This window comes from Acinetobacter sp. YH12142 (assembly GCF_013418435.1).
GTDB lineage: Bacteria > Pseudomonadota > Gammaproteobacteria > Pseudomonadales > Moraxellaceae > Acinetobacter > Acinetobacter amyesii.
Map to the genome: position 1 here is coordinate 57,672 of NZ_VPCB01000013.1, position 47,269 is coordinate 104,940.

The window sequence follows — 47,269 nt, forward strand, 5'->3', positions numbered from 1 at the left end:
CTTTATTCAGAAGTGATTGCTTGAGCAACACATTCTAAATGAATTAAAAAAGCAGTGTCCGCACTGCTTTTTTTTATGGCTTAGATACTTGTACTTATGGGCATACAATCTCCCAAAGAAATGAACAACATTTTCTGTCTTATCAGAGCGCTTTTAATGGTTTCTGACATTTATATTTCGCATCACAGCCTGATGTTAAATCAATGAACAAATGGCGTATTTCATAAAAATACTCATTTAGAAGCTATAGAGCAAACAGCATAAAATTATGAAACAAAATATTTAAAATCAATTAATTGATATATCCTTCTCATCTTACAGAATAAGATATTTACTTCTATATATTCAGCTCGATAACATTTTGTTCTATCTATTGTTTTTATAAAACTTGGAAATTGCTTATTAAATTGAAAATAGGGCCTAACAAGGTTTTTGCACTTCAAACCATCAACTAAAAAATAATAGCTGACTATAGATGTATATGCTCATGTAGATTTTCTTAAAAAAATTTCATCACTGAGATAGCAAATTTCACCAATTTTAAAGCTCCCCCTTCTCATATTCCTGATCTACCATCCTTTGTATAAGGCTTGAGAAAATTACAAATAAAATAATTTCTATTGAAAATATTAGGCTTCATCCAAGTAAAAAAGCTCTTTGATGATAAAGATCCATTAAAAATCTCAATTAAATTAGTTATTTTCCCTAAAATCAATATACTGCACGCTATACGAAATTATTTTTAAAAATCATAAACCTATGACCATCCCCGCAATCATCACATATTCGGATTATTATGTGTTCTTTACATTTCATAGTTATTGAACAACCAATATTCCATCCGTTTATGCAGCGTCACTGCACCCCAAAGCAGAACACATAGCCATGCCCTTATGGCTTTTGCATAGCGGCTGAAATACGCTTTTTTTTGCGTAAAAAAAAAAGAGAATCCGAAGATTCTCTTTTGATGTTTAAGTATGGCGATTAAACCAAACCTTTGCCTTTCAGCACTTCGTACATGGTCGAACCTAATTCAGCAGGACTACGGGTATAGGCCATACCGGCTTTTTCAAAAGCAGCAAATTTCTCTTCTGCTGTACCTTTACCGCCCGAAATGATCGCGCCTGCATGTCCCATACGTTTACCTTTAGGTGCAGTCACACCCGCGATATAACCGACAACAGGCTTAGTTACATTCGACTGGATATATTCAGCCGCTTCTTCTTCTGCTGTACCACCAATCTCACCAATCATGATGATCGCTTCAGTTTGCGGGTCGTCTTGGAACAGCTTTAAGCAATCAATTTGGTTCATGCCCGGAATTGGATCTCCCCCAATACCGATACACGTCGACTGACCTAGACCCAGCTTGGTGGTTTGCGCTACAGCTTCATAGGTCAGAGTCCCTGATCGCGAGATAATGCCGATTTTACCCGGCTGATGAATATGCCCCGGCATAATACCGATCTTACATTCACCCGGAGTAATAATCCCTGGACAGTTCGGACCAATTAGACGTGCATTATTACCATAGGTTTCTAGGTAACGTTTAGCTTTCAACATATCGAGTGTAGGCACGCCTTCCGTAATCACTACGATCAGCTCAACACCTGAATCAATCGATTCAATAATTGAATCTAGGACAAATGGTGCAGGTACATAAATCGAGGTTGCCGTTGCACCTGTTTCACGCACCGCTTCTTTCATGGTATTGAATACGGGCAGATTCAAATGTTGTGTGCCGCCTTTACCCGGAGTCACCCCACCGACCACTTTTGTGCCGTAAGCAATTGACTGTTCAGAATGGAATGTGCCGTTTTTACCGGTAAAACCTTGTACCAATACTTTGGTGTCTTTATTAACTAATACGCTCATGATCTCTACTCCCTTAGCCTTTTACCGCAGCAACGATTTTTTCTGCAGCATCAGCCAAGCCATTTGCAGAAATCAATTTCAAACCTGATTCATCAAGTAATTTTGCACCCAACTCTGCATTGTTCCCTTCTAGACGAACAACCACAGGTACAGTCACATTTACTTCTTGAACCGCTGCAATAATTGCTTCAGCAATCATGTCACAACGTACAATCCCACCAAAAATGTTGATTAATACACCTTGTACAGAACTATCGGCCAAAATGATTTTAAAGGCTTCAATTACGCGTTCTTTGGTCGCGCCACCGCCTACATCTAGGAAGTTTGCAGGTTGACCACCATAGAGTTTAATGATGTCCATGGTTGCCATGGCAAGACCCGCGCCATTCACCATACAGCCAATGTTACCCTCAAGTGCCACATAGTTCAGATCAAATTCTGATGCTTTCAGCTCACGCTCATTTTCTTGCGATTTATCGCGTAGCGCTGCAATTTCAGGTAAACGATACAAGGCATTCGAGTCGATACCAATTTTTGCATCTACACATAAAATCTCGCCATTTTCACGTACGGATAACGGGTTAATTTCAAATAAAGCAAAATCATTTTCAATGAATGCTTGATAAGCCGCAGACATGATTTTGACAAATTGATTCACTTGACCATCTTTTAGGTTTAAAGCAAACGCCACTTCACGTGCTTGGAATGGTAACAATCCAACTAGAGGATCTACTTCAACTTTAATAATTTTTTCAGGCGTTTCTTCTGCAACTTTCTCAATTTCAACACCGCCTTCAGTCGATGCCATAAAGGTCACACGACGGCTAGAACGGTCAACTACAGCACCTAGGTACAATTCACGCTCTACAGGATAGACATCTTCAGACACCAAAATACCACTGACTGGCTGACCTAATGCATCTGTTTGATAAGTAACTAAGCGTGAACCGACCATTTGGTTCACATAATCAGTGGCTTCTTGCGCAGATTTTACCACTTTCACGCCGCCCGCTTTACCACGACCACCTGCATGGACTTGGGCTTTTAAAACTGCAAACTTACCACCCAGTTGCTCAAAAGCTTTGACTGCTTCTTCTGCGGTTGTTACAAATACGCCTTCTTGGACTGGCATACCATATTTTTTTAATAACGCTTTAGCTTGATATTCGTGTAGATTCATTGAACAACCTTTTACTCTTTTTTCGCTTTGTTATGACCCATTAAAGCCCAGACATCCGTCAAAGCAGCTTTAACCTTTTTTAAATCTTAAAATATTTCTTATCTTTATTTTTAGATGATTATTCAAATTAAAACAACCATCAGAAACAAAAAAGAGCGGCCTAAGCCGCTCTTTTTACATCTTATTTACGTTTACGTTGAATCGCGTGAATCGCACGTCCATCGACTGCAAGCGCAGCTTCGTGAACGACTTCAGAGAATGTCGGGTGACCGAAAGTCATTAACTGAAGGTCTTCAACACTTGATACAAACTCAAGTGCAATCATACCTTGGTGTACGATATCAGACGCTGCAGGTCCAATGACATGCATACCAAGTAGACGATCCGTTTTTGCATCAGCAACAAACTTAACAAAGCCTGCGTTTTCACCAGCAGCCATTGCACGACCATTCGCAGCAAAGCCAAATTGACCAGTCTTCACTTCATGGCCTTTTTCTTTCGCTTGCTCTTCTGTTAAACCAACCCACGCCGCTTCTGGGTGTGTGTAGATTACAGAGATGATTGTGTCGTAGTTCACTTGAGCAGCGTGACCGTGCATACGTTCAACAGCCATTACGCCTTCTTCCATTGCTTTATGTGCAAGCATTGGACCACGTACCAAGTCACCAATTGCGTATACGCCTTCAACCGAAGTTGCACACCAATCGTTTACTTCAACTAGACCGCGTTCAGTGAGTTTAATGCCTGAATCTTCAGCCAATAAACCTTCTGCATATGCTTTACGGCCAACACAAACGATCAATTTATCGAAAGTTTGAGTTTTGTCTTCGCCACCTTGCGTATACTTAACAGTAACTTCACGGTCATTTACTTCTGTACCAGCAACTTTAGCGCCAACACGGATATCAAGACCTTGTTTAGTCAATACTTTTTGGTAGTCTTTTGCCAAAGCTTTATCAGCCATTGGTAAGAATGCATCCATTGCTTCAAATACAACAACTTCAGCACCTAGACGACGCCAAACAGAACCAAGCTCTAGACCAATGACACCCGCGCCAATTACGCCAAGACGTTTAGGCACTTCTGGGAACTCAAGCGCACCAGTAGAGTCAACAATAATGTCTTGGTCTACAGGAGCAACAGGAATATTTACCGGTACAGAACCCGATGCAAGGATTACATATTTAGGTTCTAAAATTTGAGTTTCACCTTCGTGAGATACAAACTCAACTTTCTTACCTGCAAGTAATTTACCTGTACCTTTTAACCATTCGATACCATTGCCTTTAAGTAGGCCATCAATACCCATCGTCAATTGGTTAACAATTTTGTCTTTACGATCAAGCAGTTTTGCAAGATCAAATTTCACTTCACCAGTTGTAATACCGTGGTCATCTAAGTGATGAACGGTATCTTCATAGCGGTGAGATGAATCAAGTAATGCTTTAGATGGGATACAACCCACGTTTAAGCAAGTACCACCTAAAGATGGTTTACCTTTATGAATACGTTTTTCAATACAAGCTACTTTAAAGCCTAATTGAGCAGCGCGGATAGCAGCCTCATAACCACCAGGACCGCCACCAATAACAACTAAATCAAATTGAGACATGTGTATCTCCAAAAATGGGCTTAGAGGATCGCTCTAAGCCCATTGCATTATTCTGAAGTATTAAAGATCAAGGATTAGCTTAGCTGGTTCTTCTAACAATTCTTTGATTGTTACAAGGAAGCCTACTGCTTCTTTACCATCGATTAGACGGTGGTCATAAGAAAGCGCTAAGTACATCATTGGCAAGATTTCAACTTGACCATTTACAGCCATAGGACGTTCTTGGATTTTATGCATACCCAAAATCGCAGTTTGTGGCGTATTTAAGATAGGTGTAGAAAGCAAAGAACCGAAAGTACCACCATTAGTAATAGTGAATGTACCGCCAGTCATATCTTCAATACCCAATTTACCATCACGCGCTTTACCAGCGTATGCACGGATACCATTTTCAACTTCAGCATAGTTCATGCGGTCAGTATCACGAAGAACTGGAACCACTAGACCACGGTCGCTTGATACAGCAACACCGATGTCGTAGAAACCGTGGTAAACGATGTCATTGCCATCAATCGAAGCGTTTACAGCTGGGTAGCGTTTCAATGCTTCAGTTGCAGCTTTCACGAAGAAAGACATAAAGCCTAAACGTGCACCATGACGTTTTTCAAATGCGTCTTTGTATTGTGCACGCATTTCCATGATTGGTTTCATGTTTACTTCGTTGAACGTAGTCAACATTGCAGTTTCTTGAGTTGCAGCAAGTAGACGTTCAGCAACACGCTTACGAAGACGAGTCATAGGAACACGTTTTTCGATACGTTCACCAACAGCAACGCTTAATGGCGCAGCAGCAGGAGCAGCTGGTTTAGCTTGATGGTTTGCAACATCTTCTTTAGTGATGCGACCGCCACGGCCAGTGCCAGCAACGTCAGCAGCAGCAATGCCAGACTCAGTCAATGCTTTACGCACTGCAGGAGCTTGATCAGCAACAGGTTGAGCACGTTCAACAACAGGAGCAGCGCCCGCTTGAGTTTGCGCAGCAGCTTGTTCTACTTTCTCTTCTGATTGAACAGCTTGAGTTTGAGCAGCGCCAGAAGCAACACCTTCTTCAAAAGTCGCAATCACTTCGTTCGATAAAACTGTATCGCCTTCGTTTTTAACGATTGCAGAAATCGTACCGTCAGCAGGAGCTACAACTTCTAAAACAACTTTATCTGTTTCAATATCACAAATCACTTCGTCACGTGATACTGCTTCACCTGGTTGTTTGTGCCAAGTTGCAACTGTACCGTCAGCAACTGACTCTGGGAATACCGGTGCTTTAATTTCGGTTGCCATTATTAAGAATCTCCTGTTATTCAGCTACGATAGCTAAAGCATCATTTACGAGCTGAGCTTGTTGTTTTGCGTGCAAATATGGTGAACCACAAGCCGGTGCAGCAGAAGCTTCACGACCTGCATAACTAATACGAACTTGTTTGCCCGCTTTCATCACGTCGTCATACAGACGCGGAGCGATGAATAACCATGCACCTTGGTTCTTCGGTTCTTCTTGAGCCCAAACCAATTCTTTAACGTTTGGATATTGTGCAAGAACTTCAGCAAGACGTGCTTCTGGGTACGGATACAATTGTTCAATACGAACGATTGCTGTGTTGTTCAATTCTTTTTCACGACGTTTTTCAAGTAAGTCGTAGTAAACCTTACCACCACAAAGCACTAGACGAGTTACGTCTGATTTGTTGATGTTGTCGATTTCATCAATCACAGTTTGGAATGAACCATTTGCAAGTTCTTCTAATGTAGAGGTTGCAAGTTTGTGACGAAGAAGAGACTTCGGTGAAGTCACGATCATTGGTTTACGGATTGGACGAAGTGCTTGACGACGCATCGCATGGTAAATCTGCGCTGGTGTAGTCGGTGTGATCACTTGCATGTTTTCTTCAGCACATAGCTGTAAGAAACGCTCTAAACGAGCTGATGAATGCTCAGGACCTTGACCTTCAAAGCCATGTGGAAGAAGCATAGTCAGACCGCATACACGTTCCCACTTCGTTTCGCCAGACGCGATGAACTGATCGATTACAACCTGTGCACAGTTTGCGAAGTCACCAAATTGCGCTTCCCAAATGACAAGGCTCTTTGGAAGAGTCGTTGCATAACCGTATTCGAATGCAAGAACCGCCATTTCTGACAATAATGAGTCATAAATAGCTGTACGTGGTTGGTTTTCTTTCAAGTTACATAATGGAATGTAAGTTGAACCATCTACTTGGTTATGAAGTTTTGCATGACGGTGTGAGAATGTACCACGACCAACGTCTTCACCTGTTAAACGAACAAGGAAACCTTCATCTAGAAGAGACGCGTAAGCTAATGTTTCAGCAGCACCCCAGTTCAATGGCATTTCACCAGTCTGCATTTTCAGACGGTCATCAATCACTTTAGCAACCTGACGTTGCATCACGAAGCCTTCTGGAAGCTCGCGCATTTTCGCACCAAGCTCTTTTAGACGTTCGATTGGGAAAGTGGTGTCCCATTTATCTGTGTATTCGTGGCCTAGGTAAGGTTTCCAGTCCACAAACATTTTTGTGTTTGGCTCAAGTACCAACGCATTTGCAACGTGTTTACCTGCTTCAAGGTCAGAACGATACTGTTCAACCATTGCATCAGCAGAAGCGCGATCAATAACACCTTCTTGTACAAGCTTGTCAGCATAAAGCGTACGTGTAGTCGCTTTTTTATTGATGATTTGATACATCATTGGCTGAGTTGCAGCTGGCTCGTCGGCTTCGTTATGACCACGACGACGGTAGCAGAACATATCGATTACAACGTCTTTACGGAATGTATGACGGAAATCGTGTGCCAATTGAGAAACAAATAATACAGATTCAGGATCATCACCGTTCACATGGAAGATAGGTGCTTGGATCATTTTCGCGATGTCAGTACAGTATTCTGTAGAACGCGCATCACGTGGGTCAGACGTTGTGAAACCAACTTGGTTGTTTACAACGATATGAACTGTACCACCCACGGTATAACCGCGAGTTTGTGACATTTGGAAGGTTTCTTGGTTTACACCTTGACCTGCAAATGCAGCATCACCGTGAACGATGATTGGTAATACATCATCACCACCGATATCTTTACGACGTACTTGACGTGCGCGTACAGAACCTTCTACTACAGGTCCAACGATTTCTAAGTGTGATGGGTTAAACGCTAATGCCAAATGAACTTCGCCACCCGGAGTCATGACGTTTGAAGAGAAACCTTGGTGGTATTTAACGTCACCAGAGCCTTTTTTATGCAGAGATTTACCTTCAAACTCACCAAATAGATCAGCTGGGTTTTTACCCATGATGTTTACAAGCAGGTTCAAACGGCCACGGTGAGGCATACCGATAACCACTTCTTTACAGCCTACTGAACCTGCGCGTTGAATAAGTTCATTCACCATAGGAATGAAAGATTCACCACCTTCAACACCGAAACGTTTCGCACCAACGAATTTGTTACCAAGGTATTTTTCTAGGCCTTCAGCTGCAGTTAGACGTTCAAGGATATGTTTTTTCTGGTCTGCAGTGTAGCCAAATTGACCACGAGTACCTTCAAGGCGTTGTTGAATCCAACGTTTTTCTTTTGTATCAACAATGTGCATGTATTCAACACCAATCGAAGCAGTATAAGTTGCTTCCATTGCTTGAACCATTTCACCAAGTGTTGCTTCAGACTTACCGATTGCAAGGTTACCTGTATTAAATACAGTATCTAAGTCAGACTGAGTTAGACCGTGCGCAGCAAGATCTAGATCAGGCACGATTTCACGTTTTGCAAGACCAAGTGGATCTAATTTTGCGTTTTGATGACCACGGTTACGGTATGCAGCGATCAACTGTAATACACCGATTTGACGGCGTTCATGCTCAGAACTTACTGCACTTTGCACTACTGGCTGAACACGGCTTGAATTACGGCCTAATAATAGGAATTGCTCACGTACATTGCTGTGTGGTTGATCACCTTTCGGGAATTTATCGAAGTATTCACGCCAATCAGCCTCTACTGAGTCTGGAGCCGTTAGATACTGCTCATAAAGTTCTTCAATATACGCTGCACTGTCAGCGCTAAGTTCAGTGTCAAGACGCAGTGCGTCAGCAACTTCTTGCATTTGTGGACCCATTTCCTATTGCAAAACATTTCAGGATGCTTTTTAAGCGAACCCATGATTAGTAATGTCAAATTGGTAATATGACATTAGTCCCCATTAGGCTTAAGCCTTGAGGCGTTATCACTACATTAGGATTACCCAATGTGATTAATGAACAATAACGCCCTCAGCGGCATCATTACTCATTGAGAAATACCCGACATAAATCGGGCAATTTTTGCAAATCATCTTAGAAAAAATAAATTTTTCGCAATTATCTTTTCTAAAGCGACTTTATTAACATTTATATACCGTCTACAGCGCTTAAATTGTAGAAAAAATGTACCCAATTCAAAGTCATTTTTTACATATAGTGATACTTTAAATGCTAACACGTTCGAGCATTTTCAATTGATTTTTTTGACACATACCTCTCATAAATTAGCGAAATACACTGTTTGTATTTTCATCTATGATATGGTGCTACATATAAAATGATCTTTCAATTAAGACAAAAGTCTACGTTCGATTTTTACCTCACCTCATATACAAAAACAAAAGAGAGCTGACATTCCTATCCTCTCTCTTTTTACTACGTTACATAATAACATCTTCTAATCCTTTTGACAGACTTGAACGAGCGTTTCATCAATAAATAACCATTTATCTATCACTTTATACTTTTAATTCACTACGTTTCTATGAAATCCATTTATAGCACTCTGCAATGACAGCGAATAACTTTCACTATCATCATTTTTATATATGACAAAAAAAGCGCACCCAATGGTGCGCTTTTTTTTACTGCTAAATCTATTAACCAAGATCTAAAAGCATATTACGGATGTGACCGATTGCTTTAGTTGGGTTAAGACCCTTAGGACATACAGATACACAGTTCATGATACCTTTACAACGGAACAATGAGAATGGGTCGTCAAGACGAGCCAAACGCTCTTGAGTTGCTGTATCACGAGAGTCAATGATGAAGCGATATGCGTTCAACAATGCTGAAGGACCCAAGAACTTGTCTGGGTTCCACCAGAATGATGGACATGAAGTTGAACAACATGCACAAAGAATACATTCGTACAAACCATCTAAATGTTCACGCTCTTCAGGAGACTGCAAACGCTCTTTAGGAGGCGCAGGCTGATTGTTGATTAGGAACGGATGGATTTTGTTGTACTGATCGTAGAACTGATTCATATCTACAACCAAGTCTTTAATAACTGGAAGACCTGGAAGTGGACGAATTGTAATCACTTCTGGTAAGTCGTTTAGGTTCCAAAGACACGCTAAACCATTTTTACCATTGATGTTTACACCATCAGAACCACAAATACCTTCACGACATGAACGACGGAATGTTAATGATTCGTCTTGTACTTTTAATGCTAGAAGCGCATCAAGCAACATACGGTGCTTGTCAGTCAACTCTAGTTTAAAAGTTTGCATGTACGGAGCTGCATCCTTATCAGGATCGTAGCGGTAGATATTAAATGTACGAGTACCTCTACTCATCTTACTTCTCCCAATTAGAATGTACGTGGTTTAGGTGGAATAGCATCTACAGATAAAGGCTTGTAACGTACTGGTTTGTACTCAAGACGGTTATCTACAGAGAACCATAAAGTGTGTTTCATCCACTCATCATCACGACGGCCGTATGGGTAGTCAGCATGATCAGGTGGTAATTCGAAATCTACCACTGTATGCGCACCACGACATTCTTTACGTGCAGCTGCAGAAATTAATGTCGCTTTTGCAACTTCATACAAGTTTTCAACTTCTAGAGCTTCAACACGTGCTGTGTTAAATACTTTAGATTTGTCTTTCAAGTGAATGTTGCGTACACGTGGTTCGATCGCAAGAATCTGTTTCACACCTTCTTCAAGAAGTGCAGATGTACGGAATACACCAGCATGGTCTTGAACGATGTCACGGATTGCATCAGCAACTTCTTGAGCATTTTCACCAGAAGTAGATTCATCAAGATGACGAACACGATTCAAAGTGTTTTCAAGAACAGTTGTAGGTAATGGAGCGTATTCATCACCATGGTGTTTAGTTACGTAGTCAACAATATGTTCACCAGCAGCTTTACCAAATACAACCAAGTCAAGCAATGAGTTTGTACCTAGACGGTTTGCACCATGTACAGATACACATGAACATTCACCGATTGCATAAAAACCTTTCACTGGTTTAGTGAAATCACGGTCGCCCGCGTTGTGTGAGTACACATCAGTTTCTTTGTTGTAGTTCGCAACCAAAGCTTCAGTTTCACGAGAAACAGGAACAACCACTTGACCATGAATGTTTGTAGGAATACCACCCATTTGGTAATGGATTGTAGGTACTACAGGAATTGGCTCTTTAGTGATGTCAACGTTCGCGAATTTCTTACCAATCTCGAATACAGATGGAAGACGTTTCATGATTGTTTCAGCACCAAGATGCGTCATATCAAGCAAGATGTAGTCTTTCTTAGGACCACAGCCACGACCTTCTTTAATTTCTTGGTCCATAGAGCGTGATACGAAGTCACGAGGTGCCAAGTCTTTAAGTGTCGGAGCATAACGTTCCATGAACGGCTCACCAGCATCGTTACGAAGGATCGCACCTTCACCACGACAACCTTCTGTCAACAATACGCCTGCGCCCGCAACACCTGTTGGGTGGAATTGCCAGAATTCCATATCTTGTAATGGAATACCTGCACGAGCTGCCATACCAAGACCGTCACCAGTGTTGATATAAGCGTTAGTAGATGCACGGTAAACTCGACCAGCACCACCAGTAGCAAACAATGTAGCTTTACCTTGGAATACTGCAATTTTACCCGTTTCTTGGTCAATTGCTGTCACACCAAGTACATCGCCTGCTTCGTTACGGATCAAATCAAGTGCGATCCATTCTACGAAGAATTGAGTACCCATTTTCACGTTGCTTTGATAAAGCGTGTGAAGAAGTGCGTGACCTGTACGGTCGGCAGCAGCACATGCACGTGGAACTGGCTTTTCACCATAGTTCGCAGCATGACCACCAAACGGACGTTGGTAAATTGTACCGTCAGCGTTACGGTCAAATGGCATGCCTAAGTGTTCAAGTTCATATACAACTTGAGGCGCTTCACGAGTCATGAACTCAATTGCGTCTTGGTCACCTAACCAGTCAGAACCTTTAACTGTGTCGTAGAAGTGGTAGTGCCAGTTATCTTCTTGCATGTTACCAAGAGATGCACCAATACCACCCTGCGCTGCAACAGTGTGCGAACGAGTTGGGAATACTTTAGTCAGTACAGCAACTTTCAAACCAGCTTGAGCAAGTTGGTAAGAAGCACGCATACCTGAACCACCACCACCAACGATGACTGCATCGAAAGTTTGGTGTGGAATATTTGTGTAATCTTCTTTAGGGGTTATAGCGCCCATGATATCTTCCTATCAATTTGCCCAAAAAATCTGGATCGCCCAGATCGCGTATGCAAATACTGCAACAATCACTGCAGAAGTCAGCACTAAACGCAGACCGTTTGCTGAAGGACCCATTTGACGAGTAGTCACATAGTCAGTGAATACTTGCCACATACCAATCCAAGCATGCGCAACAAGAGATAAGACAGACAATAAAGATAAAATCTTCATTGGTGTTGTCATCATAAAGCCATACCATTGCTCAAAAGTGAATCCGCTATTGCAAAGGATCCAGCCCAGTACAACAATAGTATAAACAGCCAATACAACGGCACTTACACGTTGGATAAACCAATCGCGTGAACCTGATCCTGTTAAACCTGTAGCACTTTTCATTAGAGAACAATCCATACAAATGCTGCAACAATACCGATTGCAGACAAGATCAATGAAATAGTAGCTGCGATACGACCACTTTGAAGTTCTTCAGCAACGCCAAGATCTGCAAATAGATGCTTGATACCACCGATAAGGTGATAAATTAAGCCGGCTACAAATACCCATACGACAAAACGCACAATAAAGCTATCAAACACAGCTTGAACTTGCGCAAAACCTTCAGGTGAAGATAGAGATTTGTCTAAAATCCAAAGAAGGACCGGTACGAGTAAAAATACGATAACACCTGATAGACGGTGTAAAATTGATGCAATAGCCACAGGGGATTTTAAGTTTACGTCTAAAACTTGACCCATGGACAAATTGACAGGTCTGTTGCTTTTCACAGCGGGCATCCTGTAAGTAAAAACTCCATCCGGAGTTTGTTGGAATTAATTCGTAGGAAAGCTAGCATAGTCAGACATTACAATATAATAAACTCTGCAGCTGTCTGATCTTATAAACGACAGGGAATTATAAAACGTGAACTTTCAAAACACAAACGAAGACAATTAGGAATTTTGCAAAATATCCTTAAATAAGAATCATTAACAATAACTTTTCTAAAAACAAATACCTTATTTATCTAAGAAAATCAGACTATCTTGTTGGTTTTAATCAGTTAAATGTAAGTTTCACTTATTGTTTTTGTGTGTATATAGCGATTTAAACTTTTAGACTAAAGATGAACAAATCTAAATCTTTCTTTTCCCACTACATTTTAAAATCTTCCAACACATTCGCCAAGCCATAATCATAAAAATAAATGTGCATCATTTTCTCAAATGATAAAACTCAAAGATCATGAAACGAAATAAGAACTTAGTCTGTGCATAAAAATCTCAGCAACAGCAAATCTGTTTAATAAAACGCCATTTTTTACCTTTCAAATGACAAAAATGATCATTTATTAAGCTTTTAAAGGCGTTTAATTAACTATTTTTTAACCAAACGAACTTTTTTTTAAGGGCGATTAAGTCGTTTTAATTATGAATAAGAAAACAGCAATTTAGAGCCACAGATGTGTGTAAGTTACGAAAATTATAATAATTTAATGAAATAGCGGTCTTGTAATTCATATTTGTTTCAGAGTTTTTAAGAATTAAAAATTGCTTACAATTAAGGCAATAGGCTTTTTTTAATCTGCACCTCCCCTGCAATTTGACTTATTATACTGCGTCGGCACTGTGATTTTACTCATTTTTTAAGCGGATGAATTGTGCTTCATTCCAAGGAATGATCCTCAATTTATATCCATAAGTATAATTGACAAAATTTCAGTTCCCTCTAATCTTAGAGCAAATTTTTGATCTGTCTGATTCTCGCATTAAAAGATTAGTACTGAGTCAGATAAAACATTCACCAGGACAGGAGATCTATTGAATGTCTGAAGCAACTGGCAAAAAAGCCGTTTTACAGCTTGATGGCAAAGAAATTGACTTACCAATTTACAGTGGCACTCTAGGCCCAGATGTAATTGACGTTAAAGATGTGTTGGCCGCAGGTCACTTTACTTTTGATCCTGGTTTTGTCTCAACGGCTGCTTGTGAATCTAAAATCACTTTCATTGACGGCGGTAAAGGTGTTCTTCTACACCGTGGCTACCCAATCGACCAGCTTGCTACTAAAGCAGACTACTTAGAAACTTGCTACCTTCTTTTGAACGGCGAGCTTCCTACTGCTGAACAAAAACAAGAATTCGATGCTAAAGTTCGTAACCACACTATGGTTCACGATCAAGTTGGCCGTTTCTTCAATGGTTTCCGTCGTGACGCTCACCCTATGGCGATCATGTGTGGTGTTGTTGGTGCGCTTTCTGCGTTCTATCACAACGGTTTCGATGTTGAAAACATTGACCACCGCGAAATCACTGCTATTCGCTTAATCGCTAAAGTTCCTACTTTAGCTGCTTGGACTTACAAATACACAGTAGGCCAACCATTCGTTTACCCACGTAACGACTTAAGCTACGCAGAAAACTTCTTGTACATGATGTTTGCTACTCCTGCAGACCGTGATTACAAAGTTGACCCTATTCTTGCTAAAGCAATGGACCGTATCTTCACGCTTCATGCTGACCACGAACAAAACGCGTCTACTTCTACAGTACGTCTTGCTGGTTCTACTGGCGCTAACCCATACGCATGTATCGCTGCGGGTATCGCGGCTCTATGGGGACCTGCTCATGGCGGCGCGAACGAAGCTGTTCTTAAGATGCTTGATGAAATCGGCACTGTAGAAAACGTTGCTCCGTTCATGGAAAAAGTGAAAACTAAAGAAGTTAAACTTATGGGCTTCGGTCACCGAGTTTACAAAAACTTCGATCCACGTGCGAAAGTAATGAAAGAGACTTGTGACGAAGTGTTAACTGCACTTGGTATCAACGATCCACAACTTGCTTTGGCTATGGAACTTGAACGTATTGCGCTTTCTGACGAATACTTCATCAAACGTAACCTATACCCTAACGTAGACTTCTACTCAGGTATCATCCTTAAAGCGATTGGTATCCCAACAGAAATGTTTACAGTAATCTTCGCTCTTGCACGTACTGTTGGTTGGATCAGCCACTGGTTAGAAATGCACAGCGCACCTTACAAAATCGGTCGTCCTCGTCAGCTTTACACTGGCGAAACTCAACGCGATATCCAAGGTCGTTAATTCGAAAGAATTGTGCGAATCTAAAAACCGTCCCTTTGGGGCGGTTTTTTTATGCAGCTAGATTTATTTTGCACTTTAAAACAGCCCCATCTGACTGATTTTTCAACTCAATCATTAGATAAAACGATGTCTCACAAGTTATAAAGTATGCTGTTTATTGCTGAGTGTATTTTAAATCGCCATTTTCTAGAAAATCTCACACTGCTTCATCAGATATCGTCATAAAAAAGCCTAATTCCACGTAGAAATTAGGCTGTAAACAAAAGGTTTAAATATTGATGATGCTTTATTTTAGCTTATTAAGTTAAGTAACTTTTATTAAGCAACCTTCTCTAAGCAACCGACTCATAGTCTGTCAAGTCCACCTGTTTAAGACGCTGCTTTAACTGTTTCAGTGACCACGGCCAAGCTACAAAATTGCGTCCATTGGCATCTAAGTAATAGCTCTTACAGCCGCCACTATTAAAGACTGTAGTCTGTAAATGTGTCTGTACTTTTGCATTGTGATAGGCCAATACATTTGGCTTAATTTCAAGCCGTTGTATCTTCTCTTGTTTCATTTTTACCAAAGCATCAACGATATACCCAACCTGTGCTTCTACAATCCCAATGAATGGGTCATAAACCAAAATATTTGGCCCGAGCACCAAGAAGGCGTTGGGTACTTGCGCAATACTGGTACCCAAAAACGCTTCAGGAGAACTATTTTTCCAAAGTTCTGACAATAACGCCCCATTGGCATTTTTTACACGTTGTCCAATCGGCGGATGAGAAACTTCAAAACCTGTGCCCTAATAATGACATTGACTTCATGACGTTCACCATTTGCAGCGATGACAGTATTACCTTCTATTTCCACTAAACCATGTGGCACAAGTTCAACATTGGCTTGCTGCAAAGCAGGATAATAGTTATTGGCAAATAAAAGACGCTTACAACCAATAGAAAAGTTTGGTGTAACTTTTTCACGTAATTCAGCATCTTGAATTTGTGTTTTTAACAACTGACGACCCAAATAATTCACAGGCTCTAATAGTGAAGGATTACGCAGGCCTAAATTAATACTATTTAATATACCGGCCACACTTTTTCGCCAAGTTTCCTGAACGCTCGGAAAGCGGGTAATCACGCCTTTTGCACGGTCATTCAGTGGTAAATCTGCTTTTGGTAATACCCATGGTGCGGTCCGTTGAAACACCACCACATTTTTGGCAATAGGTTGAATCTGAGGAATAAACTGAATCGCAGATGCTCCCGTACCAATTACTGCAATACGTTTATCTTTTAAGTCATAGGCATGGTTCCATCGCGCAGAATGGAACATTTCACCTTCAAAGCTTTCAATACCTTTAATTTTTGGAATTTGAGGTTCAGTAATCGGCCCAGTGGAAAAAATCACCGTTCTCGCCGCATATTTACCTTTGCTCGTCTCTAATTGCCATTGCTTTAATTGCTCATTCCATTCCGCTGCAATTAATTCACAGTTGAACTGAATGTTGCGATACAGCGCATGCTGCTCCGCAACATCTTCTAAATAGTTCAGAATCTCAGGTTGCTTGGCAAATAAATGACTCCATTTATGACTCGGCGCAAATGAAAACGAATATAAAGCCGAAGGAACATCACATCCACAGCCTGGATAAGTGTTGTCGCGCCATGTTCCTCCCACGCGATTGGCTTTTTCTAAAACTACATAATCGGTATACCCTCGTTCATTCATTTGATGAACTGCGGCTAAACCTGATATCCCTGCACCAATCACAATGGTATCGTAGACACGAACTGGTTTTTCTAGACTTGGTTCTGACTTGGTTCTGACTCGGTTTGCCCTGATTGGTTTTGTTCCGCTTTTTTAGCTTTTGCAGAAGACGATGCAGAACGTCGCGCATTGGTTTTATTGCTTGTTGGCTTTTTAGTTTGAGTTTTCTCTTGATCCAAGGCTTTTACATCTTCGTCATGTAATTGTGTCGGCATGTTCATGCTTTTGCTCCCGACTTTTTAATATAGTTGTTAAATATGGGATAACCCACCCCCAATAAGCGGGTATAGGTTTGCGGGGATAAACGCTTTAACCACCAAAATAATTTGGCATCAGGTTGCGGAATGGTGTACAACTTCCCTACATCTAAATTATTCAAGGTCAAATTGACCACATCGTGACTCGTCGTAAATGCATGATTCATCAGCAATTGATCAGCCAAGCCTGAATAGCGATTGGGCAAGCGTCCATTTTTCATAATATTGGTCGGCACCAAGGTTGGGCACAGTACATTCACACGGATATTTGCCGATCGCAGCTCTGCCGATAAAGTTTCAGACAATGCCAACACACTCGACTTCGTCACGTTATATGCTGTCATTTCTGGTGCAGCAGTATATGCTGCAGCAGAAGCAACATTAATAATCGCGCCGCCCTGCTTATTTTGCTTCAGCTTGGGTACAAAATAATGGCAGCCATGCACCACACCCCACAAATTGACATGCATACACCACTGCCAGTCATCTAAACTCAGCTCATCAAATTTACCACCCAGCCCGACGCCTGCATTGTTGATCACCAAGGTCACAGCATGTCCCATCAACTGCTCAGCTTGCTCTGACAATGCTTTTACTTCTTCAGCTTTACCTACATCACACTGCACCGCATAAGCATTTGATGAGGTCATGGATTGAATTTGATCCACCGTTTCTTGCGCTGCTTCTAGATGAATATCGGCACAGACCACTGTCCCACCACGACGTGCCAACTCCAAAGCAAAGCTTCTTCCTATACCACTGCCTGCACCAGTAACCACCGCGTAGGCATTTTCACTTGGCTTATCCTTTTTTCCAAATAGACCCATGGTTGTGTCCTTTTATCGTTTTAATGCTGGGGTAAATTCTTTGACAAAATAAGGTGTTAACACGCCATCAACAGGGTTCAGCAAACGCTTTTTGTAATATTCAAGAAATGCAGAAGTGTCATGATCATTCGGGTGAAAACTTGGTCGTAGATAGTCAAAAATATGCCCGAGGCTGCTGCCATAAACACCATCTTTTAACCCAAAAATCAGCTGGAAACTGCGCGGAACATCCTTCCAGTAACTTAGGCTAATCAAATTCGACGGTTTTCTGTAGAAAGGGACAATCGAAGCACCAATTGAAATCAAACCCAAAATGGTAATTAATGCAGGGAAAAAACCAGCAATACGTAAGGCATAATTACCTGATAATTCTTGATAAACATCATAGGCAATGTCTTTGTGTTCTGACTCTTCCAACATATGCCACATCCAAATGGCGCGTTGCTTTTCATCAATTGAACTAAAGAAAATTTCTTCATGATTCATCATGTATTCCGCAAGCACTGCGGTGAAATGCTCAATTGCCGCCATTAAAGATAATTTCATTGGCTGTGGCATACGTTCAAAACCATAGGCAAAGACGTAGTGTTCTAACTTTCTAAAAAATTGCACAGGCAGATTTCTTGCGCGATACGCTTCATTCATTTCTTCATGCATACGTGAATGAATAACCTCTTGCCCAATCAACGACGTGACACGTTGTCTTAATACAGGATCTTGAATAAAGTCGCGATGATATCGAGCAGTATCAATCACCAAATCTTCGCCACGGGTTAAGAAAATAGATAAAGATGCAAAATAGGCACTGGCCAATTCTGCATTCATATAAAATTTTGGATCAATTTTTTCTGGTTCAAAATCAAATTTCATATGACGAATAGGAACAACGGCAGACTGTTTTGTTGGGTCAAAGACAGGGCCTGCAAATACGCGTGCTAAAGTTTTTTTTATCGGTTGAAAAGCGCTCATGATTTTGCTCTCAATTTGGGTGTTTCCCCTTCATTGACTTCATGTCGATTGAAGTAAAAACACATAGATTGAGGATCAAATTAAGTGAGATAGATCACTAGGCCATTAGCAAAACCGACCTCTCGATTTGCAAAAATGCTCAAATATTTTCTTTGTCAGACAATCTTTAAAACATCGGTGTTGTATGGCTCAAAAGCTTGTCATTAAAGGTCATGGCGTATTTTTTGTGAGGGACGATTATTAGATTTTTTGCACTTCGCCAGTCGCAGATTGATAGACCCATTGATGATCAAACAGGCTGTCGTCTAAATGATCCAGTTTAAAATTACCGATAGCCACAGCATAGAATCCATTGCCCTGCTGCTTAAAATGTATGATCTCTTGCATGAGTTCTTCAGTCAGTTGACCCATAATAAAGTCGGAAATCACTACCACATCGGCATGTACAAAATTCGGTTGTTTCAGCATGTCCAGGGCATGATTCATCGCAGGGATAATATCTGTTCCCCCATGAAATGACTGCCCTAAAAAGTGAATGACATCATCCAAAGCACTATTATGTTGTAAATTCAGCGCGGTTAAATTGGTCGAGAAATTTACCAAATACATCGCTCGCTTTTCTTTTAACGCTCGAATGGATAAATATAGACAAATCGCTTTGGAAATCAGTTCAGGTTGTCCATTCATTGAGCCACTGGTATCTAAGCAAACAATCATCGGGCCTTTTTGTCCGACTCGACGCTGCGTATGGCGTTGGTCTTCGATCACCCGTCCCTGTTGCTGACCTTGTCGATTAAAACTCATCAGGTTAGATTCTAAATATTTCAAATCAAATAAAACCTGCAAGTCTGGATCGGCTAACAGCGCCAACTCGCTAGGTAAAGCCATACTGAGTTCTTGTGCCAATTTAATTCCAGTAATTTCCTCTTGCGCCATCGGGGTGTGAATAAGCTGCTGTGGCTCTTGTTCTAACTGAGCAGAAATCCGCTTACGTGGCATATTCGGCTGTGCGCTTCCGATCATTTGACATAAACGTTTAAGCGCCCGATCTTGCTCGAGATAATTCGCCCATTGCTCAAAGTTCTGTACATCATGCTCAGTTAATTGCCCTTTGGAATAGTCCAGAAAAATCCCGGTTTCAAACCCGACACTGTCATGGTGCTTGACCATTTTCGACAATGTCGCGAGAAAATCTTTGATTTCATCTAAAAAGGCATCTCGTTGTAAACGGAGTTGCTCAAACTCCCAATGCGCAATAGCTTCAGTCAATTTGCGCTGCCATTTACCTTTGAATAGCTCTATTTGTAATTGACGCTGCTGCTTGGTCAGCAATGGCTGTTGGCTCTGTTGCCACATTTCAGTGAATTCTGGAATCCCCAAGGTTTGCATGAAGGCGGCATATTCAGTGTGGAATTGAACAAAATCGCCCTGTTCCCAATGCTTTATCGCAAGCCAATGTTCCAATTGCTGCCGCGCCATTGCATAGGGATGCTGCTGATCTAAACTCGACTTTGCCTGAAAGGCCCATTCCTGAATTTTTTGATCGAGCTTTTTTGCAACTTTATGATCATCCAACCAATGTTTTAAACTGGATTGTTTTAATTCATCATAAAGCTGCGAACTTAATTCATCGAGTGCCGATTGGGTTTGGTGTCTTGTCGGTTTTAATTGCGACATAACTGTTCCAGACGCTCACAATCTTGCAACTGCAACTGATATCGTGCCAATTGCTGCTCAATAGATTGAATCAAATGTTCAATATCCTGTTCAGTGACAAAGACCGATTTAAACTGATGTTCTTGACTGTTAAATCGTTCCGTTAACAGTTCCAATTCTGTTTGAAACTGTGCTTTGAGCTGTTGAACTTCGTGTAACAGCTCATATTGGCTTTGTGCTGAAAGAGAGCTGCGTGGACTACCTTTGGTATGTTTTATATACGGCGTCACCACTTCTTCTAGGCCATAATAGCCACCTTTTAACGTACACACTCTTGAACCATTAAAATTACATACGATGCCACGCACTTCTTCACCGGTATCATCTAAGGCAAAGAAGTCCTTTTTCGTATCCATTTTATCCAGTTCGAGATACAACACTTTATCTTTATAGTGTCGATCTAGATTGGTCACTGCACGTAAGTAGTCAGTGCCATGAATTAAATAACTCTCATACACATCATCGGTATAATAAAAATGATTGAGCACCCGCTGTTCAAGTGCATCCTTCTCTGCCACATGCTGTTCGAATTGCAAACCGTAATTTAAGCCATTTTCAGCCAATACTTCATCTATCTGCTGTGAAACAAAAGCAATGTCTTCAGGCTGATTCCATAAGCAATGTTTTAAAATAAATAGATCACTCAAAATCACCGATGGACGATCATTTAAAAAAGCACAGGCTTTGACTAAATAAGCCACCCGCTGCCAACGACGGTCAGATACATAGACCACGTGGTCTTCAAAGTTATGATTGAGTCGTGTTTTAAGTTGATCAAATAGATTTAAAATCGATTCGGGTAAATCCACCTGATAAATCTGTTCCCGCCAATCTTGTAACTCTGCTTTTGTTATTTTTAAAGTTGCATCGACTTCAACACTGACTTGACTCGGCTTGGCCTGTAATAGTGCATGAAAGTTTTCTGCAACAGCAATCGGCGGCACTTCTAAACGCAAAATAAAACGATCATACAATGCATCTAGACCTTGATTTGATTCGGGAATTTCATTCGATGTACTAACCAAAACATTCAATGGAACTTTTTGGACAATGTCACCATTTTTAAAACTCCGCTCATTCACCAAGGTCAGTAAAGTATTTAAAATCGCTGGACTGGCTTTCCAAATTTCATCTAAAAAAGCAAAATCTGCCCGTGGTAAATAATGTTCTGTTTTACGAATATATTGATCTTCTTTTAAGGCTTTGATCGATACCGGTCCAAAAATTTCTTCAGGCGTACTGAAACGATTCATCAAATATTCAAAATAGTCATGGACCTCAAAAGCAGAGGCGATTCGACGTGAAATCAAACTTTTTGCTGTGCCGGGCAAACCATATAAAAAGGTATTCATGCCCGCAACACCAGCCAATAAACTCAAAGCAATAATCTGCTCGCGTTCATACATATTTTTACTGATTTCAGAAATTAAAGTATTGATCCGTGCTTGCATCTGATTATCTGTTTGACCGAAAACTAAATTGTAACGCCCTAACCGATGTTTCGCTGTAGCAGATGCAAAAATATCGCTTTTTAAATACAGCGCAACAGCGTGATATTGTATTTTCAGGTTATAGTAAAACTACACATCCCTTTGGAACTCTAGAAACTTTTCATCATGTTGCCCTTCTTTCCTACACTCATCCGACTGTTAAAACTTGAAGGTTTTAAATATCGATCCCTCACGGCAGGTGAAATATCCATGTGTCAGAGTGTGTTTGGTGATTTGATTCAATATGAGCAAGTGAAAGTGATGAATCACCCTTTTTTGCCTTGGCAATCGGCGCATGTGGTCATGGCACCTCAGGGGTATATCCATGCTCGAAATTTACTGTTTAAAGCGGACTATGCCAAAGCGTCTTTAGGATATCGCGCCCTGTTTATTCATGAGATGGCCCATGTTTATCAATACCAGCAGCAGATCAATGTTTTGGGTCGGGGTGCTATTTTGCAGATGGCGTATTTCTTCAGTTTTAAAAAATATAATCCATACCGCTATACCCTCAAAGCACACAAGGCATTTTTTGACTACAACATTGAGCAACAAGGTGACATTGCACGTGACATCTATTTAAAGCGAATTAAAAATATTATTTTATATCCTGAACTTGTTCATCAAATTGAGCTATAAAGCTTCCATGCTCTGTAGCGAATATTTTTAGATAAAATTGAATATCGCCTGATCATTCTATTTCACACTAGTGCTCGACCATTGACGCTATTTTGAGTACAAAAAAACAGCATTAATATTTACTTTATGGCACATAAGCTCAGCTAGGCTTTTAAAAGCTATGAATACCTCTAGTATCTCGCTTAAATTCAGATAAAATAGGCTCACCTTATTTTTTTGCTTTGCATCAAAACAAGTGAATTATCATACGATGATGGTGTTTTGTTTTCGCCTTTCGGCAGTATTTTTCGTATCTAAATACACTCGCTGAATAATCACAATAATACAAATCAGTGTGTTAAGTGTATTCACCTATAGGAATAGGATTTAGTTGGAATGAATAGTTTTAAAATTGCACTTGCTCAGTTCTCTCCGCATATTGGTAATCTAGAATCAAACGCAGCAAAAATGCTTCAACAAGCCAATGCTGCAAAAGAACAGAATGCAGATATTATTGTTTTTCCGGAACTTTCTACAGTTGGTTATCCTGCTGAAGATTTATTATTACGTCCAAGTTTAAATAAACGTACACAGCAAGCTTTTGAACAATTAGCAAGCATTAAGGACATCGTTTTAGTCTTTGGTTTTGTAAATCAAACTGAAGATGGTCAGCGCTATAACTCTGCTGCTGTCATGAAAAATGGTCAAGTTCTCGGGATTTACAATAAACAAAATCTTCCAAACTATAGCGTTTTTGATGAAAAACGTTATTTCAGTGAGGGTCATCAACACCTTGTCTTTGAATATTTAGGTCATAAGTTTGGTGTGTTGATTTGCGAAGATGTTTGGGCATTACCAACTGTTCAACAGCTTGCTCAGTTAAATGTTGAAACCGCTTTGGTTTTAAATGCTTCACCTTATGAAGTTGGTAAACCACAGCATCGCATTGAAACCATGGCTGCATTGACCAAACAATTGAACATCAATTTGGTTTACTGTAACCAAGTGGGCGGTCAAGATGACCTTGTCTTTGATGGCACAAGCTTTGTGATGAACAATTCAGGTGAAGTTGCATTGCAAGCACCGAGTTTTGTTGAAGATCTATATATCGCAGAATACGATGCTGAACAAAAAGCCTTTAAAACAGGTGCAATCACGCCTGTATTAAATACCATGGCTGAAATCTACCAAAGCCTTGTGATCGCAACACGTGACTACGTACAACGTTCAGGCTTCCCAGGTGTGATTTTAGGTCTATCTGGTGGTATTGACTCAGCATTAACTTTAGCGATTGCTGCCGATGCGATTGGCGCAGATAAAGTTCAAGCGGTCATGATGCCATATACTTATACTGCACAAATCAGTGTTGAAGATGCGGCTGAACAAGCCAAGAATATGGGCGTAACTTTTGGTATTGCCGAAATCAATCCAATTGTGAATGGCTTTATGCAAACCTTGTTCCCATTCTTTGGCAATGCACCGACAGATGCAACTGAAGAAAACCTACAAGCGCGTTCTCGCGGTACATTGTTAATGGCCTTATCGAATAAGTTCGGCAATTTAGTCCTTTCTACAGGGAACAAGTCTGAATTATCTGTTGGCTACTGTACATTGTACGGTGACATGGTCGGTGGCTTTGCGGTTCTTAAAGACGTCTATAAAACGATTGTATTTGAACTAGCAAAATACCGTAACAGCATTTCAGAAACACCAGTGATCCCTGAACGTGTGATTACTCGCCCACCTTCTGCGGAACTTCGTCCAGATCAGAAAGACCAAGACTCTCTACCTGAATACGAAGTATTGGATGCCATCTTATATGCCTATATCGAAGAAGACATGAGCCAAGATGACATCATTGCCAAAGGTTTTGATGCTGAAGTGGTGAAAAAAGTCATCCGTTTGGTTGATCTAAACGAATACAAACGTCGCCAAGGCGCGATTGGCCCACGTATCAGCTCACGTGCATTTAGCCGTGAACGTCGCTATCCGATCGTGAATGGTTGGAAACCGGGTATCTAATTACTTGATTCAAATCAAAAAAGCCCAGTTATAGAACTGGGCTTTTTTATAGGCGCAAAATACGCAGCAGTAAAAATAAAAAATAATTGAGAAGTATATTTCAAAAGTCAGGTCATAAAATAATGCAGTTAAAGATTTGAGTTCTCTTTTTTCTACATAAACATCGTAAATAGATCATTTTATTAGTGCTGTAATTATTTCAATCTATTTGACTTTTTCTAGGCACAAAAAAAGAGACCAAGCTGAGAGCTTGGTCTATAAAAATGGTGGCTATGACGAGACTTGAACTTGTGACCCCCGCATTATGAGTGCGGTGCTCTAACCAACTGAGCTACATAGCCGTAAACTGTGGTGGCATTATCTAGATTTCACACATTATCGTCAAGCATTTTTGTTTGTAATTGTTCAGAGTTTAAACAAGCAAAGTTCAAGATGTTACTATTTAAGCAAATCATGCTATTTTTAGCCCTAATTACTATATTTTTTGATTAAAAATTAGAGTTTTATCATGCAATTCAATTCGATAAAAAAAACCTGTCTGACCCTCAGCCTTGCTGTCATGACCTTAACGGGCTGCCAAATCGTCTCCCCAATTTTTGTTGACTATAATGGTGTGCGACGTGATGTGGCGACTTGGATTAGTAAACAGCCCTTATTAAGCATGCAACAAAAGCGCAGCATGGCTCAACTTAGCCGAGCACAGCAACCCATCATTCGTCTCGACTTCAATGATCAGGAGAAGTTAGTCAGTGTTGCGCGCGCTAATGAAGCTGCGATGTATTGTGCCAATCAGCATTTATCAGCGCGACAGATTCAACGCTTGCAAAAACAGATCTTCCCTGAAGATGCGTTGCATAAATTAAGCTTGCTTGAGCAACAAGCGTTGCATATTACCCTGACAGAGCAAGAGAAACGGTGTGATTGAAACCATGTCCACTGATGGATGAATTATCTAGGCTCAATTTTTTCAGCACCAAATTGTCTTACAATCTAGACATAGGTGCTTACATTATTGAGCATTTTTGCTATCGCTAAGCGAGGTGAAAACAAGTCTATATTTTTACAATATTTTTATTGAAAAATTCACAATATCCTTATGAATTTACTTGGTTTTATTCCTAAATAAAAAAGCGTATGATGAAACTATGATCAATGTAAATAGCGCTTTTTTTCAGGTTTTTCCATCCAAATTCAATTGATCAGATAAGGAGAAATAAGATGGCTTTAAATAATATTTTAGTTCCAGTGGACGGTTCAGAAACTTCTTATGCTGCGGTGGCTAAAGCTGTCGAGTTTGCAAAAACTTTTGGCAGTAAAATTACTGTGGTTCAAGTACTGACGCTCGATCCATATATTGCTGCAGAGTATATTTCAGCAGCACAAACCAATGATTTAATTGAACGTGCTCGTGCATCGATTTTAAATACACTTGAAGAAGCAAAAGCGAAATTTTCAACTGAAGGTGTCACTGTTGAAACTCGCCTACTTGAAGGTCAAGTGGTGCATACAGAACTGGTTAAAGCTGCAGAAGAAACACATGCGGACTTGATTATCATTGGTTCACATGGCCGTACAGGGATCAAAAAATTCTTCTTGGGCAGCGTAGCTCAAAGCATACTGGGTGCTTCAGACATTCCTGTTTTGGTTGTGCGCAAATAAGCCATTAGATTTATAGCGTGAAATAAAAAGCCTTCTGATCCTAGAGGGCTTTTTTTATTGACTGCGTCATCAATAATAAAAATAAATTTCTAAGTTTAAGGCAAGGATTTTTTAAGCTAACCATTGATATTGTTTCAATGAGATGCGTCCATTCACCACAAAGACATTTTCGGCTGCCAGCTTCAACTGCTGGATATTTTCACCTTTTTCATTGCAACGCTGCGTGCTGATTTTTCCCTGAGCATTGACCACCCGATGCCATGGGATCGTTGATGTTGCATCTAGATGCTTAAGTACATAGCCAACCAGTCGTGCATGCTTCGGTAAACCCGCTAATTTGGCAATTTGTCCATAAGTGGCAATCTTCGCCAGCGGTATCAATTGAATGACCGACAAAATTTGCGTTGCCAATTCATCACTCTGCTTCATCTGATCTCCTTTGAGCCACATAAAAAAAGAGAACCCGAAGGTTCTCTTTGATTAATACTTAATTTTGACAGATTAGTACAGTAATTGGTTGTGATCGATTAAGTCTTGCAAAGTCACATCGGTATTTTTCAAAGTGAGTAATTCAACTTTATCGCCAAATTTAGACCCTGTTCCATCACGATCAATGCTGATCACGGTGTTGCCCTTGCCATCAGATTTCACCGAAACAAACTGATCAATATTCGACTGATTGGCATTTTGACCTTGTAACAAGGCTTTGATATTCACTTTATCGCCTTCAGACGCATTAAAGTCATTCCAAGTATCATGTCCATTGCCACCCGTTGCATCTGCTTGATCCAATACTTTATAAATAACCGTATCAATGCCCGCTTTGGTGGTGAATTGATCATTGCCCGCAGTACTGGTGATTTCATCGTTACCGACACTTCCTGTGAAGTTCACACCTGCTTTAATGGTCAATGTTGCCGCTGAAATATCACCGTTTGGTGCAACCAGTTTATACGTAAACTGTTCTGCTGCACCTGAGGCAAGATTCATATCTTTAAGGGTATAGGTGTAACTACCATCTGATTTCACCACCATTTCGCCATATTTCGCCGTAATGGTTGTACCCGTCGAACTCACTTGGGTAAAGGTTAAGCCACCATCTTTAGACACATACAAATCTGTATATTTTGAAGCGACAGTATCAACACCAAATCCATCATTATCGGTTAATAAATTGCCTGTGGTTGCAGCATTCGCAGCAAATTTTACGGTAAAGCTATCAAGGTCAATAATGCTCCGTGAAATGACCGCCGATACACTGCCGCCCAAGCTTATGCCTTTATTGGTTACGGCTTGAATCGTATAGGTTCCTGCTTTCAATCCAGTGACCGTGACAGAATTACCATTTGGTAGTAGACCAATAACATCCACTACTGTTGAAGCTCCCGAAGTCGCAACTAATTTACCTTTTTCGTCGTAGACGTTAATCGTGGTATTACCCAGTAATGAAACCAGTTGTGAAGAACCAAAGTCAACTTTGATGTTCTCTACCGTACCGTCTGCAACGGTGATTTTGGTCGAACCTGCTTTCGTCCCACCAAATCCAATCGACCAACTGTAGCTAATTGAATTTGATTGACCTGTAGATACGGTATTCGATGCATCAAAACCGATCATGTCAACATTGTTAGTAGCAACAACTGTACTTGCATGATCTTTTGGCTCCGCTGCATTCCAATTCAATGCCAAATCGCTTTGCGTTCCAATGTGAATTATCAGGTCAGCACTACTTGCTTTGCCCGAAACTGGATCAACCACGGAATAGCTAAACACTTCTGCCTTACCAATCGCTGTGACATCAGCTTTCGGTTTATAGCTATACGAGCCATCTTGATGAATGGTGAATGTGCCATAGTTCCCTTTGACTGTGGTCGTACCATTGATCAATTGGCCATTGATACTGTTGACGATTGAACCTGCAGGAACAGCATCTTGACCATAAAGTGCATCATGATCTGTGATGACATTTCCTTTTGCTTCTTCTACATGGCTCACTTCAGGTTCTACTGAAGTATCAAACACTTTCAACGATAGATTTGCACTGACCGATGTTGCAAGGCCAATAGCCGAACCGCCGACAAACTCAAACTTATATTCACCAGATTGTAAGTTTTTCGCGCGTACAGCCGTTTCTTCGCCAAAGATGCCGATAAAATCTAATAAACCATAGTCTTTATTCGACGCGATCAGCTTCCAGCTCCCATCGGTATTTTTCACAAATAGTCGCATTTCTGCTTTATCAAACAGGTTGATCAATGAACCTGTATGTACACTGATCGTTGCCTCACCAACTTCTTGATCCCCGATAGAGAAGTAACCTGTGTGTACTTTTGAACCAATATTAATCAGATCAAAAACGTTGAATAGTTTATTGGTACGAACTTCTTCAACTGGATATTCAAAGTTGATGTTGGCATTAACCAAATTATCTGCTGCATGAATGCTAACAGTTGGCGCGATTAATTCTTGAGGTGCAGACTCACCACCATCATCTTTCGCAGTCACTAAAATGCGCTGGCCATCTGTCACTGCTGGCTGTAAGACAACTTTGAAATTGCCTTCAAGATCAGCAATTGCTGTGCCTAGAATGGTTTTAGCATCGGCGGCATACACAGTGATATCTGAACCCGCTTCAGCATGACCTGTGACCACAGCACCTTGACTATCTAAAGTTGCAAATGGTGTTGCTGGTGCGTACAAGTCTGGTGCCAATGCTGGTGTAGCTAAGGATTCGCCACCTGCATCTTTTGCGGTCACTTTCACTTGCTCGCCATCCACAAGTGCAGGTACAAGTGCAATTTGATAATGACCATTGGCATCCGCAGTCGCTGTACCCAATGGGGTTGTGCCTTTGCTACCACCGTACACGGTAACAATGGCAAAAGCTTCGGTCACGCCTTCCACAGCAGATCCTGTTGCATTGACTTTCGCTGTCGGTGCATCAGGGGCAAATAGATCTGGAGCTTGCGCTGTGATTACTGGTGATTCACCGCCTACATCTTTCGCCGTGACTTTTACTTGCTCACCATCCACCAAAGCAGGTTGAAGTTGAACGCTATAAGTCCCATTTGCATCGGCTACAGCCGTCCCAAGCTTTTGCTTCGCATCAGATGTATATACCGTCACTTCTGAACCCGGTTGAGCTTTACCAAAGACAGTAGAGCCATCTTTATGGTTCACTTCCGCAGTTGGAATTACCGGCACAGTTGCATCTATTAAATCATCTGATGCAGAACCTTGATTTCCTGCTTGATCTGTAGCAGTCGCTGTATATGTGCCTTCTGCTGCTGTTGCAGGAACTTGTGCGATGAAATGACCATTGGCATCGACAGTGACATCAATATTTTTGCCTTGTGGATCAGCTATAGAAACTTTCGCACCTGATTCAGTTTTACCTGTAATGGTTGCAGAGCCATCTGGATTTGATAAGACTTTAAAATCATCGATTTGCGGCGCAAGTTGGTCATCTAGATCTGCCGTTGCAGAACCTTGATTTCCAGCATTATCAGTTGCTGTAGCGGTATAAGTTCCTTCCGCAGCAGGTGATGGAATCGTTGCTGTGAATTGACCATTGGCATCTACACTTGCAGGATAGGTTTGACCGTCTGGCGTAGTGATTTCAACTTTTGCACCCGGTTCAGTTTTACCTGTTATCGTTGCAGAACCATCGGCATTTGCATCGACTTCTAGATCAGTAATCTGCGGCGCAACGTGGTCATCTAGATCTGCTGTTGCAGAACCTTGATTTCCTGCTTGATCAGTTGCTGTTGCGGTATATGTGCCTTCTGCGGCAGGGGTTGGAATCGTTGCTGTGAAATGACCGTTGGCATCCACGCTTGCAGGATAGGTTTGACCGTCTGGCGTGGTGATTTCAACACTTGCACCCGGTTCAGTTTTACCTGTCACCGTTGCAGAACCATCGGTATTTGCATCGACTTCTAGATCAGAGATCTGCGGTGCAACTTGGTCATCTAAATCTGCTGTTGCAGAACCTTGATTACCAGCTTGATCGGTTGCTGTTGCGGTATATGTACCTTCCGCAGCAGGTGTTGGAATCGTTGCTGTGAATTGACCGTTGGCATCAACTGTTGCAGGATAGGTTTGACCGTCTGGCGTAGTAATTTCAACACTTGCACCCGGTTCAGTTTTACCTGTTACCGTTGCAGAACCATCGGTATTTGCATCAACTTCTAGATCATCGATTTGCGGTGCAATTTGGTCATCTAGATCTGCCGTTGCAGAACCTTGATTGCCGGCTTGATCGGTTGCTGTTGCGGTATAAGTTCCTTCCGCAGCAGGTGATGGAATCGTTGCTGTGAAATGACCATTGGCATCCACGCTAGCAGGATAGGTTTGACCGTCTGGCGTAGTGATTTCAACACTTGCACCCGGTTCAGTTTTACCTGTCACCGTTGCAGAACCATCGGCATTTGCCTGAACGTCAATGCTGACATCAGCAGTACTATCAATTGTCGTACTTGTCGTTGCTTTTTGACTTGAATTACCAGCCGCATCTTTCGCAATCGCCTCAATATGATAGAGACCATTTGTCAGGTTTGATTTTGCTTGGTAACTCCAGTTTCCTTGAGCATCAACAAGTGCCTGTCCTGTTTCGACAACATTTCCGAGTTGATCTTTCACACTTACGCTAACAGTTACGCCTTTTTCAGTTTTTCCACTAAAACTTGGAGATGGATCTGTAATAACACCGACATCATGAATATCAATAAGTGGTGGAATGGTATCGACAATAAATTGTTTCGTTGACGGCGCACTGATATTACCAGCGATATCTTTTGATATGGCTTCTAAGGTTAATAATCCCTCTGGTAAAGCAACCGATGGTGTATACGTCCACTTACCTGTTGCCGTATCGAGTTTCGCTAAGCCTGAATCCAATAATTTATTTTCAGCATCATAAATATTGATCTGAACTTCAGTACTCTTGCTCGATGTCCCCGAGAAAGTCTGTTTATTGTTGTTGGTTTGTGGAATTGACGGTGTGGATAACGTCGTCGCTCGCATAGCAAATGTAGCGAGTGGAGCCACTGCTGGAGCTGCAAAGAAATCAAAATCATCAATATCAACAGTTGGCGGAGTCGTATCGATTTCAAATCCGTCATTCGCTTCAGCTGTGTTACCTGCTTTGTCCGTTGCAATCGCAACAGCCGTATATTCACCATCATCTAAATTACGAGGAGGTGTAAATGTCCATGCGCCGTCTGCAAATACACTTGCTTGGCCTTCAAATTTCACCACACCTGCAAGGTCTTTAATATATACATAGACCGATGCACCCGGCTCAGTTTCTCCACTGATCGTTGGCGTTTGATCATTTGTAATGATTAGATCATCGATAGTAATGGTCGGTGCTGTACTATCGACACTTGCCACGCTGTGCGAAGCTGTCGCGGCTTGACCGGCATTACCTGCTGTATCGCTATAACTGCCTGCAGCAATATCCAGTTTCACGGTCGCAGCACTACCATCGTTGCCATTCGCCACGACTTTAGCAGTCCAACTGCCATCAGCCTGTTGTGCTAAGTCTGTCAGTTTGCCGCCTGTGACCTGTACATCGTCTGCATCAAAGCCAACCACTTTTTCACTGAAGCTGATCTTCACATCTCCATTGTCGGCAATGCTAATCGTTGCTTTTGGTGCTGTACTATCGATACTTGCCACGCTGTGTGAAGCTGTTGCGGCTTGACCAGCATTGCCTGCCGCATCGCTATAACTGCCTGCAGCAATATCCAGTTTCACGGTCGCTGCACTGCCATCGTTGCCATTCGCTACGACTTTAGCAGTCCAACTGCCATCGGCTTGTTGTGCCAAGTCTTTGAGTTTGCCACCAGTAACTTGTACATCGTCTGCATCAAAACCAACAATTTTTTCACTGAAGCTGATCTTCACATCGCCATTATCAGTAATGCTAATCGTCGCTTTTGGTGCTGTGCTATCGATACTTGCCACACTGTGCGAAGCTGTTGCTGCTTGACCTGCATTGCCTGCAGCGTCACTATAACTACCTGCAGCAATATCGAGTTTAACGGTCGCTACACTACCATCGTTGCCATTCGCCACGACTTTAGCAGTCCAACTACCATCGGCTTGTTGTGCCAAGTCGTTGAGTTTGCCGCCAGTGACCTGTACATCGTCTGCATCAAAGCCAATGACTTTTTCACTGAAGCTGATCTTCACATCGCCATTATCAGTAATGCTAATCGTCGCTTTTGGTGCTGTGCTATCGACACTTGCCACACTGTGTGAAGCTGTCGTGGCTTGACCGGCATTACCTGCCGCATCGCTATAACTGCCTGCAGCAATATCGAGTTTCACGGTTGCTGCACTGCCATCGTTGCCATTCGCCACGACTTTAGCAGTCCAACTGCCATCGGATTGTTGTGCCAAGTCTTTGAGTTTGCCGCCAGTAACTTGTACATCGTCGGCATCAAAACCAACAACTTTTTCACTGAAGCTGATCTTCACATCGCCATTGTCGGCAATCGTAATCGTCGCTTTCGGTGCTGTGCTATCGATACTTGCCACACTGTGTGAAGCTGTCGCGGCTTGGCCTGCATTGCCTGCCGCATCGCTATAACTGCCTGCAGCAATATCGAGTTTCACGGTTGCTGCACTGCCATCGTTGCCGTTCGCCACGACTTTAGCAGTCCAACTGCCATCGGATTGTTGTGCCAAGTCTTTGAGTTTGCCACTAGAAACTTTAACATCGTCTGCATCAAAACCAACAACTTTTTCACTGAAGCTGATCTTCACATCGCCATTGTCAGCAATCGTAATCGTCGCTTTTGGTGCTAAACTATCAACAGTCACTTGGGTCTTTACATCATCACTGATGTTGTCAGCTTTGTCTTTTGCATTAGCAGTAACTTGATATCCACCATCCGTTAAATTTGCCTTAACGCTATAGTTCCAATCACCTTTCGCATCCACTGTCGCGGTACCAGTCTCAATAACATCTCCGTTCGGCTTTTTAACTGTAACCGTCACGGTAGAACCAATTTCAGTTTTGCCTTTTACATCAGGAGTTACATCATTGGTGAGTACTGCATTTTGAATTTCAATTACTGGATCAGTGATATCAATCACGAAGGTTTTAGATGCTGGGCTACTAATATTACCGGCTGCATCTTTTGATACAGCTTCAAGTACATAATAGCCTTCGAGCAATTCATTCGCTGGCGTGTAGGTCCATTTACCTGTAGCGGTGTCGAGTTTCGCTAGGCCTGAATCGATAACTTTATTATTGGCATCGCGCAGGTAAACCGTCACTTCTACACTTTTGGTCGAAGTTCCTGAGAATGTTGGCTTCGTTTGATTGGTCTGCGGAACGTTTGCAGGCACGCTTAATGTGCTGACACGAGAAAATACTGCAGCAAAATTCGATGTACCAAATAAATCGTCAATATCAACCGTCGGTAAAGTGGTATTAACCGTTCCCTTTTCTGTCTGTTGATTACCCGCAGCATCAGTTGCAGTCACAGTCACTGTATAATCAGCTTCGGCAACAGGTGAATCTGGAGTAAATGTCCAAGTACCATCTTTTACCGTTGTCGTGCCAGCAATATCCTTGCCATTTGAATCTTGTACTTGGACTTGAATATTCGCATCTTCATTCACAGTACCTATAAAATTAGGTTCTTTAAAATCGTCAATCGTGACAATTGGTGCTGTAGCATCTATTGTAAATGATGTGTCTGTGGCACGACCGATATTACCAGCAGCATCTGTAGCAATGGCCTCAACTGAGTATTCTCCATCAATCAGGGTTTTATCAGCACGATAACTCCACTGATCACCGATGACCTCTGCCTTTCCTTGATTAACAATTTCGCCTTTAGTATCTCTGATAACAACGCTAACGTCAGTGCCAACTTCTGTTTTACCTTTAAATTTAGGCATTGAATCCTGAGTTAAAGTTGTATCTTCAATAGATATTTCAGGATTAATCGTATCTTTTGCACCAATCACGGTTGTTGGATCAGAAGTATTGCCTGCTGCATCTTTTGCTGTCACTTTGGCAGTTTCACCATCGGTCACTGCTGGTGATACAGGGATTTCAAATTCACCGAGACTGTTTGCTGTTCCTGAGCCAATTAATTTGCCATTTTCATCACGGACTTCAACTTTTGCACCTGGCTCAGTTTTACCCGTCACTGCTGTACCGTCTTCATTTAAAGTTGCATTAGGCGCATCTGGTTTGGTCGTGTCTTTTGCAGTCGCTTCTGTCGGTTCTGACTCATTGCCTGCTTTATCTGTCACAGTCACATCAACAGTTTCACCATTGGTTAATGGATCTTTAAGTTCAACATCAAAATTCCCTGATGAATCCACTGTACCTGTGCCAATGATTTTGCCGTCTTGATCTTTCACTTCTACAATAGTACCCGGCTCACCTTTACCTGTGACATGTTCACCATCATCAGTAATCAACACATCTTTAGGCGCATCAGGTTTGGTCGTGTCTTTTGCAGTAGCTTCTGTTGGTTCTGACTCATTGCCTGCTTTATCTGTCACAGTGACATCAACAGTTTCACCATTGGTTAATGGATCTTTAAGTTCAACATCAAAATTACCTGATGAATCCACTGTACCCGTGCCAATGACTTTGCCATCTTGATCTTTCACTTCTACCGTAGTACCCGGCTCACCTTTACCTGTGACATGTTCACCATCATCTGTGATAACCACATCTTTAGGTGCATCAGGTTTGGTCGTATCTTTACCACCAATCACGGTAGTTGGATCAGAGGTATTTCCTACTGCATCTTTCGCTGTCACTTGGGCAGTTTCACCATCGATCACTGCTGGTGATACAGGGATTTCAAATTCACCTTGACCGTTTGCAGTTCCTGAACCAATTAATTTGCCATTTTCATCGCGCACTTCAACTTTTGCGCCCGGCTCAGTTTTACCCGTTACTGCTGTGCCGTCTGCATTTAATGTTGCGTCAGGCGATGCTGGTTTTAACGTATCTTTACCACCAGTAACGGTAGTTGGATCAGAAGTATTTCCTGCTGCATCTTTCGCTGTCACTTTGGCAGCTTCACCATCAGTCACTGCTGGTGATACATGGATTTCAAACTCACCGAGACTGTTTGCAGTTCCTGAACCAATTAATTTTCCATTTTCATCACGAACTTCAACTTTTGCCCCCGGCTCAGTTTTACCTGTTACTGCCGTGCCGTCTTCATTTAAAGTTGCATTAGGCGCATCAGGTTTGGTCGTGTCTTTTGCAGTAGCTTCTGTTGGTTCTGACTCATTGCCTGCTTTATCTGTCACAGTGACATCAACAGTTTCACCATTGGTTAATGGATCTTTAAGTTCAACATCAAAATTACCTGATGAATCCACTGTACCAGTGCCAATGACTTTGCCATCTTGATCTTTCACTTCTACCGTAGTACCCGGCTCGCCTTTACCTGTGACGTGTTCACCATCATCAGTGATGTCCACATCTGTAGGCGCTTCAGGTTTAGTGGTGTCTTTTGCCGTAGCTTCTGTCGGTTCAGACTCATTGCCTGCTTTGTCAGTCACAGTGACTTCAACGGTTTCACCATTGGTTAATGGATCTTTAAGTTCAACATCAAAATTACCTGATGAATCCACTGTGCCTGTGCCAATGACTTTGCCATCTTGATCTTTTACTTCTACCGTAGTACCCGGCTCGCCTTTACCTTGGACATGTTCACCATCATCGGTGATCACCACATCTTTAAGTGCGTCAGGTTTGGTCGTATCCTTAGAACTACCAGATGAATCAGATCCACCACCAATAGCCGCACCCAATAAACCAGCACCGGCTGCTCCCGCAATCCAAGGTAAAATTACACCTGTCAAAGAATCGTTATAGAGCAGCGGTTCAATTTCATCTAAAGGTTGGTACTGAATAACATCCGCAATATCACCGTTGACTGTTGTAAATTTGGCCCAATACAATGTGCCGTCTTCATCCTCAAATACCAAACTATTATCTGGTGTCGCCTCACTAAAATAGTTTTGTACAGTAATCACTTCCCCATTTTTTAAGGTGATTATTGCGTCAGCACCATTCTTTGTAATTGAAGCAACATCCTCTTTCGGGATTTTGACTACGATGACAGAATTTTCTATAAGCCCCACTTGATTGGATTCAACTTGATCCAAAACTTTATGACTTTCTTTAGAAATGACAGAAATTTGCGGCATAGGTAAAACCTCATTTATTTGTATTAGGGCCGTTTTTATGTTTTTTAGTTTTGTAATGAATTGTTGGTGCTTAATAATTTCTTTAATTACAACTCATTAAAAACAAATTTTTAATTGTGTGCGTTATATCACGCTTTGTGTTTATTTTGCACAATTTCTTGAATATTGTATTATTTTTATCAATAGGCTCAGATTTTAGATCCATCTTTATACAAGTAATAACAAACACTTATTTGTGTGATGCAAGTCACAATAATACCGATGAATGACCAGTCATAATTTCCCGACTTTTGATGTTACTTGATGGAACACAACTAGAAATAAAAAAGGAAATGCCCAAGCATTTCCTTTTTTAAGTCAAACAAATCAGTTTTAGAAGTTTTCGGGGTTCTCTAAACGACGAACTTCTTGCACTTTTTCTGGGTTATGTACCGCAGCTACACCATCATCTGCTTTAGTATCTATTAACGCTTCTGGGTTATAAACCGTAATGGTTTCATTACCATGAATATCTTCACCCACAATATATTGGAAGCCCTTTTTATTCATTTTATGGCACATTCTTTGATACCAACCTTTGAAGCCTTTGGTTTCTTCATTTGGATTGTAATAAAAAGCATTCATCACAGCAGGTAAACCTAGACCACACACGAGCCCCGACATTAAGACTGCAATAAATGTATATCCAATCAAAATACTGCTGTATTCACTGAGTTCAGGAATATTGGCAACAGCAAGGATTAAGGCCAATGAAATACCGCCACGAACCCCACCCCACGATAAGATGGCAAGGCTACCGTTGTAACTTTTTTTGCGGAAACTTGGGAAGAATGCAAAAGATAAATAGTTTGCTGCAAAGCGCGATGCATGCAAAATAATAAACGCCACCATACCGCCTAAAATCAAACTGATACTTAAATCTAAGATAAATAACTCAAGACCGATCAGGGTAAATAAGAAGGAATTGATGATCCCTTCCACGGTATGCCAGAAATGATTGACTTCCCGAATTTCACGATCTTGAAGGATTTCTTTCCATTTATTCCCAACAATCAAACCACCAATAACGCATGCAATTGGTGCTGATGCATGTGCGAATAAAGCGACTAGATAAGAACCACTTGCCAACAATGCAGTGGTTAAAATCAAGGATTCCATCTCATGTTTACCACGGAGTAAACGTAATATTCCTAAACCAAATGCCCAACCAATGATGACTGCGACAACAATTTCATATAATAGCGTTTCAAGCGTACCAATGACGGTAAAATGTTCACCTTGCAAGACATTGAGTAAAGTCATAAACACGGCAATACACATGGCATCATTAAAGAGCGATTCGCCTACTCTATATTTACATATATAGAATTTTAGAGTACATTTACAAATATGGAATTATCACAAAGTTAATTACTTATGCAGTTAGAAGAAGATCGCTATAGAAGTAAAGCCGAGTTAATTAAGATTAGAAACTTTAGACTAGCTGAATTCAGTCATTTAAAAGAAGATGAACAAGGCAACTGCATTCCTTTTTTCTCGGAACAACGAAAAGTATTAACGCCAATCATGCCAACTATTATTCAAAGCAATGGTGAAGTCTGGGAAATCTCAAGTTTATATTTCATAAAGTATTTATCAATAAACGGTGGTCGAGATTATAAAACTCTACTTTCTATAGCTTACGATTTATTAGACTTTTATCGCTTTATTGAAGATTGCCAACATGAAAATGTGAATTTTGATTGGTTATATTTACCACTTGAGGAAGAAGACCGAGTTATCAATCGATATGTTTCTAATTTAGATCGTATATACCATCGAAACTTAATAAAAGGTTCAACTCGAAGTAAGAAAATAAATAGTGTTGTTAATTTCTATAAATTCAGTTTCAAACATAAATTATTTGATAAAGGTGTTATTAAAAATGGATTACCTTTTCAAATTATTGCAAGAAACATTAGGACTGTTGACTCATTGGGTTTTAGTCAAATCAGAGAAGTTGAAACTACTAATTTAGCAAGACCTATTGCTAAAAAGAAAGATACTGTTGATGGGATTAAGGATGGTCGAGTGCTACACCCAATTGAACCTGAATACCTAAGTACTATTATGCAGACTTTGGAAAATCACCCTAGTAGAGCATTTCAACTTTTTTTTAAATTTGCCTTAGAAACTGGTGCTAGATCGCAAACAATTTCAACAATTCGAGTAAAGCATATAAAAGAAATATTAATGCAAAATACTGTTCTCGATAATAGATTAAAACTTACAGTAGGTAATGGCACTTCTATAGATTCAAAGTTTTCAAGTGAAATAGCAATCTATATCCCTTACCAACTTTGCTTAGATTTGATTAAATTCACTGAATCTCAAACATGGAAAAATGCTGCTCGACGAAGCTATTACGACTTAACTGATAATAACTATATTTTTTTAACTAAAAAAGGAACACCCTATTATACGAGTAAACAAGAAATTTATGAATTAGAGAATAGTGATCATGGTTTAGATCAGAATATTGCAGTCGGCGGAACACTCCATTCCCAACTAATATCTTTAATTAAAATGATTAAAGCAAAGCACCCTAATTTCCCTAATTTCAGTCTACATGATTTACGTGCTACGTTTGCTCTAAATAGTTTAAAAAAGTGTATGGATCTAGGATGGAATAACTCTCAATCACTATTACATATTAAAAAGTTACTTGGTCATGAATCAACAAAAACAACTGAAAGATATCTCAATTATTATTATGAAATAGATTCATATAATAGTGCTCAAAAATCACTTGAGAAACGTTTATTAAAACCACTTAACGCTCAACAGGATTAACATTTTGAACCTATATACTGAAAGAAAAACCACAATTATAGATATAAAAGATTTTAGTGCTATTCGTGACTGTAAAATAGAAGAATTGGTTTTAAGCTATCAAACAAACAACAGAACACTTAAAAAAGACTATGGTAATCTTTGTTATTCCATGTTTAAAAAACCTAGTTGCTCTAAACCTTCAATGGTTGTTAAAAGTAGCTTACATGAATCAAGATGTGGCATTTTAAAAGAAGTATTATTAACCTACATTATTAAAAAAAATACTACAGAATCAATTAAGAAAATGATTTCTAATCTTAATGCAATATTTGATTATATAAACAAGCATAATCCCACGATTGACTTTAAAAATAAATCTGAAAGTTATCAAATTTATACAGACTACACCCAATATCTTATCTCAAGAGTTGTTTCTGTAGATAAGAAAAAATCTCTCTCAAGTTCTTATGCAAGTAGCCTACAATCTACGCTTGCTTATGTAATTTCAATTGCCTTAAATACTGATATTAGTAGTATTTTAATTCGCTCAAAAACCATTCAACAAGATTCAGTTGATGAAAGCCAATGGAATCAAACTGAGTATGATATTGAATCATTCTTTTTATATAACATTTCAATTTTCTTAACCATTAAAAATTTTTTGATGGAAGATGGAACTTTCCCGATCTCCTTTAATTTCAAATATGACGAATATAAAATTGATTGTAATTTGATTTACGAAGGTATTCCTTCTGTCGTTACGTCAGGAAAAACTAAAGATTGGTATGATAAACATGAAAGTCTAGCAAACAAGGCTATTGTAGCCTTTTTATTCTGCTTCACTTGCGTTACTGCTGCCAATCGTTCAAGTCTATTTTTAATCGAATCAGATAAGTTTGACACAGTTCCTAGCACACAAGGTAAAAGAACTTTTACTAGGAAAAACAGAGCTAAATATGATGAAGTACCAATTGAATTTGGCGTAGACTTTCTTCCTCACTTCAAAGAATATATTGAATTTCGTTCATGGTTGCTGACCAAATATTCAGATGAATTTTTAGGTACTTATAAGAATAATCTATTTATATATATCCCTAATAGCATTTCTAAAAGGCGTGGCTATAGCCACATCACTCCAATAACAGCAAATGCCTTACACTCGTATAAAACGTGGTTCACAACTAACTTTAGTAAAAATTGGATTCCCATTCATGGAATACGCCAAATTATTTCAACGGAATTTTTAAAAATGACAAATTCCGCAAGGCTAGCATCATTAAAATTAGGAAATAATTTGAGAACTTTTGTAGCTAATTACGGAAAAACAACTTTCAATGATTCTGCAAATGAAATGTCTAATGCTCTCGATAATATTTTCGGTAATATTTTAAATAATTCTTATATTTACAAGCCATCTGAGATAGAAACCGTAACTATACCTATGGGGAATTGTTCAAATATCGAAAAGAAAAGTATAAATCCTGAAATAATTATTGCACCTGATTGTAGAAGACCTGAATCATGTTTATTTTGTACAAACTTCGTATTACACCCTGATAGAACCGATATTAAAAAATTATTATCTGTTCTTGATATGTTTAAGGCATCTAAGAAAAAAAATAATGAGCAAGGCATTTTAATACAAGAAAGAATCATTCAAATACTAGGTGATCTTCAAGCATCTTTCCCTGAAACAAAAGAATTAATTCCTCTAATTCAAGATGAAATCGATGAGGGTGATATTGATGAATACTGGGCTGAAATTTCACTGACCTTAAAATTATTGGAAACTGTATAATGAATTTATCTGAGATTTATGAAAAAAAATTTCTTGGTGAAACTAACGATTACTACCCTAATAACAAAACAGTAATATCATCAGATATTGAGGGTAAACCCTTATCTCTGTTTAGTGATGATATTTGGGATTTCTCCCCATACTCAAGTGACGTTTTTCCCAGCAAAGTCTATTTTCTTTTGGATGAGTTTAAAACTCATCCTGATAAGAATTTAGTTGAAGATTTAAAATTAGAGTTTAAATTAATTTGTTATTCCATATTGCACTTTAAACTAACATCTCATAGATATACCAAAGTAAGCACTCTAATGGGAGATATGACTCATGTTAGGTACTTCATCTCAATGTGCCTACAACTTAATGTAAGAGTTACAGAAGTTAGCAAAAATACATTTGCGATAAATCAATTTAAAGAAGACCTAAAATCAATAAAGAAAAGCACTCAAAAGAAAAGAATGCTTGTTATGTATAAACTGCATAAAGTCGGCCAATTCTTAACCGATCATACTTTTGGGTTTTCTATAGATGTAATTGATACCATTGATGCAGCAGTAAAAAAATTACCTGATGATAAATCTCAAACACTTATTATCCCAAGCCACATATATTCAACTTTTATTCAGAATGGTGCAGATTTATTTAAAGAGTATCTTGAAATCCACGAAAACATCGAAGCTTGGCATAAGAATGTGGCAGAAATAAAGAATTACGGAAATGCAGGGAGTCGATCAAGAAAAGGAATAGAGTTCTATGAAACTCTTGAGAAATATGCTCTGGTTAAATATTGTAATAAATATTCAATCAGTGATAAACAAGAGTTCAGTTACCATATTAAAAATCTTCAATTTTATGCTTATTTCTATTTTTTGTGTTTTACAGGAATGAGAGACAGAGAAGGAATCTCTTGTGCATACGATGCATTCCAAAAGAAAATCGTCAATAACAATGAGGTTTATACCGTTAGAGCCTATTCAACTAAACTTGTAGGCATGAAACGGGTTTCTGCTCTATGGGTAACATCGAGAGACTTAGAATCTGCAAATAAGGTTGCTCAATCTATTTGTCGAATTGGTTTAAGCCTACAAAAACATTGCTCTATAGATTCATTGGTAGAGTCACAAGTACCTCTATTTTATTCTTTTTATCATAACGACACCCTTACATCTAATTTATTTCCTAACTACGGTTTAACGCCGATAGTTTTCGGTGATAACTTTAAGAAATTAATAACTAATTGTGTTGTAACTCAAGATGATTTCGATGAACTTGTAAGAGTTCAGCCATTAACTGCTTTCAATGAAAATAAAAATATTGCTATAGGTAAAATGTGGCCCTTCACTCACCACCAATTTAGACGCTCTCTTGCTGTGTATTGTTCAAGAAGTGGGCTTGTTAGCCTTCCCACACTAAAGAATCAGTTGAAGCATATTGAAGTTGATATGACAGCCTATTACGCTGATGGTGCTATGTTTGCAAATGACCTAAGTGAACAAGACTTTATTACCGAATTCCAAGATGAATTAATTGAAGCTGAATGTGATCAGTATCTAGCAGATACAAGAAATCAAGCGCATCCCTTGTTTGGTGGACATGGAACATGGCTTGAAGTCAATAAAATGAATGTAAGCACAGTTGACTTCCTTGAGGATCGAAAAAAAACACTGAAAAGTATGAAAGACAATCGCATTGCATATAAGCAAACTCCTTTAGGTGGATGCACAATGAATGGTACTTGTGACAAACTCTCATTAGCTCATATTAGTGCCTGTGTTACATGCCCTAAAGCTATCTTCAATGACAGATCTGTGAAAGCTCTTTCTACACTAAAAACCTCTTTATCAAAAATCATTCAGCGATTTGATGAAGGCTCTCCGTATCACCAACAAACCAATCTTGAAATTAAAGCAATTGATAAACTATTGGAGAAAGTAAGCGCATGAGTTCTAAACGAATAAAACCTTATGAAGAAGCGTTACAACGCCTAATTGAGCAAGACAAAAGAATTTCATTTGATGCTGTTGCTTTAGAGGCAGGTCGTCAACGTGGAGCAATTAAAGGAAATGACCCTGAAATTATTGAATTGAAAAATAAGATCACCGCAGCAAAAAATCTTCAAAAAATAAAAAATGGCGGTACAACAGATACTCAAAAGAATTCTGCTTTATTAAAAGAAATTAAAGAACTTAAGACAAAAATTAAAGCGTTAAAAGAGAAAAATGCGATTAAGACAGGTCAGATAAATAATCTAGTCTATGAAAACCATAAGATTAAAAATAAGTTGTCCGAATATCAGAAAGGTAATAACTCTATTTTATCAATAGTTAAAGATTGATATTATCTGGCTTAGCAGAATTAATATTCTAGTCTTGACTGGCTTTGTTACACGAATCTACCACTGAAGGCTTCTTCAGCAATATAATTCTCTAATGAAAAAGCTTACCCTAGAATCGGCTTTGTTGCACAAAAAAATAAGCAAATGATTTTATTGAATTTAACTTTAGATTAAAAATCATTCAAAATCTTTAAAATCATATGGTTATGAAATCTTTATACAACTAAGCCTTTGTATTAATTTGGCAAATGTACAACACAAGTTTATTGATCTTAACTTTGAATTGCGTGAAACTTCGATCTATCTTGCAGAAATTTTGAGTTTTTTTGGAAAAAACTCAATTTTATAGATAATTAGATTTTTTATACTATTCATAAAACGGCTAACAAATGAAGTTGACCATTTTATAAATACGTAATTTATTTATAACTATTTGCCTGCCCGCTTTGCAGCAGCTTCAATCCATATTCCTAAATTTTCATATCCACCGTCATCTACCCAATCGTAAGTAGCATAAATGCTTGATGCTTTATAACTTTTACCGTCAGTGCATGCAATATAATGATCATCAAGCGGATTTCTTCCTTTCCTTGAGACACCTTTTCCTAAACCATTTATTTTATGAATATAAATACCTAGTAAAGCGTTACCACGCTCAATACTTTTTTCAATTTCATAGTTGACCCAATCTCTTGTACTAGTATCTGCTCCTATCAAGACAACTGTAACGCTTGTATTTTCTAGTTGACTGTTTATCCATCTTTTAATTGCTAAATCAGATTCTTTTCTTACTTGCTCCCACTTTGCCGAATCCCAGAATCCCGCATCATCACGATTTTTCTTGGTTAGCCATGAGTTTCTCACTATACCTATACGGCATATATCACCAGAATAGTGAAAGCTGAAAAAAGTTCGTCTAGCCATAAATTTCTCCAATTTAAATTAACTTAATTACATCATGAATTTTTGATAACAACTTATTTGGTTCATCTACTTCTTCATTTAGTTTTTCAAAAGCTTCTCGAAATTTTGGTGTGGAATTGGGGTAATATTGATCGAAGTCAGAAGTTATTTTATTAAATAATTCTTTTGCCTTATATCCACTCGCACCAATTGGTATTAGCTTTAAACCTAATTCATGTGCTATTTGAAATTCTTCATCCATACCATCTGCCAAAACAATAGTTTGTTTGCCTGATTCAGGATCTGTGATAATTTTATTCCCCATAAAGAAAAGAGCAATTCCTGTCTGACTCAATAAATCTTTTCTCCATACTGTCCAAATGTTTTTTCTTTCTGTAGGATCAGCTACAAATTGAGGGAATACCTTCATTGTTAAATAGTCATCAATTTTTGTATATTTTCTATTATAAATTTCTTTAATTGCACCACTAATAAATGCATTACCAATACCCAAGCCTAAACCTGATGTAATTTTAAAACCTTCTTGGATTAAAACTTCCCCTAGTTTTGATAGAAAAAATTCCGTTGCGGTTTGATCCCATGGACTAAAGTCATGGGCACTACCCGATAAGAATACATTTTTACATCGAAATTTTTTTGTAATCTCTTCTAATATATGTGTGAGATCATTCCAAGAGTCAATTAATACAACTTTGATACTAAAACGAGCAAGGTCTTTAATCACAAACTGTTGCTTTAAACGATTATAGGAAAAATCTTCATCAGTATTGTAGTCATCACGATTAACTTTTCTAAAAATACAATAATGTTGTCTTTGATTTTGTTCAAAATGAATTCGGATTCTGCTAAGTATGTAATCTAAATTTGGATCATTGAAGCTAAATCCTAGGAAAAGAAAAGTTTTTGAAACTAAGTCTCCTGACAAAGCTGTTACGAATGGTGCAAAGTGTAGCGGGTATGATTCGTATTGATCTTTAGTAATAATTGCTTGATCAGGAAGACTCGCATCACCATGCATTTTATAGACAATAGCTGAACGTCCCTTCCTAGTTTGAGATAAGTGATTTTTAGTAAATTTTTTATCTGCTATTTTACCTTCATTATCTAAAGATTTTTCTATTAGATCATCATAGTTAGTTGTCCAGTAGGTTGATATAGGTAACTTCGCTAAAATCTTATGGTTAGTTGTCGGTTCTCGAGCTATACCAACTTCATCGATTAACCTTTCAGTTAATCTGCTACGACCATGATTTTCATTGACATAATACTGGGCTAAAGAAACTAAGTCAGTTTCTTTATCGATATCTAAACTTAATTCAATAGATAAGGGGCGTAAAAGTTCTTTCCAATTTACATATCCCGCAGGGGCTGATAGACCAGCACCTGCAAATATTGCAAAATTATTTTCTTCCAACTCTTTTACAATACGATTGATCATAATTTTTTGTTCATGGTCAAACATTAGCATCTCGATATATTTATCTTTAACATTAGTTGGAGATTTTTTTATTGATTTCAAGTACTAAGGTTTTTTATAGATTGAATTGGCTTTGTTGCATAAAGAAATAAGTAATTGATTTTATTGGATTTAATTTTATATTAAAAATCAATCAAAACCTTTAAAATCATATGGTTATGAAATCTTTATGCAACAAAGCCTTTCTAGTTTTTATATATCAGTAATCTTAGTTCACCGATTACACTTATGAATAGTCCATTCATCTCACTTAAAAACTTGTCACTTGAAAATTTTACTGCTCAAAATAACATGCTAAAAAATCAATAAGAGGTTTATCTAAAGCCGACAACCAATCATATAACTCTAATACATCGATTCTTCTGTCTAAGTTTTCAACTTTAGCTATGTACGATTGAGGTTTTTTTAAAGATGTTGCAAGTTCTACCTGAGTTATATTTTTCAACTCACGTATTAAAATTAATTCTTTGATTAAGTTTTTGTATCGAGGGTCATGTATTGAGCTCATAGCTCAAGATGGTGTACTATTTATGAAAATATCCCCAAATAGGATATTTTCTTATTCAATTGTTTATTTGGTATATCTATATGTCTACAAATCATCAGCTTAAGAACTGTTTGTTTGATTTTTTGTCAGATAGAACATTCTCAGGCTATGAGTTCAAAGACTTAAGGAGTCAATTTATCTTTTTCTATCCTGAGTTTAGTTCAAAGAGATATTATTCCAAAATCTATCAATGTGTCAGAGAGCTTGTTTCGTCAAAATTAATATTGGCTGATACATCTACTTGTACGTATAAATACACCTCAAATTACACTCGAATAGAATTGTTAAATTTAAAAGAATCAGATGATTCATATCAAATTAAAAGTAAGCTATTACTTGAATATGATAGAGTTTTTACAAATATTGATCAGCTTCGTAATGAACTATATGTTTACGAGTTGTATCTTGATAAATTTCCTGTACTTTCAGAAATCATTATGAAATGTCTCTGTACACGACAAATTTCACAGAACCCTTATCCTATCAGGATTCTGCTTTCTTAAAATTGCCAAAATTTCCTTAAACTCTTCTTTTTTCCCAAAACCAATTAAACGCTGAATCGCCATTTGAACA

The 47,269-nt window shown here is 39.4% G+C and carries 28 protein-coding genes, 1 tRNA gene and 2 pseudogenes; 9 read left to right on the plus strand and 22 right to left on the minus strand.

All coding sequences use genetic code 11. The features are described from left to right. Positions 1-984: 984 nt before the first annotated feature. The 9 genes from sucD to sdhC all read right to left on the minus strand — a co-directional run bounded on the left by sucD (position 985) and on the right by sdhC (position 12,976). On the minus strand, positions 985-1,875 hold the full coding sequence (gene sucD, locus FTU77_RS11255; protein ID WP_168379215.1) for a succinate--CoA ligase subunit alpha: 891 nt from the start codon (positions 1,873-1,875) through the stop codon (positions 985-987). Positions 1,876-1,888: 13 nt separating this feature from the next. Beyond that, a complete protein-coding gene (sucC, locus tag FTU77_RS11260; protein ID WP_168379216.1) occupies positions 1,889-3,055 on the minus strand; it encodes an ADP-forming succinate--CoA ligase subunit beta in 1,167 nt (388 codons plus the stop codon). A gap of 181 nt (positions 3,056-3,236) precedes the next feature. After that, positions 3,237-4,667: a dihydrolipoyl dehydrogenase gene (lpdA, locus tag FTU77_RS11265; protein WP_180055810.1), complete on the minus strand. Its 1,431-nt coding sequence runs from the start codon at positions 4,665-4,667 to the stop codon at positions 3,237-3,239. A 60-nt stretch (positions 4,668-4,727) separates the two neighbouring features. Beyond that, positions 4,728-5,945, minus strand: coding sequence for a 2-oxoglutarate dehydrogenase complex dihydrolipoyllysine-residue succinyltransferase (gene odhB, locus FTU77_RS11270; protein WP_180011019.1), 1,218 nt, complete (start codon positions 5,943-5,945; stop codon positions 4,728-4,730). 16 nt (positions 5,946-5,961) lie between these two features. Then, positions 5,962-8,784, minus strand: a complete 2,823-nt coding sequence (locus FTU77_RS11275) for a 2-oxoglutarate dehydrogenase E1 component (RefSeq protein ID WP_078193297.1) — start codon at positions 8,782-8,784, stop codon at positions 5,962-5,964. Between the two features lie 795 nt (positions 8,785-9,579). Continuing rightward, positions 9,580-10,287 (minus strand): succinate dehydrogenase iron-sulfur subunit, encoded by a 708-nt coding sequence (locus tag FTU77_RS11280; protein ID WP_078189905.1) that lies wholly within the window; start codon positions 10,285-10,287, stop codon positions 9,580-9,582. Between the two features lie 14 nt (positions 10,288-10,301). Continuing rightward, positions 10,302-12,200, minus strand: a complete 1,899-nt coding sequence (locus FTU77_RS11285) for an FAD-binding protein (protein WP_078189906.1) — start codon at positions 12,198-12,200, stop codon at positions 10,302-10,304. Positions 12,201-12,212: 12 nt separating this feature from the next. Beyond that, complete coding sequence (sdhD, locus tag FTU77_RS11290) at positions 12,213-12,578, minus strand: succinate dehydrogenase, hydrophobic membrane anchor protein (protein WP_078189907.1); 366 nt, start codon at positions 12,576-12,578, stop codon at positions 12,213-12,215. Beyond that, the gene (gene sdhC / locus FTU77_RS11295) at positions 12,578-12,976 is read right to left on the minus strand and encodes a succinate dehydrogenase, cytochrome b556 subunit (protein ID WP_078192993.1); all 399 of its coding nucleotides are present in this window, start codon (positions 12,974-12,976) and stop codon (positions 12,578-12,580) included. Before sdhC ends, sdhD begins: the two co-directional genes overlap by 1 nt. Before the next feature lie 1,027 nt (positions 12,977-14,003). On the opposite strand from sdhC, the gene gltA reads away from it, so the two are divergent. Next, the gene (gene gltA / locus FTU77_RS11300) at positions 14,004-15,281 is read left to right on the plus strand and encodes a citrate synthase (protein WP_078189909.1); all 1,278 of its coding nucleotides are present in this window, start codon (positions 14,004-14,006) and stop codon (positions 15,279-15,281) included. Between the two features lie 332 nt (positions 15,282-15,613). On the opposite strand, the pseudogene FTU77_RS11305 reads toward gltA, so the two are convergent. From FTU77_RS11305 to FTU77_RS11330, 6 genes and pseudogenes are all read right to left on the minus strand, one after another. After that, positions 15,614-17,115: pseudogene (locus FTU77_RS11305) on the minus strand (flavin-containing monooxygenase). Next, positions 17,073-17,261, minus strand: a complete 189-nt coding sequence (locus FTU77_RS16035; protein WP_180055811.1) for a hypothetical protein — start codon at positions 17,259-17,261, stop codon at positions 17,073-17,075. Before FTU77_RS16035 ends, FTU77_RS11305 begins: the two are co-directional and overlap by 43 nt. After that, positions 17,258-18,124, minus strand: coding sequence for an SDR family NAD(P)-dependent oxidoreductase (locus FTU77_RS11315; RefSeq protein WP_180055812.1), 867 nt, complete (start codon positions 18,122-18,124; stop codon positions 17,258-17,260). The genes FTU77_RS16035 and FTU77_RS11315 overlap by 4 nt, the downstream gene beginning before the upstream one ends. Positions 18,125-18,136: 12 nt before the next feature. Then, the gene (locus tag FTU77_RS11320; RefSeq protein WP_180055813.1) at positions 18,137-19,093 is read right to left on the minus strand and encodes a metal-dependent hydrolase; all 957 of its coding nucleotides are present in this window, start codon (positions 19,091-19,093) and stop codon (positions 18,137-18,139) included. A gap of 240 nt (positions 19,094-19,333) precedes the next feature. Continuing rightward, a complete protein-coding gene (locus FTU77_RS11325) occupies positions 19,334-20,770 on the minus strand; it encodes a VWA domain-containing protein (RefSeq protein WP_180055814.1) in 1,437 nt (478 codons plus the stop codon). Beyond that, positions 20,758-22,260 carry an AAA family ATPase gene (locus FTU77_RS11330; RefSeq protein WP_180055815.1) on the minus strand — a complete coding sequence of 501 codons (1,503 nt, stop codon included), beginning with the start codon at positions 22,258-22,260 and terminating at the stop codon, positions 20,758-20,760. The genes FTU77_RS11325 and FTU77_RS11330 overlap by 13 nt, the downstream gene beginning before the upstream one ends. A gap of 162 nt (positions 22,261-22,422) precedes the next feature. On the opposite strand from FTU77_RS11330, the gene FTU77_RS11335 reads away from it, so the two are divergent. Together FTU77_RS11335 and FTU77_RS11340 are read left to right on the plus strand one after the other, a co-directional pair. Continuing rightward, positions 22,423-22,938, plus strand: a complete 516-nt coding sequence (locus FTU77_RS11335) for a hypothetical protein (protein ID WP_180055828.1) — start codon at positions 22,423-22,425, stop codon at positions 22,936-22,938. 375 nt (positions 22,939-23,313) lie between these two features. Further along, positions 23,314-24,939 carry an NAD+ synthase gene (locus FTU77_RS11340; protein ID WP_180055816.1) on the plus strand — a complete coding sequence of 542 codons (1,626 nt, stop codon included), beginning with the start codon at positions 23,314-23,316 and terminating at the stop codon, positions 24,937-24,939. A gap of 264 nt (positions 24,940-25,203) precedes the next feature. On the opposite strand, the gene FTU77_RS11345 is transcribed toward FTU77_RS11340, so the two are convergent. Next, positions 25,204-25,280 (minus strand) — tRNA-Met (locus FTU77_RS11345). Positions 25,281-25,447: 167 nt separating this feature from the next. On the opposite strand from FTU77_RS11345, the gene FTU77_RS11350 reads away from it, so the two are divergent. Together FTU77_RS11350 and FTU77_RS11355 are read left to right on the plus strand one after the other, a co-directional pair. Beyond that, entirely contained in the window at positions 25,448-25,864 is a 417-nt protein-coding gene (locus FTU77_RS11350) for a hypothetical protein (protein WP_180055817.1), read from the plus strand. A 293-nt stretch (positions 25,865-26,157) separates the two neighbouring features. Beyond that, positions 26,158-26,598 (plus strand): universal stress protein, encoded by a 441-nt coding sequence (locus FTU77_RS11355; RefSeq protein ID WP_180041863.1) that lies wholly within the window; start codon positions 26,158-26,160, stop codon positions 26,596-26,598. A 111-nt stretch (positions 26,599-26,709) separates the two neighbouring features. Here the strand turns inward: FTU77_RS11355 and FTU77_RS11360 are convergent, their stop codons facing one another. The 3 genes and pseudogenes from FTU77_RS11360 to FTU77_RS11370 all read right to left on the minus strand — a co-directional run. After that, positions 26,710-27,027, minus strand: a complete 318-nt coding sequence (locus FTU77_RS11360) for an MGMT family protein (protein ID WP_180055818.1) — start codon at positions 27,025-27,027, stop codon at positions 26,710-26,712. Between the two features lie 72 nt (positions 27,028-27,099). After that, positions 27,100-36,804, minus strand: a complete 9,705-nt coding sequence (locus tag FTU77_RS11365) for a BapA/Bap/LapF family large adhesin (RefSeq protein WP_180055819.1) — start codon at positions 36,802-36,804, stop codon at positions 27,100-27,102. 372 nt (positions 36,805-37,176) lie between these two features. Then, positions 37,177-38,148: pseudogene (locus FTU77_RS11370) on the minus strand (cation:proton antiporter); the annotation flags it as partial. 72 nt (positions 38,149-38,220) lie between these two features. Here FTU77_RS11370 and FTU77_RS11375 point away from each other — a divergent pair. From FTU77_RS11375 to FTU77_RS11390, 4 genes are read left to right on the plus strand one after another with little or no spacing between them, the layout of a single operon-like run. After that, positions 38,221-39,636: a site-specific integrase gene (locus tag FTU77_RS11375; protein WP_180055820.1), complete on the plus strand. Its 1,416-nt coding sequence runs from the start codon at positions 38,221-38,223 to the stop codon at positions 39,634-39,636. A 4-nt stretch (positions 39,637-39,640) separates the two neighbouring features. After that, positions 39,641-41,416, plus strand: coding sequence for a hypothetical protein (locus tag FTU77_RS11380; RefSeq protein WP_180055821.1), 1,776 nt, complete (start codon positions 39,641-39,643; stop codon positions 41,414-41,416). Further along, entirely contained in the window at positions 41,416-43,356 is a 1,941-nt protein-coding gene (locus FTU77_RS11385) for a hypothetical protein (RefSeq protein WP_180055822.1), read from the plus strand. The genes FTU77_RS11380 and FTU77_RS11385 overlap by 1 nt, the downstream gene beginning before the upstream one ends. After that, positions 43,353-43,748, plus strand: a complete 396-nt coding sequence (locus FTU77_RS11390) for a hypothetical protein (protein WP_180055823.1) — start codon at positions 43,353-43,355, stop codon at positions 43,746-43,748. The genes FTU77_RS11385 and FTU77_RS11390 overlap by 4 nt, the downstream gene beginning before the upstream one ends. Positions 43,749-44,177: 429 nt before the next feature. Here FTU77_RS11390 and FTU77_RS11395 read toward each other — a convergent pair whose 3' ends face one another. From FTU77_RS11395 to FTU77_RS11405, 3 genes are all read right to left on the minus strand, one after another. After that, complete coding sequence (locus FTU77_RS11395; RefSeq protein WP_180055824.1) at positions 44,178-44,672, minus strand: TIR domain-containing protein; 495 nt, start codon at positions 44,670-44,672, stop codon at positions 44,178-44,180. Positions 44,673-44,685: 13 nt separating this feature from the next. Continuing rightward, positions 44,686-46,134: an SIR2 family protein gene (locus FTU77_RS11400; RefSeq protein WP_257223629.1), complete on the minus strand. Its 1,449-nt coding sequence runs from the start codon at positions 46,132-46,134 to the stop codon at positions 44,686-44,688. Positions 46,135-46,423: 289 nt separating this feature from the next. Further along, complete coding sequence (locus FTU77_RS11405; RefSeq protein WP_180055825.1) at positions 46,424-46,657, minus strand: helix-turn-helix transcriptional regulator; 234 nt, start codon at positions 46,655-46,657, stop codon at positions 46,424-46,426. Between the last annotated feature and the right edge of the window lie 612 nt (positions 46,658-47,269).

Excerpts from the sequence above, each read along its gene's own strand:
- sucD (WP_168379215.1), bottom strand. The coding sequence starts at position 1,875 with ATGAGCGTATTAGTTAATAAAGACACCAAAGTATTGGTACAAGGTTTT.
- sucC (WP_168379216.1), bottom strand. The coding sequence starts at position 3,055 with ATGAATCTACACGAATATCAAGCTAAAGCGTTATTAAAAAAATATGGT.
- lpdA (WP_180055810.1), bottom strand. The coding sequence starts at position 4,667 with ATGTCTCAATTTGATTTAGTTGTTATTGGTGGCGGTCCTGGTGGTTAT.
- odhB (WP_180011019.1), bottom strand. The coding sequence starts at position 5,945 with ATGGCAACCGAAATTAAAGCACCGGTATTCCCAGAGTCAGTTGCTGAC.
- FTU77_RS11275 (WP_078193297.1), bottom strand. The coding sequence starts at position 8,784 with ATGCAAGAAGTTGCTGACGCACTGCGTCTTGACACTGAACTTAGCGCT.
- FTU77_RS11280 (WP_078189905.1), bottom strand. The coding sequence starts at position 10,287 with ATGAGTAGAGGTACTCGTACATTTAATATCTACCGCTACGATCCTGAT.
- FTU77_RS11285 (WP_078189906.1), bottom strand. The coding sequence starts at position 12,200 with ATGGGCGCTATAACCCCTAAAGAAGATTACACAAATATTCCACACCAA.
- sdhD (WP_078189907.1), bottom strand. The coding sequence starts at position 12,578 with ATGAAAAGTGCTACAGGTTTAACAGGATCAGGTTCACGCGATTGGTTT.
- sdhC (WP_078192993.1), bottom strand. The coding sequence starts at position 12,976 with ATGCCCGCTGTGAAAAGCAACAGACCTGTCAATTTGTCCATGGGTCAA.
- gltA (WP_078189909.1), top strand. The coding sequence starts at position 14,004 with ATGTCTGAAGCAACTGGCAAAAAAGCCGTTTTACAGCTTGATGGCAAA.
- FTU77_RS16035 (WP_180055811.1), bottom strand. The coding sequence starts at position 17,261 with ATGAACATGCCGACACAATTACATGACGAAGATGTAAAAGCCTTGGAT.
- FTU77_RS11315 (WP_180055812.1), bottom strand. The coding sequence starts at position 18,124 with ATGGGTCTATTTGGAAAAAAGGATAAGCCAAGTGAAAATGCCTACGCG.
- FTU77_RS11320 (WP_180055813.1), bottom strand. The coding sequence starts at position 19,093 with ATGAGCGCTTTTCAACCGATAAAAAAAACTTTAGCACGCGTATTTGCA.
- FTU77_RS11325 (WP_180055814.1), bottom strand. The coding sequence starts at position 20,770 with ATGTCGCAATTAAAACCGACAAGACACCAAACCCAATCGGCACTCGAT.
- FTU77_RS11330 (WP_180055815.1), bottom strand. The coding sequence starts at position 22,260 with ATGCAAGCACGGATCAATACTTTAATTTCTGAAATCAGTAAAAATATG.
- FTU77_RS11340 (WP_180055816.1), top strand. The coding sequence starts at position 23,314 with ATGAATAGTTTTAAAATTGCACTTGCTCAGTTCTCTCCGCATATTGGT.
- FTU77_RS11350 (WP_180055817.1), top strand. The coding sequence starts at position 25,448 with ATGCAATTCAATTCGATAAAAAAAACCTGTCTGACCCTCAGCCTTGCT.
- FTU77_RS11355 (WP_180041863.1), top strand. The coding sequence starts at position 26,158 with ATGGCTTTAAATAATATTTTAGTTCCAGTGGACGGTTCAGAAACTTCT.
- FTU77_RS11360 (WP_180055818.1), bottom strand. The coding sequence starts at position 27,027 with ATGAAGCAGAGTGATGAATTGGCAACGCAAATTTTGTCGGTCATTCAA.
- FTU77_RS11365 (WP_180055819.1), bottom strand. The coding sequence starts at position 36,804 with ATGCCGCAAATTTCTGTCATTTCTAAAGAAAGTCATAAAGTTTTGGAT.
- FTU77_RS11375 (WP_180055820.1), top strand. The coding sequence starts at position 38,221 with ATGCAGTTAGAAGAAGATCGCTATAGAAGTAAAGCCGAGTTAATTAAG.
- FTU77_RS11385 (WP_180055822.1), top strand. The coding sequence starts at position 41,416 with ATGAATTTATCTGAGATTTATGAAAAAAAATTTCTTGGTGAAACTAAC.
- FTU77_RS11390 (WP_180055823.1), top strand. The coding sequence starts at position 43,353 with ATGAGTTCTAAACGAATAAAACCTTATGAAGAAGCGTTACAACGCCTA.
- FTU77_RS11395 (WP_180055824.1), bottom strand. The coding sequence starts at position 44,672 with ATGGCTAGACGAACTTTTTTCAGCTTTCACTATTCTGGTGATATATGC.
- FTU77_RS11400 (WP_257223629.1), bottom strand. The coding sequence starts at position 46,134 with ATGTTTGACCATGAACAAAAAATTATGATCAATCGTATTGTAAAAGAG.
- FTU77_RS11405 (WP_180055825.1), bottom strand. The coding sequence starts at position 46,657 with ATGAGCTCAATACATGACCCTCGATACAAAAACTTAATCAAAGAATTA.